This is a genomic window from Gemella taiwanensis, from assembly GCF_054054385.1.
The window spans coordinates 57,672-115,342 of sequence record NZ_JBSMTL010000001.1 but is presented as its reverse complement, the minus strand read 5'-3'; the positions used below and the strand labels follow the sequence as shown (position 1 = coordinate 115,342).

General features: G+C 30.0%; 47 protein-coding genes and 1 other annotated feature (2 of these 48 cut by a window edge). Of the genes, 11 read left to right on the top strand and 36 right to left on the bottom strand.

What is annotated here, in order from left to right; translation table 11 throughout:
• Both purR and ACWOA3_RS00470 read right to left on the bottom strand, forming a co-directional pair.
• A protein-coding gene (purR, locus tag ACWOA3_RS00475; protein WP_003146651.1) for a pur operon repressor crosses the window boundary here: on the bottom strand, nt 1–161 show its beginning. It extends 694 nt beyond the left edge of the window; 161 of the gene's 855 nt are visible here — the first part of the coding sequence; its start codon is at nt 159–161; its stop codon lies off the left edge, out of view.
• 215 nt (nt 162–376) lie between these two features.
• Nucleotides 377–1,678: a hemolysin family protein gene (locus ACWOA3_RS00470; RefSeq protein WP_003146652.1), complete on the bottom strand. Its 1,302-nt coding sequence runs from the start codon at nt 1,676–1,678 to the stop codon at nt 377–379.
• A gap of 199 nt (nt 1,679–1,877) precedes the next feature.
• Here ACWOA3_RS00470 and ACWOA3_RS00465 point away from each other — a divergent pair, with 199 nt between their 5' ends.
• Together ACWOA3_RS00465 and ACWOA3_RS00460 are read left to right on the top strand one after the other, a co-directional pair.
• Nucleotides 1,878–2,801: an alpha/beta fold hydrolase gene (locus ACWOA3_RS00465; RefSeq protein WP_456883769.1), complete on the top strand. Its 924-nt coding sequence runs from the start codon at nt 1,878–1,880 to the stop codon at nt 2,799–2,801.
• A 12-nt stretch (nt 2,802–2,813) separates the two neighbouring features.
• Nucleotides 2,814–3,641: an acetylxylan esterase gene (locus ACWOA3_RS00460; protein WP_456883768.1), complete on the top strand. Its 828-nt coding sequence runs from the start codon at nt 2,814–2,816 to the stop codon at nt 3,639–3,641.
• Between the two features lie 51 nt (nt 3,642–3,692).
• Here ACWOA3_RS00460 and ACWOA3_RS00455 read toward each other — a convergent pair whose 3' ends face one another.
• From ACWOA3_RS00455 to ACWOA3_RS00440, 4 genes are all read right to left on the bottom strand, one after another.
• Entirely contained in the window at nt 3,693–4,952 is a 1,260-nt protein-coding gene (locus ACWOA3_RS00455) for a Glu/Leu/Phe/Val family dehydrogenase (protein ID WP_456883767.1), read from the bottom strand.
• Nucleotides 4,953–5,212: 260 nt separating this feature from the next.
• Nucleotides 5,213–7,852: a DNA polymerase I gene (gene polA, locus ACWOA3_RS00450; RefSeq protein ID WP_456883766.1), complete on the bottom strand. Its 2,640-nt coding sequence runs from the start codon at nt 7,850–7,852 to the stop codon at nt 5,213–5,215.
• Nucleotides 7,853–7,993: 141 nt separating this feature from the next.
• Nucleotides 7,994–9,196, bottom strand: a complete 1,203-nt coding sequence (locus ACWOA3_RS00445; protein WP_456883765.1) for a glycosyltransferase — start codon at nt 9,194–9,196, stop codon at nt 7,994–7,996.
• 213 nt (nt 9,197–9,409) lie between these two features.
• Nucleotides 9,410–10,138, bottom strand: a complete 729-nt coding sequence (locus ACWOA3_RS00440) for a rhodanese-like domain-containing protein (protein ID WP_456883764.1) — start codon at nt 10,136–10,138, stop codon at nt 9,410–9,412.
• 148 nt (nt 10,139–10,286) lie between these two features.
• Here ACWOA3_RS00440 and ACWOA3_RS00435 point away from each other — a divergent pair, with 148 nt between their 5' ends.
• On the top strand, nt 10,287–11,810 hold the full coding sequence (locus tag ACWOA3_RS00435) for a chloride channel protein (protein ID WP_456883763.1): 1,524 nt from the start codon (nt 10,287–10,289) through the stop codon (nt 11,808–11,810).
• Between the two features lie 159 nt (nt 11,811–11,969).
• On the opposite strand, the gene ACWOA3_RS00430 is transcribed toward ACWOA3_RS00435, so the two are convergent.
• Together ACWOA3_RS00430 and ACWOA3_RS00425 are read right to left on the bottom strand one after the other, a co-directional pair.
• Nucleotides 11,970–12,767, bottom strand: coding sequence for a Cof-type HAD-IIB family hydrolase (locus tag ACWOA3_RS00430; RefSeq protein ID WP_003146660.1), 798 nt, complete (start codon nt 12,765–12,767; stop codon nt 11,970–11,972).
• A gap of 2 nt (nt 12,768–12,769) precedes the next feature.
• On the bottom strand, nt 12,770–13,774 hold the full coding sequence (locus ACWOA3_RS00425) for a LacI family DNA-binding transcriptional regulator (protein ID WP_003146661.1): 1,005 nt from the start codon (nt 13,772–13,774) through the stop codon (nt 12,770–12,772).
• A 430-nt stretch (nt 13,775–14,204) separates the two neighbouring features.
• Here ACWOA3_RS00425 and ACWOA3_RS00420 point away from each other — a divergent pair, with 430 nt between their 5' ends.
• From ACWOA3_RS00420 to ACWOA3_RS00405, 4 genes are all read left to right on the top strand, one after another.
• On the top strand, nt 14,205–14,939 hold the full coding sequence (locus ACWOA3_RS00420; RefSeq protein WP_456883762.1) for an ATP-binding cassette domain-containing protein: 735 nt from the start codon (nt 14,205–14,207) through the stop codon (nt 14,937–14,939).
• Entirely contained in the window at nt 14,932–15,603 is a 672-nt protein-coding gene (locus ACWOA3_RS00415; protein ID WP_003146663.1) for a methionine ABC transporter permease, read from the top strand. Before ACWOA3_RS00420 ends, ACWOA3_RS00415 begins: the two co-directional genes overlap by 8 nt.
• 4 nt (nt 15,604–15,607) lie before the next feature.
• Nucleotides 15,608–16,432 carry a MetQ/NlpA family ABC transporter substrate-binding protein gene (locus tag ACWOA3_RS00410; RefSeq protein WP_442565970.1) on the top strand — a complete coding sequence of 275 codons (825 nt, stop codon included), beginning with the start codon at nt 15,608–15,610 and terminating at the stop codon, nt 16,430–16,432.
• A 91-nt stretch (nt 16,433–16,523) separates the two neighbouring features.
• On the top strand, nt 16,524–17,354 hold the full coding sequence (locus ACWOA3_RS00405) for a MetQ/NlpA family ABC transporter substrate-binding protein (protein ID WP_442565971.1): 831 nt from the start codon (nt 16,524–16,526) through the stop codon (nt 17,352–17,354).
• Between the two features lie 245 nt (nt 17,355–17,599).
• Here the strand turns inward: ACWOA3_RS00405 and ACWOA3_RS00400 are convergent, their stop codons facing one another.
• From ACWOA3_RS00400 to malQ, 4 genes are read right to left on the bottom strand one after another with little or no spacing between them, the layout of a single operon-like run.
• Entirely contained in the window at nt 17,600–19,186 is a 1,587-nt protein-coding gene (locus ACWOA3_RS00400) for an alpha-glucoside-specific PTS transporter subunit IIBC (protein ID WP_003146667.1), read from the bottom strand.
• A gap of 19 nt (nt 19,187–19,205) precedes the next feature.
• Entirely contained in the window at nt 19,206–20,000 is a 795-nt protein-coding gene (locus ACWOA3_RS00395; RefSeq protein ID WP_003146669.1) for an endonuclease/exonuclease/phosphatase family protein, read from the bottom strand.
• Nucleotides 20,001–20,025: 25 nt separating this feature from the next.
• Nucleotides 20,026–22,284 carry a glycogen/starch/alpha-glucan family phosphorylase gene (gene glgP, locus ACWOA3_RS00390; protein ID WP_456883761.1) on the bottom strand — a complete coding sequence of 753 codons (2,259 nt, stop codon included), beginning with the start codon at nt 22,282–22,284 and terminating at the stop codon, nt 20,026–20,028.
• 1 nt (nt 22,285) lies between these two features.
• A complete protein-coding gene (malQ, locus tag ACWOA3_RS00385; protein WP_456883760.1) occupies nt 22,286–23,776 on the bottom strand; it encodes a 4-alpha-glucanotransferase in 1,491 nt (496 codons plus the stop codon).
• Nucleotides 23,777–24,027: 251 nt separating this feature from the next.
• Between malQ and ACWOA3_RS00380 the strand changes: the two genes are divergently transcribed.
• Nucleotides 24,028–24,735, top strand: a complete 708-nt coding sequence (locus tag ACWOA3_RS00380) for a UTRA domain-containing protein (RefSeq protein ID WP_003146673.1) — start codon at nt 24,028–24,030, stop codon at nt 24,733–24,735.
• A 536-nt stretch (nt 24,736–25,271) separates the two neighbouring features.
• On the opposite strand, the gene ACWOA3_RS00375 is transcribed toward ACWOA3_RS00380, so the two are convergent.
• The 7 genes from ACWOA3_RS00375 to ACWOA3_RS00345 form a co-directional block, all read right to left on the bottom strand.
• Complete coding sequence (locus ACWOA3_RS00375) at nt 25,272–26,621, bottom strand: glucose-6-phosphate isomerase (protein ID WP_456883759.1); 1,350 nt, start codon at nt 26,619–26,621, stop codon at nt 25,272–25,274.
• Nucleotides 26,622–26,643: 22 nt separating this feature from the next.
• A complete protein-coding gene (locus tag ACWOA3_RS00370) occupies nt 26,644–27,627 on the bottom strand; it encodes a gluconeogenesis factor YvcK family protein (RefSeq protein ID WP_456883758.1) in 984 nt (327 codons plus the stop codon).
• A gap of 4 nt (nt 27,628–27,631) precedes the next feature.
• Complete coding sequence (gene rapZ / locus ACWOA3_RS00365; protein ID WP_456883757.1) at nt 27,632–28,492, bottom strand: RNase adapter RapZ; 861 nt, start codon at nt 28,490–28,492, stop codon at nt 27,632–27,634.
• Between the two features lie 182 nt (nt 28,493–28,674).
• Nucleotides 28,675–31,233 carry a transglycosylase domain-containing protein gene (locus ACWOA3_RS00360; protein WP_456883756.1) on the bottom strand — a complete coding sequence of 853 codons (2,559 nt, stop codon included), beginning with the start codon at nt 31,231–31,233 and terminating at the stop codon, nt 28,675–28,677.
• 359 nt (nt 31,234–31,592) lie between these two features.
• Nucleotides 31,593–34,229 (bottom strand): pyruvate, phosphate dikinase, encoded by a 2,637-nt coding sequence (ppdK, locus tag ACWOA3_RS00355; protein WP_456883755.1) that lies wholly within the window; start codon nt 34,227–34,229, stop codon nt 31,593–31,595.
• Between the two features lie 52 nt (nt 34,230–34,281).
• The gene (locus tag ACWOA3_RS00350) at nt 34,282–35,091 is read right to left on the bottom strand and encodes a pyruvate, water dikinase regulatory protein (protein WP_003146682.1); all 810 of its coding nucleotides are present in this window, start codon (nt 35,089–35,091) and stop codon (nt 34,282–34,284) included.
• Between the two features lies 1 nt (nt 35,092).
• On the bottom strand, nt 35,093–35,710 hold the full coding sequence (locus ACWOA3_RS00345) for a CBS domain-containing protein (protein ID WP_003146683.1): 618 nt from the start codon (nt 35,708–35,710) through the stop codon (nt 35,093–35,095).
• A 251-nt stretch (nt 35,711–35,961) separates the two neighbouring features.
• Between ACWOA3_RS00345 and ACWOA3_RS00340 the strand changes: the two genes are divergently transcribed.
• Nucleotides 35,962–36,561, top strand: coding sequence for a hypothetical protein (locus ACWOA3_RS00340; RefSeq protein ID WP_442566628.1), 600 nt, complete (start codon nt 35,962–35,964; stop codon nt 36,559–36,561).
• A gap of 17 nt (nt 36,562–36,578) precedes the next feature.
• Entirely contained in the window at nt 36,579–36,716 is a 138-nt protein-coding gene (locus tag ACWOA3_RS00335; protein ID WP_271987558.1) for an LPXTG cell wall anchor domain-containing protein, read from the top strand.
• Nucleotides 36,717–36,849: 133 nt separating this feature from the next.
• Here the strand turns inward: ACWOA3_RS00335 and ACWOA3_RS00330 are convergent, their stop codons facing one another.
• From ACWOA3_RS00330 to ACWOA3_RS00255, 16 genes are all read right to left on the bottom strand, one after another.
• Nucleotides 36,850–39,492, bottom strand: coding sequence for a valine--tRNA ligase (locus tag ACWOA3_RS00330; protein ID WP_456883754.1), 2,643 nt, complete (start codon nt 39,490–39,492; stop codon nt 36,850–36,852).
• 99 nt (nt 39,493–39,591) lie between these two features.
• Nucleotides 39,592–39,810, bottom strand: a binding site (T-box leader).
• A 142-nt stretch (nt 39,811–39,952) separates the two neighbouring features.
• On the bottom strand, nt 39,953–41,383 hold the full coding sequence (locus ACWOA3_RS00325; RefSeq protein WP_442566626.1) for an amino acid carrier protein: 1,431 nt from the start codon (nt 41,381–41,383) through the stop codon (nt 39,953–39,955).
• A gap of 216 nt (nt 41,384–41,599) precedes the next feature.
• The gene (locus ACWOA3_RS00320) at nt 41,600–42,394 is read right to left on the bottom strand and encodes a hypothetical protein (protein ID WP_456883753.1); all 795 of its coding nucleotides are present in this window, start codon (nt 42,392–42,394) and stop codon (nt 41,600–41,602) included.
• 13 nt (nt 42,395–42,407) lie between these two features.
• Complete coding sequence (locus tag ACWOA3_RS00315) at nt 42,408–43,181, bottom strand: hypothetical protein (protein WP_456883752.1); 774 nt, start codon at nt 43,179–43,181, stop codon at nt 42,408–42,410.
• Nucleotides 43,182–43,422: 241 nt separating this feature from the next.
• Nucleotides 43,423–43,899: a 23S rRNA (pseudouridine(1915)-N(3))-methyltransferase RlmH gene (gene rlmH, locus ACWOA3_RS00310; RefSeq protein ID WP_456883751.1), complete on the bottom strand. Its 477-nt coding sequence runs from the start codon at nt 43,897–43,899 to the stop codon at nt 43,423–43,425.
• 16 nt (nt 43,900–43,915) lie between these two features.
• Complete coding sequence (locus ACWOA3_RS00305; protein WP_003146695.1) at nt 43,916–44,728, bottom strand: Cof-type HAD-IIB family hydrolase; 813 nt, start codon at nt 44,726–44,728, stop codon at nt 43,916–43,918.
• A gap of 561 nt (nt 44,729–45,289) precedes the next feature.
• Complete coding sequence (locus tag ACWOA3_RS00300; RefSeq protein WP_003146696.1) at nt 45,290–45,613, bottom strand: hypothetical protein; 324 nt, start codon at nt 45,611–45,613, stop codon at nt 45,290–45,292.
• Between the two features lie 525 nt (nt 45,614–46,138).
• Nucleotides 46,139–46,927 (bottom strand): ABC transporter permease, encoded by a 789-nt coding sequence (locus ACWOA3_RS00295; protein ID WP_003146697.1) that lies wholly within the window; start codon nt 46,925–46,927, stop codon nt 46,139–46,141.
• A gap of 1 nt (nt 46,928) precedes the next feature.
• On the bottom strand, nt 46,929–47,699 hold the full coding sequence (locus ACWOA3_RS00290) for an ABC transporter permease (protein WP_003146699.1): 771 nt from the start codon (nt 47,697–47,699) through the stop codon (nt 46,929–46,931).
• Between the two features lies 1 nt (nt 47,700).
• On the bottom strand, nt 47,701–48,516 hold the full coding sequence (locus tag ACWOA3_RS00285) for an ABC transporter ATP-binding protein (protein WP_003146701.1): 816 nt from the start codon (nt 48,514–48,516) through the stop codon (nt 47,701–47,703).
• Nucleotides 48,517–48,836: 320 nt separating this feature from the next.
• On the bottom strand, nt 48,837–49,328 hold the full coding sequence (locus tag ACWOA3_RS00280) for a hypothetical protein (RefSeq protein WP_003146702.1): 492 nt from the start codon (nt 49,326–49,328) through the stop codon (nt 48,837–48,839).
• 432 nt (nt 49,329–49,760) lie between these two features.
• Entirely contained in the window at nt 49,761–50,006 is a 246-nt protein-coding gene (locus ACWOA3_RS00275) for a hypothetical protein (protein WP_003146703.1), read from the bottom strand.
• A 183-nt stretch (nt 50,007–50,189) separates the two neighbouring features.
• Nucleotides 50,190–50,960 (bottom strand): ABC transporter permease, encoded by a 771-nt coding sequence (locus ACWOA3_RS00270; RefSeq protein ID WP_003146704.1) that lies wholly within the window; start codon nt 50,958–50,960, stop codon nt 50,190–50,192.
• Nucleotides 50,961–50,964: 4 nt separating this feature from the next.
• Nucleotides 50,965–51,849 (bottom strand): ATP-binding cassette domain-containing protein, encoded by an 885-nt coding sequence (locus tag ACWOA3_RS00265; protein ID WP_003146707.1) that lies wholly within the window; start codon nt 51,847–51,849, stop codon nt 50,965–50,967.
• A 267-nt stretch (nt 51,850–52,116) separates the two neighbouring features.
• Complete coding sequence (locus ACWOA3_RS00260; RefSeq protein ID WP_003146709.1) at nt 52,117–52,935, bottom strand: aminoglycoside N(3)-acetyltransferase; 819 nt, start codon at nt 52,933–52,935, stop codon at nt 52,117–52,119.
• A 126-nt stretch (nt 52,936–53,061) separates the two neighbouring features.
• Nucleotides 53,062–54,642, bottom strand: a complete 1,581-nt coding sequence (locus ACWOA3_RS00255) for an ATP-binding cassette domain-containing protein (protein WP_456883750.1) — start codon at nt 54,640–54,642, stop codon at nt 53,062–53,064.
• 313 nt (nt 54,643–54,955) lie between these two features.
• Here ACWOA3_RS00255 and ACWOA3_RS00250 point away from each other — a divergent pair, with 313 nt between their 5' ends.
• Nucleotides 54,956–56,500 (top strand): ABC transporter ATP-binding protein, encoded by a 1,545-nt coding sequence (locus tag ACWOA3_RS00250; RefSeq protein ID WP_254263187.1) that lies wholly within the window; start codon nt 54,956–54,958, stop codon nt 56,498–56,500.
• 50 nt (nt 56,501–56,550) lie between these two features.
• On the opposite strand, the gene ACWOA3_RS00245 is transcribed toward ACWOA3_RS00250, so the two are convergent.
• Nucleotides 56,551–57,671 carry the 3' portion of an ATP-binding cassette domain-containing protein gene (locus tag ACWOA3_RS00245; protein WP_172497802.1) on the bottom strand. 451 nt of this gene lie beyond the right edge of the window, so only the last 1,121 of its 1,572 coding nucleotides appear in the window; its start codon lies beyond the right edge, outside the window; its stop codon occupies nt 56,551–56,553.

The following is a 57,671-nucleotide window of genomic DNA, read 5'->3' as shown; positions in this document are numbered from 1 at the left end:
TCTTCTTTGAAACCATTTTTTATTATATGTATATCCTCACTTATTGAAGATTTAGCTTGATTAAATTTTGAAACGAAATACGTTAATGGAATTAATTTATTCGGATTATTTAATAAATACTCCGTCATCACTACTATTCTTTCACTTCTCTTTAACTTCATCTTATACTCCTTACATTGTATAAACGGTAACTTTACCACAGATTATACAATCAATATATTTTATTCGTATATTATATGTATATAATACCACTATTGTTCGGAATAGTAAAGGGTATACAATAATTTTTAAGTTGATTTTAATTAACTAAACTTTTTATCACATCATCTATAATAAAGAGAAGATAGCTTTATTAAACTATCTTCTCTTTTTCTTTTTATTTTTCTTTCCAAACTTCTAAAGTTCGTATTTGATTTTCTTCTACTTTTCTCACAACAAAAGTTAATTTATCAATAGAATACACAGCTCCAACTTTCGCTTCATATTTTTCTAAATAAATATATGCCCCTATTGTATCAACTTCTTCATGCGGAAGGTGAGCATGGAATAATGCATTGACATCTTGGATTGGTACCCAACCATCAATTAAATAATGTCCATTTTTTAATTTTTTAACTAAACTTTGCTCATCTTCATCGAATTCATCTCGGATTTCACCAGTAATTTCTTCAACTATATCCTCTAATGTAACTACTCCACTAGTCCCACCATATTCATCAGTAATAACAATCATATGCTCTCTGTTTTGCTTAATTGTTGCTAATACTTGAGAAATCGGTGTATGTTCGAATATTTTTATTGCTGGTGTAATATACTCTTCTAAATCTTTAGTGTTCTCTAGCGGTTTATCAGCAAATAATAGCTTTTTAACATTTAAAATACCAAGAATTTTATCTTTATCCCCATCTTCGATTACCGGGTATCTAGTATATTCTTCTTGTTTTAATTGTCTCATGATAATTCCTAGAGAGTCACTCATATCTATTGCTTCAACCTCTGTTCTAGGTGTCATAATTTCCTTAGCAATTTTATTATCAAATTCGAATACTCTCTCTACATAACGATACTCTACGTCATTAATTTGACCATGTGCTCTTGAAGATTTCATTATTGTCCTCAATTCTTGTTCACTGTGAATATCATCGTGTTCAGATGCTGGTTCATATCCAAACATTTTTGCTATAACATTCGCTAATGAATTGAGTAGCCATACTAACGGACGCATCACTTTATCGAACATATACATCGGCCAAGCAACTCTCAGACAAGTTGTTTCTGCAGATTGAATTGCTATAGTTTTAGGAACCAATTCACCTAAAACCACATGTAATAACGTCATAAATCCAAATGACACTACTAACGATATCGTATGTGTTACCGCCTCATTTAGATGTAATAACTCGAATATAGGATTAAATAATGAGTGGAATGTTGCTTCCCCTATCCAACCAAGTCCTAACGAAACAATCGTTATACCTAGCTGCGTAGCAGATAAATAATGATCCAATTGCTCAACCATTACCGCCAAAATTTTTGCTGTTTTATTTCCAGATTCAACTAATTCATTTACCCTTGTGGGTCTAAGCTTAACAAGTGCAAATTCAAACATTACAAATATTGCCGAAGCAACAAGTAATAATACAATTATTAATATTTTAATTAAGATACTGAGATCCATATAGTTTCAATTTATCCTCTTTCCTTATTTTTTATCATTAATAAATAATTTTACTACATATAAACTTTTTTTTCAATTATTATACTACCTATAAGTTCTATCTCTATTTCTAATTTTTTAATAATTCTTATTGTTGGATATTTCCTCTTTCGAGTGATACTATATTAAGTAATTGAAAACGCTAAAATAGGAGATTACTATGAGCAACGAAATAAATTTTAAAAATTTTTGGTCTAAAAAAATAAACTACATTAATAATATTCACATCGACTATAATATAGAGCAGACCAAGTTTTCGAAATTTAAAAATATAGAATTTTATAACTTAACTTTTAATAGCTACGATAATTCAAAAATCTACGCTAAATACATAAAAAACATTAAATTTAGAACCAAATATCCAAATAGACCCATCCCTATTCTATTTTATTTCCACGGATATCCCGCTTCGAGTAGAAACTGGTTAGAAAAATCTGCTTTCTCCTCTTTGGGGTATGATGTGGTTGCTATAGATTTTAGAAATCAAGGCGGTTTAAGTAAAGATAATGGAAATTCCTCCCCTTCAGTGTTTGGTCACCTTACAGTAGGAATCGATGAGAGTATTCAAAATATGATATTTTACAAAAACATTTTAGATACTTTGTTACTTTCTAGAATTATTACATCTTTCGAAGGAGTTGATTCTAATAATATTGTTACCTACGGTGCTTCTCAAGGTGGAGCATTTTCAATAATATTTGCTGCTTTAAATAAAAATGTAAAAAAATGTATAAGTCTATATCCTTTCCTTTCAAACTTCAAAGCTATTTATGAACTCGACAATAGAAATAATGCTTATACAGAATTTACTCATCATGCACGCTGGTTTAACACAAAAGGAAGCAATACTAAAGACTTTTTAAACAAGCTTTATTACATCGATACTATAAATTTTGCAAAACTTTTGAAATGTAATGTATTATTCGGAATTTCTAATCTCGATGTTGATTGCCCTAAAGAAACCCAACAAAATATTTTTAATAATATAAAAAGTAATAAAAAAGTTATAGTTTATAAAAAGTACTATCACGAAAATATTCCAAGCTTCAATGATGAAGTAGTTAACTTCTTACTAAATACATAATGGGAGTATATAATGAAATTAGAGAAATATAGAAAACTAAATTATACAGAACAATTATTGCATGTTAAGCATCCATTTGTTCAATATAAAAAAAATAATTTTAAAGGAATAGATAATTCTAATATTGAATTAGATATAGTTACTCCAAATACCGATATCAAGGGAGTGATTATCGACTTTCCTGAATTTAAAGTGAAAAATAAAGATTACTTATCATTAACTAAATACAGTATGTTAGACTACGCTCTAGTATCTTTACATATTAGAGGCCAAGCTGGAAATAGTGAAAACAATACTCCTTGTTCTCATTTTCCATTTTTAGATAATAGTTATGAGTTTCCATATTATAAGCTGGTGTTTCAAGATGCTCTTGATACTTTACAAATAATTGAATTATTATTTCCGAATAAAGATATATATGCAACTGGAGTTGGACAAGGTGCCGCTATTTCCCTAGTATGTGCTAGTTATTACAATTCAATCAAGGAACTATTTATTTCTGATTGTTCTCTCTGTGATCTAAAAAATACTTACATTCAAAACAAGAAAAATCCAATCTTTAGAAAAATATATAATTTTGAAATTGATTTTCCAGATAAAATAGACTATCTATATAAAACACTAGACTCAATTGATATAATTGATATTAGTAGCTCCATCTCACAAAAAGTACACTATGGACTTTCATATCTAAGTCCTAAAACTCCACATTCTGCACAATTAAAATTAATTGAATCACTAAAAAATATTGAAATCCAGCATTATAAATTTTTAGATTATAAAAAAATATTCCAACATCAATTTGATGATTATATACTTGAAATACTCTCAAATAAATAAAAAAGAATCGACAGAAAACAGAATTCCGTCGATTCATTATTTTTAATACGATTAGCTTAATCTACCTTTTAACTTCATGTTTTTAACAATTTTTTCAATAGAATTTACATAAGCAGCTTTTCTCATTGGGATATCAAATCTTTCTTTCATTTCCCAAATATCATTAAATGCTTTTGTCATTACTCTTGCTTGTTTTTCTACTACTTCTTCTTCTGTCCAGTAGTAACCTTGTAAGTTTTGTACCCATTCAAAGTAAGATACAGTAACACCACCACTATTTGCAAGAATATCAGGAATTACAACCACACCTTTTTCTCGTAATACTTTATCACCTTCTAGTGTAGCAGGACCATTAGCTCCTTCTGATATAATAGGCGCTTTAATTAAATCAGCTTCCTTAGCATCAATTGCATTTTCTAAAGCACATGGACAAAGAACATCTACATCTAAAGCCCAAAATTCATCTAAAGTTAAACGTTTTGTATTTGGTAATTTATGGAATCTAACTTTATTATCTTTACATTCTTGAAGTTCAGCATATGATAAACCATCTTCACGATATACAGCATATTGAATTCCATCATCATCACGTTCAGTTACAGCAACTACTTTAGCTCCAAAGTTTATAGCAGTTTTTACTGTATAGCTACCTACATTACCAAATCCTTGAACAGCAAACTTAGCTCCTTGTGCAGATTTCCCTAATTTTTCTAATGCCAATTTCGCAGCAAGAGCCACCCCATATCCAGTTGCTTGCGTTCTTCCTAATGAACCACCTAGTTCTAATGGTTTACCTGTTAAAGTACCAATTCCTTGCTCACCAGTTAAAACATTAAATTCATCAATCATCCATGACATTATTTGACCATTTGTATTTACATCTGGTGCTGGAACATCTTGTTTTTCACCTAGATATTTGTAAATTCCTCGAATATATCCTCTAGAAAGTCTTTCCAGTTCTCCTTTAGACAATTCTTTTGGATCTACGATAATACCACCTTTACCTCCACCATATGGCAGATTTGCAACGGCACATTTGAACGTCATCCAAATAGACAATGCTTTAACTTCATCACCTGTTACAAGTGGGTGAAATCTTAAACCACCTTTTGTAGGTCCGATTGCATCATTATGTTGTGAACGGAATCCTTTGAAGTATTTTACTTCACCATTGTCCATTCTAACTGGAATAGATATTTCAAAAAATCTTTGTGGATCTTTTAGTGATTCATATACTTCTTCTTTGTACCCTAAAACTTCACAAGCACCTTTTATTTGTTCTCTTGCGTTAACCAATGGATTGTTATTCATAATTACTACATCTCCTTAAATTGTTATTTTACACTTTTAATGTAATATCTTCTTAGTTAATTATATCAAATACAACATACTTTTGTAAACGTTTTTGTTCTTCGTTTTTCTTATTTATATTTTTAATTTCCAATGTAAATTTCTCATAAAAAAAGCTAATGATAACAATATGTCTATCGTTATCACTAGCTTTTTATAACAATTTTTTTTCAAAAAAACTATATGGAGAAGATTACTGTATATTAATATAGTCTATCACTCTATTTCGCATCATACCATGAAGATCCGCTACTCGCTTCTGCTTTAAGCTGAACATCTAAATTAGCCGCTTCTTCCATAATTTTAATCATTTCTTTTGTAAACTCTTCTTCTATATCTTTATTTACATCGAAGATCAACTCATCATGTACTTGCAATAATAATTTTGCATCTACATTTGTTTTTTCTAAATACTCAAATACATTAACCATAGCTATTTTTATAATATCCGCAGCAGTACCTTGAATCGGTGAATTCATCGCAATACGTGCATTCAGATTAGCTACAATCTTGTTTTTAGCATTAATATCCGGTAATGCTCTTCTTCTATTGAATAATGTTTCTACATAACCGTGTTCTTTTGCAAAATCTACAATATCAGTCATATATTTATCAACACCTTTAAATGTTTCTAAATATTTATCGATAAATTCTTTCGCACGTTTTCTAGTAATACCTAAATTATTAGATAAACCAAAATCAGAAATTCCATAAACAATACCAAAGTTAACAGCTTTAGCTTCTCGACGCATTGAAGATGTTACTTCATCAAGGCTCACTCCATTAACATCACTAGCTGTTTTAGTATGAATATCCACATCATGCTTAAATGCATCTATCATTCCTGCATCTTGAGCAATATGAGCCAAAACTCGAAGCTCTATTTGAGAATAGTCAATAGATAAAATTACTCTATCGTCAGAAGCTGGAACAAATGCTTTTCTAATTTTTTTACCTTCTTCGATTCTTGTAGGAATATTTTGAAGATTAGGATTTACTGAAGATAAGCGTCCTGTTTGAGCTAATGTTTGCTCGTAACGTGTATGGATTTTCCCTTCACGAGTGATATCTTTAACTAACCCTTTTGCATAAGTTGAGTTCAATTTTGTAATGGTTCTATATTCCATAATTAATGGAATAATCTCATGACTATGTTGAAGTTGTTCTAACACTTCTACAGCTGTAGAATATCCAGTCTTTGTTTTCTTAATTGGTGGTAAACCTAAATCTTCAAATAACACAACACCTAGCTGTTTAGGTGAAGCAATATTAAATTCAGAACCAGCTAAAGTATATATACTAGATTCCAATGTTTTAATTCTCTCGTCAAACTCAGCACTCATTTCCTCAAGAGCTTTCTTACTAACATGTATTCCTTCAAATTCCATATTAGCTAATACTTTAGCAACTTTAATCTCTATGTCTTTATATAAATCCGTCATATTCTCTTCATCAAGTTTTTCTTCCAGCAATAGTTTCATAAGTGAAATACTCTCTGCAATTTCTGCTATATACGGATTAATAACTTCTTGAACTGGTAAAGTTCGTTTCGCTCCCTTACCATACACTTCTTCGTCACTACTTATTATTTTCCCAAGATAGTTAAAGACGATTTTATCAATTTCAGTTTTTGCATTCACATCAATCAGATAAGATACAATTTTCACATCGAAAACTTCTCCGTTAATATCCACACCATTTCTCTTAGCTATAAATAAAATCTTTTTAAAATCATAAACTGTTTTAGCCAATTCACTTTGAAGATATTCTACTACAAATTCATTAGTGAAAAATTGTTCTTCACTAAAAATATAAGCTGTTCCTTCTTTGTAAACTACTATTCCTACCACATCTGAATTATGATAGTCCTCTGTATAACACTCTACATGTAGAGCACTATCAGTAAAATCTATTTTCGTATTTTTATCCGCTAAAATAATATTAATTTCTTTTTTTGGAGTAACTGTTTCTTCATTAGCTACATCTACATCTTCAGTAGAAGTTTCTTGTGATAATTTTCTTAAAAATGAAACAAACTCTAATTTTTCAAACAACTCTCTTTTAAGTTCAATATTTTCACTATAAGTTAAATCTTCTAACTTATTATCGACTGGAACTTCTGTATAAATAGTTGCTAATTTTTTACTTAACAGGGCATCTTCTCGACCTTCTGTTAGACGTTCTTTAAGTTTTTTCCCACTAATATTATCAATATTTTCTAATACATTCTCTACAGTTTTATATTCGGTTAATAATTTTATGGCAGTTTTTTCACCTACTCCAGCAATCCCTGGGATATTATCGCTCTTATCTCCCATAAGGCCTTTCATGTCAACGATCTGTTCTGGGGTTAATCCGTATTTTTCAGCAATAAATTCTGGTGTATAATAATCTATATCAGTAACACCACGTTTAGTATAATAAATAGTTATATTCTCACTAGCAAGTTGAGTTAAGTCCTTATCTCCAGTTACTATTATAACTTCCAAGCCTTCTTTTTCGGCAATTTTAGCGTAACTACCGATAATATCATCCGCTTCATAATCAAAGTGTTCTTCATACTTTATTCCATATGAATCCAGAAGTTCTCTAACATAACCGAATTGCTCCACTAACTCACTAGGAGTTTTATCCCTAGTACCTTTGTACGCTTCATAACTTTGGTGTCTAAAAGTTTGTTTTCCTTTATCAAAGGCAACTAATGCATACTTTGGATTAGTATCCGCTAATATTTTTTCTAACATTAGTGTAAATCCATAAACACTATTAGTATATAGACCTTTTTTATTTTTTAAAGCTGGCATAGCATAAAAAGCACGATAACTTAAGCTATTCCCATCTATTAATATTATCTTATCCATTTAATTCTCCTAATTCTCATTCTAAAACTATAAAATAGTACGACTCGAAAATCACTATTCAAAACAGCGATTTTTGAGTCGCTAAAAATATTATATTTTTCATAGAAAAAATTTTGATAATAGATTTTCTTATTACTATTTTTATAATAATTTATATATTGTTTCTATCTTTTTCTTCCAAGAATGTTGTTCGATTTCTTCTAATAAATAAGTTGGAATCGCTCGCTCTTTTCTTGTTCTTTCTATCATAACTTCTAAAGTTTCTACTAGTCTTTCTACAAAAGCTGGCTTTTCTTCTTCTACTGCTTTATCAGTATCATAAATAGTCGGCATTTTTACATACTCAATTATCTCAGAATTATTTATTTTTTCTCCAAGAAATTCTATAAGTCCCTCTATCTCAGTAGCAACTACTCTAAGACCGCTTCCTAATGCCTCTACTGCGATTAATCCCAGTCCCTCGAAATAAGAAGGTAGTATAAATATATCTTTATGGCGCATAATCTCACCTAGATGCACTTGATCAACAGCATTATAAATTCTTATTCGCTTAGAATCACCTACTAAAGATTCAACTCTAGGCCTATCTTCCTCTTTCAAATTCCCTATTAATTCTAATTCTACTTTAGTCTCTTTTTTCTCTAATAATCTAAAAGCTTTAATTAATTCATAAAAACCTTTTGACTCGTCAAATTTTCCTGCATATAAAATTTTCACATTATCATGTTTTTCATATTTTTCCACAGGATAAAAAATCTTGTCATTATATCCCGCACCAATATTCACAATTTTTTCTACAGGATAACTATAAATATTAGCTATTCCATCTATAACACCACTACTTAATGCCAATATTTTATCTAATTTTCCAAGACTTTTTACGTATTTATCTTTCATTGTAGGATTTTTTTCAGCTTGTCTTATATCCGTATTATGACATACACCTAGAACTTTTACATTTTCAAAAATATCACAAACCATAGAACTCAAGATCCATAAATGATGTGTAATTACTACATCTGGTTTAAATGTTTCTCTAGCTTGAATCAATTTTTCACGAAAAGCCTTTTGCCAAGATTCAATCATTTCATCTGTCATATTTTTATATAGTGTATTATCATACGGCATAATATCACTCATTCCAACAATCGGAAAACTGACATCTTTCCCTTGAAATTCAACTTCAAATTTTTCGTCTACAAAGTTAAAATTATACTCTGGTGTCGTAGCATAAATAGCAGCCTGCTCTATGTTAAATCCCTTTAATCCATCTATAACATTAGTAAAATATACCCCACTTCCTGTTTTTATCGGAAGTTGAGCTAACACATGTAAAATCCTCATTTTTTTATCCTCTGTTTTATATTTTCCATCATCTCTATTATAACCTAATTTATATATTTTTTATAGTAAACGCATTAAATTAATATAATAGAACGCAAAAATAAAGAGTAACTCATAAAATAAGATTATTTAAAAATCTATTTTACCTAGTTACTCTCAAATTTGATTGAAAATTATTATAAACGATAACCTATCGTTTTTTAAATTCTATCCTCAAGCGCTACAAGTCGCAGCTTCTTTTTCATCTTGACTTTCGATATAGTCGCTTTTGTTATAAAATGCATTTCTATAACTAGCAGTATTAAATGGTTCAATTAAATTGATAATTGTATATCCATCTAAACCAAGTTTCTTACATACCGCTTTACTTAGCTCAGGTTTGTCGCTATAAACAAAAATTTCTGAAGACATATCTAATTTTTCGATTACACTGTCGACTTCTTCAGGTGAAACTTTAATTTCTTCATCACTTAGAACTTCAGATCCAAGATTTAAGAATTGTTTATTTTTGCTTGCTGAAATACGATATTTGAATTCTGATAATAAAGCATTGCTATAGATAGCTTTTCCATAGTCATATTGTTTTATACCATCACCAATATGAAGTTTTGTGAATCCACGTTCTCTAAGCAACTTCTCAGTAGCACGTGATGTTACATCGACTACACAATATAAAATTATATCTTTATCCTTGTAGTCATCAAGCACATCGCTACCATTTTTAAAAAGCTTAATTGGAAGATTCACGGCATTTATAGCGTGACCTCTTGCATATTCTTTTCGCCAACGAACATCAACTACTAAAGCTTCTTCAAATGTTTTCTTCTCAACATCAGCTCCAGCAATTCTTCCTGGTTTTCCTTTTAGCAATTTAAGCCAAAATGCATATAATCCAAATATAATAATTAATAATACAATTACTATAATTAAGAATATTTTCATTATGTTTACTCCTTTCATCATATAATTATATTTTATCATACATTTTGTATTTTTAATATTAAATTGTATTAATAAAATATTTTTTTGATTTTTTTTGTAATTAGGAGTAAAATGTTGATATAGACAAAATTTTCGAAAGGAGATTTGGATGAAAATTTCAAAAATTAGTAAAATTGAGAATAAAAATTTAAGAATCGAATCATCCTTATTAATCGATGGAATTTTAGTAGGTTTAGCTGCAGGTATTGTCGGTGCTAGTTATAGACTTCTTATCGGTTATAGTGAGAAACTTGTTCATTATACAGCCGATTTTATTAAAACTGGATTTATATATAAAATAGGTCTTTTACTAATTTTAATCTTACTTGCCTTGTTTTCTGGCTTTTTATTAAAACGTGAACCGATGGCTAGTGGAAGTGGAATCCCTCAAGTTTCTGCAGAAATTACAGGTAGATTAAATTCAAATCCATTACGAGTTCTAATTTATAAAATAACTGGTGGATTAACGGCAAGTCTCGGTGGTTTATCACTTGGACGTGAAGGTCCCTCTATTCAACTAGGAGCAATGAGTGGTAAACTAGTATCTAGAATATTAAAAAAAGATAGTGTAAAAGAAAAGTATCTTATTACTTGTGGTGCTAGTGCTGGTCTATCCATTGCTTTTGGCGCTCCACTTGCTGGTGTTTTATTTTCTATAGAAGAAGTACACAAACAAATAACTAAAAAAATTGTTATTTGTTGTTTCAGTGCTGCTGTAGTTGCAAATATAGTTGGGCAATATATTTTTGGACTTACCGCTATTTTTAAATTCCCTGAAATACCCTATGTTGAAGTAAGCATTTATCCTTGGGTTGTTTTATTAGGAATCTTATTAGGTTTATTTGGAACATTTTATAATGTTACTATAAAAATACTTTTCAAAATTTATGAATATTTCAAACTTAATATAGTATTTAGACCTCAAGTAGCATTTATAATCTCATTTGGACTATTTATTTTTTATCCAATAGTACTTGGTAGTGGTCATAGTTTAGTAGAATTTCTGATAGAAAATAAATTTAGCTTTATGTTTTTAATAACCTTATATTTCATAAAAACTCTATTTTCACTTGTTTCATTTACATCAGGAGTCGCAGGTGGTATATTCTTACCAATATTAATACAAGGTGCAGTACTTGGAACATTATTCAGTAACTTTTTTGACGCTAAATACACTGCATTATTTGTAATACTATCTATGTCAGGTTACTTAACTGCAATTGTACGAAGCCCAATTACTTCAATAATTTTATTATTCGAAATGACTCAAAAACTAAATTACTTCCTACCCATCGCTCTTTGTTGTCTATTCGCATATATCACAGCAAATATCCTTGGAACAAAACCTGTTTACGAATATTTACTTGACCGCATTTTAACTAGTAATAAACTAGGAGACGATGAACTAGAAATGGAAGTAGAAATTCTAACTACTATATCAAACGATAGTTCATTAATAGGAAAAGAAATTCGTGAAATCGATTGGACAAAAGGTGCTCTTGTCTCACATATTGAGCGCTCTGGTCGTGAAATCGTGCCAAAAGGAAGTACAATTTTAGAAGCAAACGACAAACTTACCGTCATTATGCCAAAAGAGTGTGTAGATTTATTTTTAAAGCAATTTAGTGATTAAAAAAAATGAGCTTACTCAAAAGCTCTAAATTAAAAAAAGTGTATATGAAAATTCAAATACACAGTAATTTATCGATATCCAATAAACTTTATGGGAGTGACTCGACAAAATCAATTTCTTCGAAATTACGATTTTGTCGAATCACTCCCAGATTTTATTTTATAATACATTAAAATGCTTTAGAGCATGAGTAATTCCATCATCATCTACACTAGTTGTAATGTAATCAGCTATTTCTTTAACATTATCACCTGCATTTTCCATTGCGATACCAATTCCTGCATGTTTTAACATATCTATATCATTTCCACCATCACCAAAAGCCATAGTTTCTTCTAATTTAATACCAAAATAAGAAATAATCGCATCAATTCCAGTATTTTTCCCACCATCTTTTGGAATTATATCTGTAAAATGAGTTGTCCAACGTGCTGCTTTTGAATTAGGCATATAAGCTAAGAATCCCGCTTCTTCCTCTTCAGAGACAAATACATTAAGTTGATATATTTTTTCACTAACAGCCTTATCGTAAGCTAGTGGATCTTCTTTAAATCTTTCTGGATCTCCCAATTCATCTTCCAACCATTTAACTCTTGAGTTTTTCAGATTCATGAAAGCTCCATCTAATAAAGCAAAATCACAAGCTATATTATTCTCCTTAAAATAAGGAAGGACATTTTTTATATCCTCTTTTGATAAAATCTTATCATTTAAAACTTCTCCAGATTCTAAATAACAATACTGTCCATTTATTGTAATATATCCATCAAATTTAAAATCTAACAAATCATTTAAAAATGTCGTATGAAATGGTGCTCTTCCTGTTGCTATAAAAATTTTAATTCCTTTTTCTTTTAACTTTCTTAAAGTATTTGCAGTGTTTTCCGGAATAGTTTTAGTTTTAAAACTTCTTATCGTTCCATCAATATCAAAAAAAATCGCTTTTATATTCGTCATTCTTATTCTCCATATTTATTTAAATCAACTACACTATTTCTTGTTTTCAAATCATAACCAATTAATAGTTTCATAGCTGTCTCTTCTTTTTTTATAACATTAAGTAACATGCTAACTGTTTGCTTCGCTGCATCTTTTAAATCAAATTTTATAGTTGTTAATGGGGATTTTAATAAAGCAGATGAAGTGTAATCCCCAAACGCAGCAACTGAATAATTTTCACCAACACTTAAACCTTCTTCTTCAAGAGCCTTCATAGCACCATAAGCTAGATTGTCAGTAGCACAAATCAAACAACTGTCAGCCTTCAACTGTTCTATATTTTCTTTTACAACATCGTATGCTTCTTCCATACCAAAATTACTGATAAGTATATTTTTAGGACTTAAACCATACTTTTCTAAAGTTCTTACTACCCCTAATTTTCTATAGTAACCTACAGCAATATCATCTTCACTTACCCCTAAGTAAGCAATTTTCTTATGCCCACTAGCTAGAACATAATTTGTTAAATCTCTAGCAGCATTGAAATCATTATATTCAACACTATAAGTATATTCCCCTTCTTGCCCTAACATTACAACAGGAACATCTACAGATTTTATTGTATCTTCATACGTTTTGCTCATCGTTGTTGGTAATAAAATTATCCCATCAACGTTCATCCTCGCTAATTTCTTAATATATTCCAATTGTTTGTTTTCATCAAAATTAGCATTCATTATTAGTGTTTCATAATTATTTTCTTTTAATTCTTTATCTAGATATTTTAAAGTATTTCCACTTACAAAAGAATGTAAACATGGTACTATCACACCAATAATTTTACTATCCGTACTTTTTAACGCCTTGGCAAAAGTATTCGGCGTATAATTGTATTTATCAACTATTTCTTTAATTCTCTCATGAGTTTCTTTTTTTAAATTTCCACCATTAAAATATCTAGAGACAGTAGTAGTACCTACTCCAGCCATTTTTGCTATATCTACTATTGTCAGTTTCTTCATAGATTACCTCCTTAAGTCACAACTTTAATTATATACGATTAGAGTAAATAAATAAAGAATTATATAAGAACAATTTTAGAAAATATCTTCTATTAATTTTTATTATTTTATTGAATACTACTACATAAAAAAATGAACTCAAAAATACAATAATTAAATTATTCTAATACAATTTCACTAGAATAAAACTCTGTATTTCTTATAAACATTGCTATGATAGTGGTTATCTATTATAAAAATAATCCCCTAGTTTCTACCATCACATCTACAACATTAAACTGTATCATTACAGAGTTGAAGATTTCTGTTAACAGATTGACAAACACTATCAAACAAGCACTGAACAATATAAACATTTTTTTCAAAAAAATTAAACATAGCTCTTGAAATCCTTTTCCGAAAGTGGTATAGTTTACCTTGGAGGTATATTATGATAGTTCAATTAAAAAACGTATCAAAACAATATAAAGACGCTAACTTCAAACTAGAAAATATATCATTTGATATTAATAAAAAAGAAGTTATTGGAATTATCGGTAGAAATGGTACAGGTAAAAGTACAATTCTTAAAATGATAAACGGTATTGTTTCATATGATAGCGGAGATATTCTTTATAAAAACTCTTCTATTAAAAATATGGATCCAAGTACCCTTAGAAATACAAGAAAAAATCTAGCCTACATATTCCAACACTCTAATCTTATTGATAACAAAAGCGTATATTATCATTTGAGTTTAGTGTACAAATTAAATAAGGTTTCTGTTGATAAAAAGAAAATAGATGATATTCTCGAATTCATGAATATTACAAGACTTAAAAATAGTCTTTGTGGTAGCCTAAGTGGTGGAGAACAACAAAAAGTTGCTATCGCTATGGCACTGCTACAAGAACCAGAAGTTCTACTTTGCGATGAAATCAGTTCAGCATTAGACACTAATAGTGAAAAAGAAATATTTGCACTATTAAATAAATTGCGTACAACAACTGACATTTCAATAGTTATGATTTCTCACAGCTTATCATTACTTAAAAACTTTTGTGATCGAGTAGTAGTTATTGATGATTCTACAATAAAAGATATTGTCGTACCTAATAAAAATGCAAAAGACGATTACGATAGTAATTACTATAACTACGTAAAGGAGTTTTTATTAAATGATTGATTTATTTAAAGCCAATTATGATGGTATTATGAAAGCATTTTGGGAAACTAACTATATGATGATTTACTCAATGTTAACAGTATTTTTCATTTCACTGCCATTAGGTATTATGCTTTTTGCTTTCAGTCGTGATTATTTACTAAAAAATAGAGCAGTTTATGAAGGACTTAGTATTTCTCTTAATGCCCTACGTAGTGTTCCATTTCTAATATTTGTATTCATATTAATCCCTGTAAATAGATTTCTATTTAAAACATCATTTGGAAATATTGCAGCAATCTTGCCTCTTACACTTGTCGGTGTAAGTATTTATGCTCGATTTGTTGAACAAGCATTAATAAACGTTCCTAAAAAGATTGTAGATAGAGCTATAAGTATGGGAGCTACAAAAATTCAAATTATTAGATATTTCTTACTACCTGCTACAATGGATAACTTAATTTTATCATTCACCTATACTACTATTAGTTTATTAGCTTATACAACAGTAATGGGTGTAATTGGAGCCGGTGGTCTTGGAGAATTTGCCTTTAGATATGGGTACCAAGAATACAATTATGATCTAATGTATTTAATAGTAATAATATTTATTATATATGTATTTATTATTCAATCTATAGGTTATGGATTAGCTAAACGTTTTACAAACAAGAAGGAGAAATAGATTAATGAAGAAAGTATTATCTATTGTTGCTAGTCTTTTAGCTCTTGTGCTTGTGTTAACAGCATGTTCAAGTAAAACTAGCGATAAAAAAGAAGATAAAAAAGAAAACAAAACAATTAAAGTTGCTGCTCATGTCCCACCATTTACTGACATGTTAGAATTAGTTAAAGAAGATTTACAAAAAGAAGGATACACTCTTGAAATTGTAAAAGTATCTGATAACGTTCAAGCTAACGTTGCGTTAGCAAACAAAGAAATCGATGCTAACTTCTTCCAACACGAACCATTCATGAAACAGTACAACGAAAAAAATAAAACTAACTTAGTTGCTGTGGCGAAAGTTTATAATTCTATCCCAGCATTCTACTCAAAAACTGTCAAAAATATTAAAGATCTTAAAGATGGTGCTGATGTAGCTATTCCATCTGATGCATCTAACATGGCTCGTGCATTAAGATTATTAGCTCACGGTGGATTAATTACATTAAATGATCCTAACAGCTATAACGTTACTGTAAAAGACATTAAAGATAATCCAAAACATCTTAAATTTACAGAAGTTGGTCTTTTAAACTTAAGTGATGCATATGCGGAAAAAGATTTAGTTTTCAACTATCCAACTTACATTGCTAAATTAAACCTTACACCAATGAAAGATGGACTTCTAATGGAAGACAAAGCTGACTTTACATACGCCGGTGTACTTGCTGCCCGTGAAGATAACAAAGACGACGCTAAAATTCAAGCAGTTAAAAAAGCTTTAACTAGTCAAAAAGTTAAAGACTTCTTACAAAAAAATTATGAAGGTAAAGCTACTGCAGCTTTCTAATAAATATATATTATTACTAATCCAAAATCTATATTATACAATCAACAACCTTACCTCTAAATAAAAAAATATACTTAATAGGAGATATATAATGAAGAAAATAATTTCATTTATCGCTAGTCTAACAGCATTATTATTAGTTTTAACAGCTTGTTCAAGCAAAACTGAAACTAAAAAAGAAGAGAAGAAAGAACCTGTTACAGTAAAAGTAGCATCTCACACTTCTCCAATGACAGACATGTTAGAAATGATCAAAGAAGATCTTAAAAAAGACGGTTACAACTTAGAAATCGTTAAAGTTTCTGATAACGTTCAAGCAAACGTTGCATTAAACAATAAAGAAGTTGATGCTAACTTCTTCCAACACAAACCATTTATGGAACAATTTAACCAAAAAAATAATGCTCACCTTGTAGCTGTTCAACCAATTTACAACGCTACTGTAGCATTCTACTCAAAAACTATTAAAGATCTTAAAGATCTTAAACACGGTGCTGATGTAGCTATTCCTTCAGATCCAACTAACCTAGCTCGCGCTTTACGTTTATTAGATCACGCTAAAGTTATTACTCTTAAAGATCCAAACAGCTTTACAGTAACTGAAGCAGATATCAAAGATAATCCAAAACACCTTAAATTCACTAAAGTAAGCTTACTAAACCTTAACGAAGCATACAATGAAAAAGATTTAGTATTTAACTACCCAACTTACATCTCTAAATTAGGATTAACTCCTGACAAAAACGGTCTTGCTCTTGAAAAAGCAGATGACTTAACATTCGCTATCTCACTTGTAGCTCGCGAAGATAACAAAGACGATGCTAAAGTTCAAGCAGTAAAAAAAGCATTAGCTAGTGAAAAAATTAAAGATTATATCAACAAAGAACTTAAACCAAAAGGACACGCTACTCCAGCGTTCTAATATAAAGTAAAAACACTTGGTAGACAATGTTTACCAAGTGTTTTTTGATTTCACTATATATCTATAAGTTAACATAATTTCCCTTTTCAATACTGTTCTATCTATCATTTATTATACTCTCAAATACCTATAATCCTTCTCTTGAACCCAAGTAAGATTTAATAACACACTACCATCTATGATTCTATCCTTTTATAACAAAAAAAGAAACTGACCTTCACATCAGTTTCTTTTGATTAATTATCTTATTTGTGTAATTCTTTTTCGAAAGCTTCTCTAACTTGTCCTACTGAGAACCCGATGATTACTTGAATAGCTTTACCGTTACGAGAAACTCCAAGAGCTCCAGAACGTTTTAAGAATGCATCATCTTTAACTAGGCTTTCATCTTTAACATTAACACGTAATCTTGTTACACAGTTAGTAACGTCTACGATGTTATCTTTACCACCTAAACCTTCAAGAATGATAAGAGCTTGGTCATCATGAGTAGCTGCATCATCTTTAACTTCTGGTTTAGCTGCTTCTTTACCTTTTTCACGGTACTCTTGTTTAGAGTAAAGTTTAGTTTCAGCATCTTCAGCTTCACGTCCAGGTGTACTTAATTGGAATTTAAGGATTAAGAATCTAAATACTAAGAAGTAGATTACAGAGAATACTAATCCAATTCCGATTTGAACGAACATTTGTGAAGAGTGGTTTTTGAACATTGGTAACCAGTTAAGAGCTAAGAAGTCGATTAATCCACTTCCGAAGTTACCTACAACTCCAAATTGATACATAGTTGCTGACATTAATGCACCTAATACTGCGTGAGTAGCGAATAACATTGGTGCTGCGAATAAGAATGTGAACTCGATTGGTTCAGTGATTCCTGTTAAGAAACCAGTAAGTGCTGCTGGGATTAATAACCCTGCTACAACTTTTTTCTTGCTGTCTTTAGCTGTTACATACATAGCTAAAGCTGCTGCTGGTAATCCAAATACTTTTGAGTTACCGTGTAATGAGAATCCACCTTGAGGGAATAACTCTTTTAATGGAGTTGAGCTTTGAGAGAACTCTTGAATGTGTTGTACCCAGTAAGCTGTGATTCCATTTTCTACTACTGCTGGTCCAAACATGAATGGTCCATAGATGAAGTGGTGTAATCCTGTTGGGATTAAAATTCTTTCTAGGAATGTGTAAGTGAATACTCCCGCAACTCCAGAAACTTTTAAGAATCCTTGTAAAGCAGCAATTCCTAATTGAACTTTTGGCCATAATAGAGCTGTTAAGAAAGCAGCTGGAATCATGATTAAGAATCCTACTAAGATTACGAATGTTGACCCTTGGAAAATTCCTAATAATTCAGGAAGTTTTTTGTCGAAGTATTTGTTGTGAATCCATACTGAGATAGATGCAATAACGATAGATCCGATGATTGAAGTATCTAAAGTAATTGCTCCAGCGATTCTTGTAATACCTGTAGGTAATTTAAGAGCAGGCGTTACATCTACACCAAAGAATTTGAATTGAGTTAAGAATCCGTTGATGAAGTAGTTATAAACCATGTAGATTAAGAACGCTTCTAATGCTGCACGACCATTTGCTTTTTTAGCAAGACCAATTGGAATACCAAGTGCGAATACTACTGGCATTTGGTTAAAGATAGTCCATCCTCCTTGCTCTACTACGAACCAGAAGTTGTACCAAAGAGTACCTTCTGCCGCGATGCTCCCTACTAGGTTAGGGTTTTTTAAGATTGAAGTTAATCCAACTACTAATCCGAAGAATGCGAATAAAATAGATGGCATTAACATCGCGCCTCCAAAGCGCTGAATTTTTTGTAACATAACATTTTTCCTCCTTTTTTTATTTTTCTGCTAATGTTACTTCTAAGCCATTATGATCAGAAATAATTGGATAATTTTCATCATTAAATATAACAAAACTTTCTTTTACGTCTAATTTTCTATTAATAAATACATAATCCAATTTTTTCTGACACATAGAATCTTCCCAACCACTTATATTTTTATATACCGTAACTCCCCCGTCTTTTTTCTCGGCTAATTCATATGTATCATATAATCCTTTATCAAGTATTCTCTTGTAATCATCTACTTGATGGAAATAATCTGTATTGAAATCTCCCATGAAAACTTTAAGGTTCTTGTTATCTGTATAATTAATTAGGTTGCTAAGATTTTGATCTATGTCTTCCCCTTTACAAGTTGGCAAATTCATATGACAACTGTAAAATTCTACGATCTCATCATTTACTTTAAGATCGACTTTTAAAATTTTTCTCGATTCGATAGAAGTTACGGTTTGTTGTGCCGTACAGTAAAAGTCCTCTACGGCAACAACTTCACCTTTAGCAAGTATTGCTAAACCTTCTTCGAATTTATCAAATCCTATGTGAGAATAAGTCCAGTAATAACTGTATCCTTCTTCTCCATATTCTCTAATTTTATCTAGTAATAATTTTCCGAAGTTATCTTCTTTAATTCCTTGGTAAACATCCGCACTATTAATCAATTGATTTACTTCTTGCATAGCAACAACATCGTATTTTTTTTCCACAATAGTTTTTGCCAAAATATTTAATTTTTCAAGTTGATTTTCTTCTAACCAACTATGTACATTAATTGTTAATAGTTTCATGCTATGTTCCCCACTTTTTTGTTTATTATTTTTTGTTCCAAATATCTTCGTTATATTGAGCTATTGTACGGTCAGATGAGAAGAATCCAGCTTTTGCAATATTCGCAATAACTTTTTTCAGCCATAATTCACGGTTTTCGTAATCTGCTAACATTTCTTCTTTCTTAGCGTAATATTCTTCAAAGTCAATAAGTGTCATGAACCAGTCTTTGTTAAGTAGTTCATTGTATAGTCTTTCTAATCTTTCTTTATTTCCTAGTTTAACTAAGTCTTTAGAAACGATGAAGTCTACAACTTCTTTAACACCATCTTTTTCATAGTATTCTTTAGACACATATCCTGCAGTTTCGTAAAGTTTAATGATTTCATCACTTTCTTTACCGAAGATGTAGATATTTTCACGTCCAACTAACTCATCGATTTCCACGTTAGCTCCATCTAGAGTTCCTAGAGTTAAAGCACCGTTTAACATGAATTTCATGTTACCAGTTCCACTTGCTTCTTTAGAAGCTAATGAGATTTGTTCAGAGATATCAGTTGCTGGAATTAATTTTTCTGCAACACTTACATTATAGTTTTCAACTAAGAATACGTTTAAGTATTTGTTTACTTCTGGATCATTGTTAATTAATTCTGATAGACATAGAATTAAGTGAATGATATCTTGAGCGATAATGTATGCCGGTGCTGCTTTACCACCGAAGAATACTGTAATTTTTCTTTCAGGTAACTTACCATTTTTGATATCTAAGTATTTTTTGATTACATATAAAGCGTTCATTTGTTGACGTTTATATTCGTGGAATCTCTTGATTTGAGTATCGATAATACTGTTTTCATCTAATTCGATACCTTGAGTTTCTTTTAGGTATTCTTTAAGAACAAGTTTGTTCTCATGTTTGATTTCTTCTAATTTAGCTGCTACTTCTTTACTATCAACAAATGCTAGTAATTTTTCTAATTTAGTTGCATCAGTTAAGTACTCATCACCAATTAGTTCTTTTAAGTAAGCTGCTAATGGTCTGTTAGAAAATTCTAACCAACGTCTGAATGTAATACCATTAGTTTTGTTATTAAATTTCTCTGGGTATAATTCATAGAAGTGTTTTAACTCAGAGTTTTTAAGAATTTCAGTGTGCAGGTATGCAACCCCGTTTACACTGTTAGAAAAGTGAATATCCATGTTAGCCATATGTACTCTATCGTCTTTATCGATAATTTGAATATCTTCACCTTCATATTTTTCTCTAATAACAGCATCTAATTGTTTGATGATCGTTACTAAGTGTGGCACTACTTCTTCTAAGTATGCTAATGGCCATTTTTCTAATGCCTCGGCTAAGATAGTGTGGTTAGTGTAACCAGTCATTTTTTGAACGATTGTGTATGCTTCTTCAAATTCAATTCCGTGTTTTTCAGTTAGTAAACGAATTAATTCAGGAATTACCATACTTGGGTGAGTATCGTTAATTTGAACATATGCATATTCGTATAAGTCGTGAACATTACTTCCTTTAGCAATTGCTTCATCTAAAATTAATTGAGCAGCATTTGATACCATGAAGTATTGTTGGTAAATACGTAATAATTCACCATTTTTATCACTATCATCAGGATATAAGAATAATGTTAAGTTTTTCTCGATTTCAGTTTTATCAAATGAAATTCCTTTTTCAATGATACTGCTATCAATTGAATCAATATCGAATAGGTTTAGGTAGTTTTTAGTATCTTTTTTGTATCCTAATACATCAATCCTTTTTAATGTTGAAGTTAGGCTAAAGTTTTTGAAAGGTACTGTATATTTAACATCAGTATCTCTTAGCCATGAAGAATCTTCAATCCAGAAGTTTGGCTCAGCATGTTGTTCATTTTTAACAAATACTTGTCTGAATAAACCACAGTGGTAATTTAGTCCAACTCCATCACCATTAATTCCTAGTGATGATATTGAATCGATGAAACAAGATGCTAAACGTCCAAGACCACCGTTACCTAATGAAGGTTCTAGTTCAGCTTCTTCTACATCACTAAGACGTTTATTAGCTGCTTTTAATTCTTTTTCGATTTCTTCATAAATACCTAAGTTAATTAGATTGTTCGATAATAGTTTACCAATTAAAAACTCTGCTGAAATGTAGTAAACTTTTTTCTTATCACTATTTAAAGCTTTTTTGTCAGCTTCATCTTTAACATAGTTTAATAATTGTTTATAAATTTCTTTGTTATCTAATGTACTAAGTTCTTTATTTGTTTTATCCAATACATATTTAGTGAATGTCATTTTATGCCCTCTCTCTCGAATATCTTACTGTAATATTTTTTAAAAATTCTTTTCTCTCTTCTGTTAAATCTTCTGCAAGCATTCTCCACTCCCAGTTTCCTCCAACTGTTGATGGAACATTCATTCTGCTTGTTGCATCTTTATCTAATAAATCTTGCATTGTTACGATTGCATAATCACTTACTGAAGAGTATATTCCTCTAATCATCGCTTCAGTAATTGTTTCATCATCACGACGATTTAAGTATTCAGAAACTAGTTCTTGTTCTGACTCACTCAATTTCTCATACCATCCATTAACTACATCATTATCATGTGTTCCTGTGTAAGCAACACTATTTTGAGTATAGTGATGTGGACGATCTAGATTATCATCACCTGGAAAAGCAAATTGAAGAATCTTCATACCAGGATATCCAGAATCATCTAATAATTTTTCTGCTTTCGCATCGATAAATCCTAGATTTTCTGCGATGATTGGTAAGTCTCCTAATTGCTCCTTGATTTTTTGGAATAATTCAATTCCAGGACCAGCTTCCCAAGTACCATTTACTGCATTTTCAGCATCTTTGTCAATTTGCCAGAAATCAGAGAATCCTTTGAAGTGATCTATACGAAGTACATCATAGATTTTAAAACTTTCTTGCACTCGATAAATCCACCATGAGAAACCTTGTTCTTTGTGTTTTGCCCAATCATAAATTGGATTACCCCAAAGTTGTCCAGTTGGACTGAAGTCATCTGCAGGACATCCAGCTACATAAAGTGGTTCATTGTTCTCATCAACTTTAAATAATTCTGGCATTGTCCACATTTCAACACTATCAGCACTTACATAGATTGGCATATCACCAATGATTTTAACGCCTTTACCATTAGCATATTCTTTTAATGCTAACCATTGTTTAAAGAAGAAATATTGTGTAACTGTGTAGTATCTTATACTATCTTGAAGCTCCGTACGATATTTTTCGCGTGCGGCTTTTTCACCTTTTTTAATATCTTCATCCCAGTGAATAAAACTTTGATATCCAAAACTTTCTTTAATTGCCATATATTCAGCATAATCAGCTAACCAACTTGAGTTATTTTTTTCGAATTTTTCTATTTCAGCTAATACATTGCTATATTTTGCAGTGTTAGCAACGGCTTTTTCTAAAATTGGTCTTCTAACTTCAAATAATAAAGCATAATCTATTTTTTCAGGATTTTTTCCAAAGTTAACATTTGAGTAATCACTTTCTTCTAATAATCCTTCTTCTTTTAATAAAGAAAAATCAATTAGATTTAAGTTTCCTGCTACTGCTGAAAAGCTTTGATATGGTGAATCTCCATAACTAGTTGTTGTAAGTGGTAAAATTTGCCAATATGTTTGTTTTGTTTCTTCTAAGAAGTCAACAAAATCATAAGCACTTTTACCGAATGTTCCTATACCAAACTCACCTGGTAATGATGTGATATGCATCAATACACCACTTGAACGTTTTGTCATCCTAATTCCCTCCGTCATACTTTTAACTTGTATCTACAAAATAAGTTTTTATAACTTAACAATAATTATTATAATAAAACACTTTCATTTTGTCAATAACATTTATGTACTTCTTTTTATTTTTTTCTATGACATATACGTAAATGTTATGATATGCATATAAGGTGTACTTAATCCTTGCAATTCTTATCAACTACATTTATAATTAAGTAGGTAATTTTTAAAAGGAGATTAGTAAAGGTAAATCATATATGAGTAAATACAAACAGGTCTATAATGATCTTAAAGAAAAAATAGATACTCGTTTTTATAAGCGTAATACAGAATTACCAAGTGAAAATGAGTTAGTAAAAGAATACGGTTATTCAAAAGATACTATTAGAAAAGCTTTGTCTTTATTAGAAATTAATGGTTATATCCAAAAGATTAAAGGTAAAAACTCTTTAATTCTTGGACACGGAAGAATAAAAAATAACTATTTAGGAAATATTAAAACTTCTTCTGAATTAAACATCGACGGTAAATACGAAATTAAAACTACACTTGAATCTCTATATATTGTTCAAGGTGAAAAGAAAATAATGGATATTTTTGGTGCAGATGAGAATAATGATTTTTATAGAGTTAGTCGTAGTAGAACGATAAACGGAGAAAAATTAGAGTATGAAGTATCTTACTTCGATAGAAATCTTGTTCCATTTATTAACAAAGAAATTGCGGAATCATCTATTTATAAATACTTAGAAGAAGAATTAGGTTTAAATATCACCCACTCTCGTAGAGAAATTTCTTTTAGACACGCTACAGACGAAGAAAGACAACATATGGATCTTGGTGAATATGATATGGTCGCAGTCGTCGAAAGTATTACTTATTTATCAAATGGAAACATACTACAATATGGAATACTTAGCTACAGACCCGACAAATTCACATTTGTAACAATGGCAAAAAGATAAACACGACTCATAAATTACGATTTTATAACAATCAAATTTATAGAGTCGTTTTTTTATTTGCTGTTAATTTTACTTTTCAAATATTTTTAGTATGGTGGCGGACGGTTTCATCTAACTTTAATTGTCGTTTAGACAATTAAAGTGGATATTACACCTTGAAATTAGGCCTGTAGTCCTAATTTCACCGATGGAACTTTGTTAAGTTCCATTTTCACCATTACAAAATATTTGAGTAAAATTAATAATAATAATAATTAAGATTTAATCATTATATTTAATAATTATATTCTATATTTTTCTTACTGTTTTGTAGTAGCTGAAGTAAAACACGCTTGTGTTTTACTGCGAGAAAATAAGACTATAGGCTTATTTTCTAACCGGAATATCCTTTTGAGATAACAAAAGATATGGAGGTGTCGCAAGCTACACTTAAAACAGAAAAAATAAAATATAAGAATTTACTTGCAGTTTCCATTTGAATATAAAAAACTGATAAAGGAAAGTTATTCCTCTATCAGTTTTTAATTTATTTAAGATTATTTTAATCTTTCTTCTAATTCTGCTTTTAATTCTTCAAATCCTGGTTTTCCAAGAAGCGCAAACATATTTTTCTTATATGCTTCTACTCCTGGTTGGTCGAATGGGTTTAATCCTTGCATGTATCCAGAAATACCTACAGCTTTTTCAAAGAAGTATACTAAATATCCGAATGTGAACTCACTCATATCAGGAAGTTCTACTACAAAGTTAGGTACTCCTCCATCAGTGTGAGCAAGAAGTGTTCCTTCAAATGCTTTAGTGTTTACGAAATCCATAGTTTTTCCTGCTAAGTAGTTTAATCCATCAAGATTGTTATCAGCTTCTTTAAGCTCGATATCTTTGTTTGGAGATTTAACTTTTAAGATAGTTTCAAGTAGAACACGACGTCCTTCTTGAACATATTGTCCCATAGAGTGAAGATCTGTTGAAAAGCAAACACTTGAAGGGTATAAAGCTTTTCCATCTTTACCTTCAGATTCACCATAAAGTTGTTTCCACCACTCATTGAAGTAAACCATTGATGGTTCATAAGATACAAGAATCTCAATTAATTTACCTTTTTGTTGTAAGATATTACGCATTACAGCATATTGGTAAGCAATATTTTTGCTTAGATCTGGTGTTGATAGTTCATCTTGAGCTAATTTAGCACCAGCCAACATTTTATCAATATCAACTCCACTTACAGCAATTGGAAGTAATCCTACAGCAGTAAGAACTGTGAAACGTCCACCTACATCATCAGGTACTACAAATGTTTCATATCCTTCATCATCAGCTAATGATTTTAATGCTCCACGAGCTCTGTCAGTAGTAGCAAAGATTCTTTCTTTTGCTCCTTCTTTACCATATTTTTCTTCAAGTAATTCTTTGAAAATACGGAATGCAATAGCAGGCTCTGTAGTTGTTCCAGATTTAGAAATTACATTTACAGAGAAATCTTTTCCTGTAGTTTTTAAGTAATTAACTAATTCTTGAGTATAAGTTGATGAAATTGTGTGACCAACGAAAAAGATTTTCGGAGTTTTTCTTCCTTCTTCATAGAAGTTATAGAAGCTATCATTTAGCATTTCAATCGCTGCACGAGCTCCAAGGTATGAACCTCCAATACCGATAACAACTAGTACATCTGAATTGCTTTGAATTTTTTTACTAGCTTCTTTAATTCTAGCAAACTCTTCTTTATCATAGTTAGTTGGTAATTCTAACCATCCTAGGAAATCATTTCCTATTCCAGTTTTATTGTGTAATTGATCATGTGCCACTTTCACATAACCTTCCATATTTTTTACTTCTTGTTCGTTAAAGAAGTTTAGTGCTTTCGAATAATCAAAATTTAAGTGCATTTTTGTTCTCCTTTTTTTATTTTCACCTTTTATTATAAATCATTGTTGGCTTGTCGTCTATAATATAATCGTAAATTAATTCAGAAACTTTTTCTGCATTATGTCTAATCGTGTTATTATCAACGATTCCGACATCATTATTTTTTATCAATTTAATTCCAAGTTCTTCTATTTTTTCTTGATCGATTTTGACCGGTTCTTGTTTTTCTTTGTGATATTTCGATAAAATCCTATCATCGAATTCACGGGAATTAGCAATAACCAAATCAAAAATATTCTCTCCAACATGTTTATTGATAGCTGTAATATGTTCAGAAACTGTATAATTATCAGTCTCTCCATGCTGGGTCATGACATTACAAACATATATTTTCTTAGCTTTACTTTCTCTAATTTTATCAGAAACCTGAGAAATTACTAAATTGGGAATAATCGAAGTATACAAACTACCCGGCCCCATTATAATATAATCCGCCTCTTCAATAGCTCTTAATACATCTTCATTAGGTTTTACCCTAGAAGGTGTAATATACACATGATCTATCTCTCCACCAGCTTCAGTAATTGAAGATTCGCCTCTTATAATTTCACCTGTAGAAAGTACAGCATTTAAAGTCGCTATATCATTGGTTGTCGGTAGTACCGTTCCACGAACATTTAAAATTCTACTCATAACTTTTACTGCAGTTGAAAAATCTCCATGAATATCTGTCATTGCAGCAATCATTAAATTACCTACCGGATGACCCTTAACTTCACCACTATCAAATCGATATTGGAACATTTTTTCTAGATACGGCTCTACATCAGATAATGCAGCAATAACATTTCTAATATCTCCTGGTGATGGAATATTCATATCACTTCTTATCTTCCCTGAACTACCACCATCGTCAGCTACCGTTACTACCGCAGTTATATCAAGAGGATATTTTTTCAAACCTCTTAAAAGAACAGATAACCCTGTTCCTCCACCTATAGTAACTACTTTTACTTTAGTTCTCATTTTACTACCTACCCTTGTTAATGTCGCGATGTTCTAGATAAACTCTATAGCCAAGTTTCGAGATATCTTCATGTAATTTCCTCGCTATACTCACCGAGCGATGTTTACCACCAGTGCATCCAACAGCAATTGCGACCTTGTCCCTTCCTTCATATTGATACTTATCTACCATGTAAGTCATTAATTCTAGATATTTATCATAAAATTCTTTAGTGACCTCATCATCAAAAACATAATCAAATACTTCACTATCTTGTCCAGTTTTTTCCCTAAGTTCATTTATATAAAATGGATTCCTTAAAAACCTTACATCCACAATGTTATCGGCATCTATAGGTATACCATATTTATATCCAAAACTAGAAATTGTAATATGATAACTATCTTTTTTCTCAATACCAAAATCTTCTAAAATTTTCTTTTTAAGGTCTTTAACCGTTGTATTTGTAGTATCATAAATATAATTCGCTATACCTTTAATAGCATCCATATCTCTTCTTTCTTGAGTAATTCCTTCTAGAAGACTAAATTCACTAGACAAAGGATGATTTTTTCTAGTTTCTTTATATCTATTTACTAATACTTGATCTTCACTATCTAAAAATATTATACGAACATCAAAATATTCATTTTGTTGTATTTTTTTCAATACTTCTTTTAAATCAACAAACAAAAGCTTGCTTCTAATATCTATGCTTATAGCTGTTTTATCTATTTCTTTTTCTTCAATAATTCTTAGAAAATCTTCTACAACAAGTCCCGGTAAATTATCTGTACAAAAATACCCCTGATTTTCAAAGACCTCTAACGCTGTATTTTTTCCTGCTCCACTTATTCCTGTAATTATAACTAATTTTTTCTTCATAGCTTCACATCCGTCTTTATAATAATATAAGTTTTATGGAATGATTTTTTCAGTTTAACAAAGAATAAATAAACTGCTCCATCTCTATATTGTACACCATTTCTAAATATTTGTGTAGTATTTTAAAATTATAAAAAATAAACCTACTATACAGATTTCCCGTACAGTAGATTTATTTCTAATTATCTATTGCCTCTACTAGCATTGTTATTGTTATTAGCTCCTGAATTCCTTACTCCTGGTTGTACTCCATTAGAGTTACCTCCTCGTGATTGGGAATTACCATTGTTACCATTCTGTTGACCATTTTGATTTGATAAATTACTATTGTTATCTTCAGAATTATTTCCATTACGATTATTATCATCGTTGCTGTTATTACCGTTGTTATTATTGTTATTGTTATTTCTATCTTTATCTTTTTCTTCTTGATTACGTTTATTTTGTTCTTCAATTTCTCGACGTTCACTATCAGAAATAACTTTAACTCCACCGTTTATAGATCCAACGTTCTCTGGGACTTTAAATCCTTTAGGTGGATGGATACGTACTATATTTTGCATATTAATTCTATACAATGCTTGTGTTTTTTGTGTATCTTCTTGAGTCATATACTTCGTTGGACCATCTATTGCATCAAATCCCTGCCATACAGCCATCGTATAATTACTAGTATATCCAATTGTCCAAGAATCTTTAGAATAATTATCTATATCAAAATTATACTTTTGAGCTTCTCCTTCACCGAATGTAGTTGTACCTGTCTTAACAGCCATATCAGCTCCACTAATACGAGCAAACGAAGCTAAACCATTTACTCCATTTCTTAACATTGATGTCATAATATATGCTGTAGATTCTTTAATAACACGTTTTCTATCATCTTTGCTAAAGCTCTTCACTTCAGAACCTTCACTATCGTAGACCTTTTTAATAGCTTTCGGCGTTGCATAGTATCCTCCATTACTAAATGGAACATATGCTCCTGCCATTTGTAATGGCGAAAATCCATCTCCACTTCCTCCTATTGGCGTAGTAATAGAATCATCTGTGATTTCCATACCTACATTAGCTGCATATTGTTTTACTCTATTAAACCCAACCTCTTGGTATGTTTTAATCGCTGGAATATTGTATGACCATACTAATGCATTATTTATAGTAGTATTACCATGAAATCTTCTATCCCAGTTTTGAATTTGTGAACCTTGAAGTTTAGAGTCATTAACTATATGATCAGAACCCCAATTTAAATACTCAATCGCTGGTCCGTAAGCTAGTATTGGTTTAATTGATGAACCAGGTTGTAACTTAGCCTGCGTTGCAATATTAAATCCATGGAATATTTGTTTTTTACCTCCATAAAGAGCGGCTATACCACTATTTTCGTTATTCAGTACAACCATAGCCACATTACTTGCTTGTTTTATTCCTGCATAGTTAGCATTTACACTTTCTGTTAAAGTATCTTGAATTTTTGAATCAAAATTAGTATAAATTTTAAGACCTAAGTTTAATACGTCACCTTCATAATCTTTAAATTCTTTACTATTTTTTAATTCATTTACAATTTGATTCATATATGAAGTATATTTTGAATCAAATTCACTTGATAATAATACACGTTCACTTTCGTCACGTTCTATTAATCCATCTAATACATTAGTTTTTTGAGCTGCTGTTGATTCTGCTTCTGAGATTTTCCCATGATACTGCATTAAATACAATACAGTGTCACGACGAGCTTTAGCTGCTTCAGGATTATCATATGGATTATATGTATTAGGATGTTGAGGTAACCCTGCTAAAAGCGCCATCTGTGGAAGAGTTAATTGATTTAACTCTTTTCCAAAATAGTACTTAGAAGCTGTTTTTAATCCATATACTCCATCTGAATAATAGATTCTATTTACATACATAGTAAATATAGACTCTTTATCGTAGTTTTGTTCAAGTTTATATGCAAGATATGCTTCTTGAACTTTACGCTTCATACTCTTATTATCGTCTAAAAATGTTCTCTTAATTAACTGTTGAGAAATTGTTGACGCACCTTGAGATCCAAATCCACTTGTAAGGTTTGAAAATACCGCTCCTACTAAACGTCTAAAATCGACTGCTCCATGTTCGAAGAATCTATTATCCTCTGTCGCTAAGATTGCATCTTGCATTTTTGTTGGGATATCTGATGTATTTAAATTTTCACCAATTTGGTTCCCTAATTTCGCCACCTCATTATTATTAACATCATAAACGACTGTTCTTGAGTTATTATCTAGTATCTTAGAGTCAAATGCAGGTGCTTGATAAATCCAGAATACACATAATAAGAATAGTGATATAATAGCAACACTTGCTGCATATAACCCATACCTCAATATTTTCATCCATAAAGTTTTATTAGATTTTTTAGAATTTGGATTACTAATTCTATTTGGACCTAATGGACGTCTAGGCCCTCCTGGTCTACCAGTTCTTGCTGATTGTTGAGCATTTCTCGGTCTAACAGGTGGTACTCCTTGTCCTTGATTAGCATTACCTGCTCTTTGTTGTTGATTGGAAGATCCTGCGTTCTGTGCATTTCTTCTCATTATTTCTTCATTTGTTAATGGTCTTCTTTGTTGCCCATTATTTGTTGGATTATTATTTCCTCTAGATATATATCCACCTGGCATAACACTCTTTCTTTCCTGAGAGTGTCTATCTCTTCTCGATAGCCGACTATTATTATTTTCTGCCATAGTATATCCTCTCTTTTTCAATATTTAAACTTTCATTTAACTTTCATTTTGATTTGAACCCTTTTTTCGATATAAAATGGTACAATATACTACATTAATTTTAATGTATAATGAAAAAAAAATCAATTTACTTTGTATAATATTAATTATTATTTAACAATATTGTAATATTTACAAAGATTTTATAATTATAGTTCAGTTAATTAATACTTAATTTAAATTTTTTACAAATTAATATTACTAAACATAATTCAAAAAAGGGTAATTCACTGAGAATCACCCTTATTTTATATCAACTTTATTATTATCAATATCTTATTAATTAAATTACTTGATAACTTTATTTCTTTATAATGTTTTTACTTAGTTAACGCTACTTCTATATCGCTAATAGCTGCTTTAGCGGCTGCAATTCTTGCGATAATAACTCGATATGGTGAGCAAGAAACATAACCTAAACCAATTTTCGAACAAAGTAGAATTGATTTTTCATCTCCCCCATGTTCACCACAAATTCCTAGTTTAATATTAGGTTTTACAGCTTTTGCTTTATTAACAGCAATCTTCATTAACTCTAGAACTCCACTCTCATCTAAATGAACAAATGGATCTGACTCTAAGATATTTTTTTTCTTATAGATATCGATAAATTTCTCAGCGTCATCTCTTGAATAACCAAATGTTAATTGTGTTAAGTCATTTGTTCCAAAACTGAAGAAATCAGCATGTTCAGCAATCTTATCAGCTACTACACAAGCTCTTGGTATTTCAATCATAGTTCCTACTTTATAATTAAAGTCCGCATTGTATAACTGTATTTCTTTTTCAACTAATTCAACTATTTGCTCACGTAGAACTGCAAGTTCTTTTTCTAAACCTACTAACGGAATCATAATTTCTACATTAACTTCAATTCCTTCTTTACGTGCTCTAATCGCTGCTGAACTGATAGCTTTTGCTTGCATTAAATAAATTTCTGGATATGTTATTCCTAGACGACAACCACGGTGTCCCATCATAGGGTTGAACTCGGCAATACTAGCAATTTTAGCTTCTAATTGATTAACACTTACACCTATTTCCTCGGCAATAACTTTTACAGTTTTTTCATCTTTCGGTAAGAATTCGTGAAGTGGTGGATCTAATAATCTTATGTTAACAGATTTACCTTTTGCTTCTTTAAAAATTTTATAGAAATCATCACTTTGAATTGGTTGTAATCTATCTAAGAATCTAATTCTTTCATTCGTATCTGAAGCTAATATCATTTTTCTAACTAAACTAATTCTATCTTCTTCAAAGAACATATGTTCTGTTCTACATAATCCAATTCCTTCAGCTCCAAACTCAAAAGCAACTTTTGCATCGACTTCATTATCAGCATTTGCTAATACTTTTAGACTTCTAATTTCATCTGCCCATCCTAAAAGCTTATTGAATCTATCGCTGAATCTAGCATCTATTTTATCAACTTCACCTAGATAAACCTTACCACTACTTCCATCAACAGAGATTACATCTCCTTCTTTTAATGTAATTCCAGCAATTTTTAAAGTTTTTTCGTCATAATTAATAATCATGTTTTGACAACCACATACACAGCATTTACCCATTCCACGTGCTACTACCGCAGCATGTGATGTCATACCTCCACGTAGAGTTACAATGGCTTCTGAGCTAACCATTCCTTCAATATCTTCAGGTGATGTTTCTTCTCTTACTAATACAACCGGTTTTGTTTTAGCCGCTTCAACCGCTTCATGTGCAGTAAAATAGATTGCTCCCACTGCCGCTCCTGGTGAAGCCGCTAATCCTTGAGTTAATTGTTGTGCTTGTTTCAATGATTTTTCTTCAAATGTAGAATGAAGAAGTTTGTTAATTTCTTCTGTACCTACTCTTAAAATAGCCTCTTCCTTACTAATAACACCTTCTTCAACTAATGAAACTGCAACTTCAACAACAGCATTTGGAGTTCTCTTAGCATTTCTTGTTTGAAGAATATATAGCTTACCATCTTCAATAGTAAACTCAATATCTTGCATATCTTTGTAGTGTCCTTCTAACTTCTTAGAAATCTCCACAAACTCTTTATATAAATGTGGCATATCTTCAGCAAGCACACTAATATTTTTCGGTGTTCTAATTCCTGCAACTACATCTTCTCCCTGTGCATTAATTAGATACTCTCCGAATAATTCATCTTCACCAGTTACAGGGTTTCTACTGAACGATACTCCAGTACCACAATTATCTCCCATATTACCGAAAACCATGGCTTGAATATTTACAGCAGTTCCTAATTTATCACTAATATTATGAAGTCTTCTATATACTTTAGCACGATTATTATTCCAAGATTTAAATACCGCTTCAATAGCTAGCATAAGTTGTTCTTTCACACTCATCGGGAATTCACGACCTACTTCTTTTTTGTAGATTTCTTTGAATTCCTCAACAACTTTAAATAAATCTTTTTCATTCATATCGCTATCTTGTTCATAGCCATTTTCATTTTTCACTCGTGTTAAAACTTCTTCAAATTTATATTTCTCTACATCCATTACTACATCAGAGAACATTTGAATAAATCTTCTATAACTATCATAAGCGAAACGATAATTATTATTTTTCTTAGCTAAGGCAATAGTTGTTTCATCATTCAATCCTAGATTTAAAATTGTATCCATCATACCAGGCATTGAAAATACAGCACCACTTCGTACAGATACTAATAACGGATTTTCTATACTTCCCAACTCTTTACCTATAGTTTTTTCTAATGTTTCTAATTGTTCATTAATTTGTTTTAAAATCTCAGGTTTAATTCGTTCCCCATTTTCATAGTAACTATTACAGCTTTCTGTAGTAATAGTAAAACCAGGTGGTACATTAATCCCTAATCCCTTCATTTCTGCAAGATTCGCACCTTTACCCCCAAGTAAAGATCGCATATCTTTATTCCCTTCACTGAAATTATAAACATATTTTTTTGTCATTTTAAAATTCCCCCATCACATTTTGTTACAGTATATAATTATTTCTTAAATGTTAAACTTCTAAGCCGCGTTCTCTCATTATCCCAATTATTAATTCTGCAGTTTCCTCTATAGCTTTATTTTGAACATCTATTATCGGACAACCAATTTTCCCCATAATTTCTAACGCATACTCTAATTCTTCAAATATTTGGATTTCATCTGTGTAATCAGTATTTCCATCCACTCCTAAAGTTTTTAGTCTTTCTTCCCTCAACTTATTAAGTTGTTCTACTGAATTTGTTAAACCAATAATCTTTCTTTTTACTTCATATAATTGCTCTGGTAGTATTAAATCTTGAACAATAGGAACATTCATAACTTTAATGTTTCTATTTGCTAGATATAAACTTAATGGTGTTTTAGACGTTCTTGATACCCCCAAAATAACAATATCTGCCTCTTTAAGACCATTAATATCCTTTCCATCATCATACTTCACAGCAAATTCCAATGCATCAACCCTTTTGAAGTACTCAGTTCCCATTTTTCTGTTTAAACCTGGATTCCCTTCAGATTTTATTCCAAGTTTATCTTCAAAAGTGTTTAGCATTTCACTTAGCAAATCTATAACTTTTATATTTTTTTCTAACCCTTTTTTCTTTACGTATTCGGCTAAGGTACTATCTACCAATGTTTGAACTATTACATCCCCATCATTTACATTCGACATAATACAATCTATTTTTTCTATCGTACAAACATTGGAATTCTTCAATACCTTATAATCAGCTTTCCCATAAGAGAACTGCACTAACGCTGCATCTACAACATCTTTTGCAGTATTCCCTATCGAATCTGAAATTATATGTACAGTTAACATATTATCCCTCCAGTATTTCCAATAATAATTTAATTAATGTAGTTTTTGAAATTTTTCCGACGATCACCTTGCCGCCATCCTCATCTCTTACGACAGGTAAGCAGTCAATTTCATGTAAAATTAACTTCCTTAAGGCATCACTAACTAATTCATCTTCATATATGTATATTACATTCGGTACACGTGTCATCGCTAGTACAATTGGAAGATTTTGACCGTCAGCATTTCTTGATAATTTCAACATATCTTTTCTAGATGTTACACCTGCGAGGTGATTATTTTCATCGACAATAAAGATTGTTCCTACATCATATATAAATAATTTTGATAATACATCTGAGAAATTCGCTGTACTTTTAGCAGTTATTGCTATCCCCATAACATCTTTAACTAATTTATTTTTTATTTCTTCACGTTGTTCTCCTGGTGAAAAGTTATAATTGTAATAGTATCCTACATTAGGTTTTGCTTCTAAGATTTCTAGCATTCCTAACACTGCCAAATCATTTCTTAAAGTAGATTTCCCCAAAGATAGCTTCTCTGCTATCTCATCACTTGTAATCGGCTCATAATTCTTTACTATTTCAATTATAGCTTTATGTCTCTCAGTAAGTTTCATTGTTCCTCCTTCTTGTATTATATTTTTTATTATACAATATATTACACACTAATTCAATAGTTATATTATATTAATGTGTAATAATAAAATCTATTATGTATGATTATTTCATTTTAAATGATATTACTGCTACATTACTATCCTACTTTATTACCAATATATTAAAATAGAGTTACTCATTGTCTATTTTATTTAAATTTAAATGTTTATATGATATAATTAACTTAATAATATATCGAGGTGAAAATTGTATGTCAAAATTATCAAAATTATTTGCAATCGGTACAGGTATAGCCGTTGCTAACTATTACTCAAAAAATCCAAACAAAGTTGAAGAACACACTGAATACGTTAAGAAAAAATCTAAAGATTACTATGGTTATACACGTTGTATGATTCGCTATACTAAGAAAAATGGTGTTGAAGAAGCGGCAATCTACCTATACAACGACTTAGTGAAGAATCTTAAAAAAGCTAAAAATGCTTTAGAAAACAAATACAACAATGCTGTTGATTACGGAAAAGAACTATCTAGTAATGTAACAGATATTAAAGAACACGTATCTAGTGTAAAAGAATATACTTCAGAAGTTAAAGAAAACTTAGGAGATGCAAAAAAAATCGTTGAAGAATTCAAACCTTCAGTAGAAGCTTATAAAGAAAAAGCACTTTCTTCATTCGAAAAAATTAAAGATCAAGTATCAAATATTAAAAAAGACGTTAATGAAGCAAAAGTTCAAGAAAAAGTTGAAGATTTCACTAACAAATCAACTGAAACTCTAGACTCTGTTAAAGAACGTGTTGAAACTGAAGTTCTAAACAACACTCCTGAACAAAAAGAAAAAAAATAATATAACGAGGTTTTAAGATGAATCTACTATCACTAAGTACTCTTCCTAATACAGGGGAAGCAGTGAAAAATTATGGTGCATACATTGGTATCATCATAATAATTGCAATAATTTTCTTCCTAATCTGGAGAAAAAAGAATAATAAAGATGATTAAAAAACTCTAAGCTAGGTAAAACTAGCTAGAGTTTTTTTATTACAATTAATCTACATCTATTTACTACATAATGAATAAGAGAGTGATTCGATAAAATCTAAACGATTTTCGAATCACTCTCTTTCATTCTATACTATTTTAAATTATCTAATGCAGCTATTCTTTCTTTTACGCTATCATATTGTTCTTGATATGTTGCTTGTTTTTCTTTTTCTTTAGCTACAACCGCTTCTGGAGCAGAACCAACAAATTTTTCATTAGATAGTTTTTTGTTTACTCTATCTAATTCTTGTTGTAATTTTTCTAATTCTTTTCCTAGACGTTCTTTTTCTTTGTCTACATCGATTAAATCACTTAGTGAAACGTAGATTTCAGCACCTGGTAAGATACGACTAATGTCAGTTTCACTTGCTTCTACTTCGCGTTCGATAATAAGTTCGCTAGGACGAGCAAATTTCTCTAAGTACGCACTACCACTTAATAGCACTTCTTTTACGCTATCTTGTGAGTATTTAATTTTAATAGGAATCTCACGAGACATAGGAGCATTCACTTCACTACGGATGTTACGCACTGCTGTGATTACATCTTGGATGAATTGCATATCTTCAGTTTCTTTTTCGAATACTAGACTTTCATCAACTTTAGCAAATTCACTAGTTACAATACTATCTCCTGTGTGAGGAATGTGTTGCCAGATTTCTTCAGTTACGAATGGCATAAACGGATGTAACATTTTTAGAGAAGCATCAAGTACATATACTAAAATAGATTTAGTTGTTTTCTTAGCAGCTTCATCTTCACCATTTAATGAAATTTTAGCAATTTCAATATACCATGAACAGAATTCTTCCCATACGAAGTTGTATAGAATACGGCTTGCTTCACCAAATTCATATTTTTCAAATAATCTTTCGAAATCTTCAATAGTTTTAGCAAGTTTTGTTAAGATATATTTATCAGCTAATGTTTTTTCCCCAGTTAAATCAATATCACTGTATTCGAAACCTTCAAGGTTCATAATTACGAAACGAGAAGCGTTCCAAATTTTATTGATATAGTTCCAACTAGCTTCGATTTTCTCAGTTGAATAACGTAAGTCTTGACCTGGTGTTGAGTTAGTAGCTAAGAAGTAACGTAAGCTATCAGCTCCATATTGTTCGATTACTTCCATTGGATCTACACCATTACCAAGTGATTTACTCATCTTACGACCTTGTTCATCACGAACTAAACCGTGGATTAAGCAATCTTCAAATGGACGTGTTCCTGTAAATTCTAATCCTTGGAATACCATACGAGCAACCCAGAAGAAGATAATGTCATATCCAGTTACTAGACAGCTGTTTGGATAATAACGTTTGAAATCTTCACTTTCTAAATCTGGCCACCCTAGTGTAGAGAATGGGAATAATGCTGAAGAGTACCAAGTATCAAGAACATCTTCATCTTGAACATAGTTTTCAATATCTTTTGGTGGGTTTACATCAACATAAACTTCACCAGTTTCTTTGTGATACCATGCTGGAATACGGTGTCCCCACCATAATTGACGTGAAATACACCAGTCTTGAATATTTTCCATCCAAGTATTTAACGTATTTTCAAAACGTGGTGGATAGAAGTTAACTTTTCTATCTGCATCTTTTTGATTTTCTAATACTTTATCAGCAAGAGGTTTCATGTCAACGAACCATTGTTTAGAAAGATATGGTTCAACAACCGCACCACTACGCTCAGAGTGCCCTACTGAGTGAAGGTGTTTTTCAATCTTGAAGCATACTCCGCTTTCTTGTAAATCAGCGATAAGAGCTTTACGACATTCGAAACGATCCATACCATTATATTTATCTGCATGTTCATTCATAACAGCACCTTCATCCATAACGATGATACGTTCTAGGTTATGACGTTCTCCTACTTCAAAGTCATTTGGATCGTGGGCAGGAGTTATTTTAACTACACCACTTCCGAAATCTTTTTCTACATATTCATCTGCAATAACAGGAATTTCTTTATTTGTTACTGGTAAAAGAACTGTTTTACCAATATATTTTTGATATCTTTCATCTTCAAGGTGAACAGCAACCGCAGTATCTCCGAATAAAGTTTCAGGACGAGTAGTTGCTACTTCTAGATAGTCTCCACTTCCATCAGCTAAGAAATATTTAAGGTGATAGAATGCACCTTCTACGTCTTTGTGAATTACTTCGATATTAGATAATGCAGTTCTTTGTACTGGGTCCCAGTTGATAATTTTCTCACCACGGTAGATTGTACCATTGTTGTAGTGATCTACGAAAATTTTTGTAACTGCTTTGTTTAATCCTTCATCTAATGTAAATCTTTCTCTTGAGTAGTCTAAACCTAATCCAAGTTTAGCCCATTGTGCACGAATATATCCAGCATATTCTTCTTTCCATTCCCATGCACGCTCTAAGAATTTTTCACGACCTAAGTCATAACGACTTAATCCTTCTTCACGCATTTTAGCTTCTACTTTAGCTTGTGTAGAAATACCAGCGTGGTCCATTCCTGGAAGATAAAGTACATCAAAACCTTTAAGACGTTTGTAACGTGTTAACATATCTTGTAAAGTTGTATCCCAAGCATGTCCAATATGTAATTTACCAGTTACGTTTGGTGGTGGAATTACAATTGTATATGGATTCTTTTTACTTTTATTATCAGCTTTAAAAACTTCTTTTTCCAACCACCAGTTGTAGCGATTATTTTCTACTTCGGTCGGATTATATTTTGTAGACATTTCAGTCATGACTGTTCCTCCTAAATTTTTATTTTATTATTAATTATTTCACTTTTACTAATTGTGTCGGTGATATTTTTTGGATAAAAAAAATAACCTCCATCCTTACATAAGGACGAAAGTTTCCGTGGTACCACCTTTATTCTAATTATAACATTAGCACTTAATAAGATTAACGCTCTAACCACGTTTAAAGCTACTTACTTTCACTCTAAATGCTCACCGGCTACTTCAAAGTCCTGCCTAGGAGAAATCTCTCAACCACTGATTTCTTTTCTGTATCCTACGGTACGCAAGAACTTCTACTTATCGGCTCATCGCATATATTTTATAATTAAAATATGTTTAATATAATAACATACTTTTTTTTATAATGCAAGTAAAAGAAAATATTATTTCCTGAACAAACGCAAAAAGTACTTCAACGATTAGAAATCTAATTCTATCATTGAAGTACTTTTTTTAAATATTAATCTTCTTTTTTATTTTTCCATGCAGTTGCATTATCCAACTTGATTGGTAAGTTATCTAGGTAGAACTCTGGATCTTTTCCTTGTTTATGTTGTTTCACGTAGTCTTTTAATACTACATAAACTACACCAGAAAGACCGATAATTGCAATTAAGTTAAGTAAACTCATAATACCCATTGTTACATCGGCAATTCCCCAAACTAAGTTTAAATCTAATACACTTCCTACATATACAAAGATACATACGATAACACGATAAACATTTACAGCCCATTTTTTAGGAAGTAAGTATTGAATGTTTGTTTCTCCGTAATAGTAGTTACCAATTACAGAACTATATCCGAATAAGAAAATAGCTACGATTAAGAAGATTGTTCCAATACTTCCTACTTGTGAAGTTAAAGCAGCTTGAGTAAGTTGGATACCTTGTAACTTATCAGCACCATATTCAACACCAGGATATAGTAAAATTAAGAATGCTGTTGCTGTACATACTAAACATGTATCGAAGTAAACTCCTAGAGTTTGGATAAATCCTTGTTTAGCTGGGTGAGTACTATCAGCTGTTGCTGCTGCGTTAGGAGTAGATCCTAAACCAGCTTCGTTAGTGAACATACCACGTTTAATTCCTAGAAGAATCGATGTTCCCATACCGATTACTCCACCACCTACTTGTTCAAGACCGAATGCTGATTTCACGATTTGAGCAAGAACACCAGGTAATTTGTCAATGTTAATAACCATAATAACTAATACGATAAATAAGTACGCTACTGCCATAACAGGTACTAACCATTGAGTAATTTTAACAACTTTTGTTACTCCACCAAAAATTACGAAAATAGTAAGAATTAATAAAGCAATCCCTGCAATATTTGAATTAATGTCATATACTTGTAATGCTTGAGCAATAGTGTTAGTTTGAACTGAGTTAAAAGCTACACCATAAGTTATTGAAATAACAATCGCGAATAGCACACCCATCCATTTTTGTCCAAGACCTTTTTCCATATAGTAAGCAGGTCCCCCACGATAAACACCTTTTCTATCACGAACTTTATATACTTGGGCTAATGTTGATTCGGCAAAAGATGAAGCTCCTCCAAAAAGTGCCATTACCCACATCCAAAATACTGAACCAGGACCACCCATTGCAATCGCAATCGCAACACCTGCAATTGTCCCAGTACCTACTCGTGATGCAGCTGATATTGTGAATGCTTGGAAAGCAGAAACACCTTTTTGTTCTCCGTCCTCACCTACTTTAGGTTTTTCTGTAATAAGTCTGAACATTTCTTTAATGTAAGTAAATTGAATAAATTTAGTACTAAATGTAAAATAAATACCTGTTACCATTACCAACCCTATAAGGAAATAAGTCCACATAAAGTCATTAACGTTAGTCAATAATTCTAAAAATCTATCCATTAAGAGTCAACTCCTCGTTTTATTTGTTTTATTACGCTACCTATTATACTGTAAAAAACACTACATCTGTAAATATACGTTAGAAAATCTAACATAACACTATTTTAAATTAATATTAGTTTCAATATTTACTAAATAACTATAGAAAACACTTAAAATCTTACATAAAAAACTAGAGGAATCTAACATCATGTTCGATTCCTCTAGTTTCTTTCTTTAAACATATTCAATTCTATTTACTTCTTCATTGTTGTTCACTTGATAATCATTCATCGAATTATTATACATAACTGGAACAACCAATTTTCTATCACGCGCTTTTAAGATAGAACTTATTTCATAACCATTTAAAGTATTATAGTCTAATTTTTCCTGAAGAACATATTTACCGCTTCTAACTTTAGCTCTAATGTCTGTGGCAGCAACAAAGTAGACAACCATAAAGACAATAGAGAATATAAATTGAGATACTGAGAAAATATTTCTTAATACAGGATCTCCTTGAAAAATATATCCACTAAATAAAGATAAAATCGTTAATCCAGCTTGGATATATAATACTATTCTTCTGCCTTTTGTATCGAAAATTGGTAAATATGTAATAAATAACAGAATAAAATTGAATACTGAGATTACTATTCCACCAATTACCAATACGGCAAACCCTAAAATCAGCGTCGTTACTAATTCTTCATGAAATCTATCACCTGTAATTATCGGTAAGTTAATTAATGCAAATACGAATCCTCCTATGACTGCCATAGGTATCGCAAAAGTTATTATATAGGCAACTCCCCAATTTTTCTTCCAAACACGTCCTTTATATTCTTTATAAATTCTGTAGGTATTATAAAATGGTATAAAAGCGAGTCCCGGCCTAACCCCAAGTATATCAAACATAATTTTTGAAAATATAGCTGTAATAATATATCCAAAAAATAATACGATAAAGAATACAATTAAAACTATAGTACCTATTTGATTTATCAGATGTTCATCTATTTCAAACATAAAAATTCCTCCTTTATTTCATATCATTATTTTCTATTACATTATAATTAAGTTCATTAGAAATTCTAGGCACTACTAATCTTCTCTTACGTGCTTTTAGGGTTTCATTAACTTCAAAACTATCCATAGTACCGTAATCTAATTTCTCTTGAAGAATATATTCTCCACTTCTAATTCTAACTCTAACTTCTCTTGCCGCTAAAAGATAAAAAAAAGTAAATATAACAGAAAAAATCATTTGTATCATCACTAACCTTACAGTATTAAAATGAAGATCTACTTTAAGAATAATACTATTCCCAAGTACAACTAACAATGTTAGTACGGCTTGAATATACAACACTACTTTTTTTACTTTTGTATCAAAAATAGGTAAATACATAATAAATAACATAATTACACCAAATACTTTTATTATTAGAAAACATATAAAAACTATTATTATACTAACAAGAAAAAGAAGCATAAAATTAAACACAACTTCATTATTCACCTTATAATTCGTCAAATTTAATACTACACCTGTGATTATACCAGAGGGAATAATAAAAGTTATTATATACGCGACCCCCCAGTTTCGCTTCCAAACACGACCTTTATACTCTTTATAAATCCTATAAGTATTATAAAATGGTATAAGCGATAAAATCGGTTTAACACCAAGTATATCAAACATAATTTTTGAAAAGATAACTGAAACAATATATTCAATACTACCGTATAGAATAGCTATTCTTCCGAAGATATCAAATAATGCTTCTAACATATGATTATTAAATCCAAACATAACTTTCCTCCTTTTCTACTCTTTATTATACAAAAAATCTTTATGAATTAATAGTAAAAAAGGGAGTGACTCAAAAATCGTGATTTCGTAGAAATCGATTTTGTCGAGTCACCCCCGCACAGGCTATTAGATATCTAAAAAGCTTTTATAAAGCGAATTTAGATATCAATAGGCCACTGTGTCTATGATATTTTATATAAACTTTGTAAAAAATAAAATTTTCAGTTCAGCACCTATTATATTATTTATGATAACTTGCTCCTGTTATTATACGATAAGCTCTATACACTTGTTCAAGTAAAACAACACGCATCATTTGATGTGGAAACGTCATTCTACTAAACGATAATGCAAAATCACTACGCTTTTTCACACTGTCAGAAAGTCCATAACTTCCACCAATTACCAATACCACATCACTCTTACTTGTAAGCATTAAATTATCAATTTTTGATGCAAATTCTTCACTAGATAAATTCTTACCTAAAATTTCCAGAGTAATAACATATTGATTATCTTTAATTTTTGATAATATGCTATTCCCCTCTTTTTCCATCGCTAGAGCTATTTCTGAATCATTCTCTACCTTTACTTTTTCATCAGAAATTTCAATAGTATTTAACTTAATATATGCTCCAAGACGTTTTTCATATTCTTTTATAGCATCCCTATAAAATTTCTCCTTAACTTTACCTACACAAATCAAAGTTACTTTCATCAGAACCTCTTTCTATCTACACATCTTTACCAAGAACAAATTTTTCAATAGCATAAGCGAAACCATCTTCATCATTCGACTTAGAAATAAAATTCGCCGCTTCTTTTAAAGTAGTATTAGCATTATCAACCGCAACTCCCATACCAGCGAACTCAATCATGCTTAAATCATTAAGCCCATCACCTAATGCCATTACATTCTCATTTGTTAAACCAAGTTTTTTACATAATGAATCTAAAGATACTCCTTTAGAAATACCTTTATCATTAATCTCGATAAAGAACGGTTTAGACATAGCTACTTCATAGTCATCACCTAATTCAAGTGCAAGTTTATCTTTCACCTCAACAGCTTCATCAGGATGTTTAAGAATTATTACCTTAGCAGCACCTTCTTTAATATCATCTTTCATGTTCTCACTAATTACTAATTCTGCACTTACTAAACCAGACTCAATTCGTGCGTATTCATTGTCACGATTCGTAAGAACTTTCCCACCTTGGTAAGTAAGAATATCACAATCATTCTCCAAAGCAACATCTATTAAGAACTTAATTCTCTCAGGCGATAAGAACTTCTCATAAATCACTTCATTTGTTTTAAGATTAGCGATTCTAGCTCCATTAAATGAAAGTAAGTAGTTATCATAACTATCAAGTTGTAAATCCTCTACTATACTCATCATTCCAAAATCAGGTCTACCTGACGCTAAAATAACTTTAATATCTTGTTTCTTACACTCTTCAATTACTTCTCTATTTTTTTTAGAAATCTCACGATCACTATTTAATAGCGTATCATCAATATCTGTAACAACTAATTTTATCATACAAAAGCTCCTTTTTTTATCACTATGCGTTGTACGTTTGTGTTTTATGAAGCGAAGCAGTCGTAAAACACTTAGGTACAATGTATGCAACAACAACTGGAATTAGCAAATCACTTAGTGATGAAGCTAATTGCTAGTTGTCACTGCTAGGGTGTAAAACCCTCTTAGGGGGTGCAACGGAACAATTCGATTGGATGATAAATCATCTCAATCTCATACACTCACCACTATTTGGTGAGCAAGCTAGTTCCCTTACTAACTCCGTAGTGATATCTTTCGTTTATCGCTACTTCGTGCCTCACTTTTTAACGATTTAGGCAAGCCTCATTATTTCTCATCTCTGTCAATCTTTTATATTATATCATAAAATGAATGTTTCATTCCATTCATAAAAACAGCTAAATCATATTTCTATGACCTGACCATTTTTGAAGTGGACTTCTATTTTATCTTTCGTATATATAACCATTTTTTTAACTAATATATTGAACAGTTTCTCATCAAACGCTGTGACCATGTGTTCTTGTTTCGTTAGTAATTCTATAAACAACTTAAAAATTATTATAATTTCAAAGACGAGTATAATATATACAGTACAAAAAGTCCTCCAATAAAAGAAATTACCCCCATAATTTTCGCACCTTTTTCATACTTAAGTCTTATTTCTATATCACTTTCAGATTTTTTCAATTCTTCTTCCGTCATACCAGCTAATAAATTATAACTCTTTTTATAAAATAAAAGATACGATGTATATATAAGAAAACTAGCTAAAAATACATTAGTTATTACAGCCCATTCACGTATATCACTTATAAAAAAATAAGATATAAATATAGAAATCCCTATCACTATTGCTAAATATATATATTTCTTTCTTGTCATTTCTCTCACCTTAATTTATTAAATCTAAACAATTTTTATTAAAAAATATTATTATAAAGAATAGACTTCTTTTATTCTTCACAATGAATTCTGTTATATAACTACTCACAATAACACCTTCTAATTCTTCACCTTTATTATAACAGTTTTAAATGTTATTAACAAATAAAAACATTTAAATTCTATTTATTAATTAATAAAATATGAGTATGTTTTTCATTGATAAAATGAACAATTATCTACATATTTCATTCAACAATAATTTTCCCAATTTAATATATAAAAAAGTCCTAAATTGATATGACTTCTCCGTTTTTCATTTGTATATTTAGTTCTCTCTTTTTGTTTAATATACAGCTGTTTACCTTTTTTAAAAATTTATTCTTTAAATAATTTTCAAGACTCATATTTATTCCTTATTTTGAAAATTATACTTTATACAAAATTATAATACTAAAAGAATTTTACAATATTTATATAGTTAAAGAGATTTAGAATACCAACTCTAAATCTCCTTTATTGAAATTACAGCATATCTAACGTTCCGCCTTTTATTGCTGCACGTTCCATATTTTTTAACATTATTATTCCTAGTATTAAAAATATAGAAGCTAAAATTACCTCTCCTCTAACTAGATATAAGTTATTTATCACACTTTCACCACTTAGTAATCTTTGTGCTAATAATATAGAACGTGTTAGTGGCAACATATAACAAAACTGCTCTACTAGATGTGGAAAGCTACTAACTGGAAAGTTTGCTCCTGTAAATATTAGAAGTACTTTATCTATTGTGTTAGTAACTAAATGAATTTCAGTCGTTAACAGAATAAAACACGAGAAGAAAAAACCAAAACAAGTTGCTGTGAAAATCGCAAGTATTAAAACCAAAATAAATTCTAAAATTTTTTGAACAGTCCATACTAATCCTAATGTTACACTAAGAATACTAACCCCAAAAACTACTGAAATGAAACTTAAAAGCATCGTAGAAATCGCACTCGATAATAAAACTTCTGAAATACTAGTCTTTGTTGCAAGCATTAACGATAACGTTCCACTAGCGCGCTCTCTTGCAAGTTGTAATCCTACTCTATAAATTGCCGAAAAGGCACTTGTTACTATCGCGTTACTTATAACCCATTTTTCAATATTTTCTGCTCCATAAACATAATATCCAACCAAAGAATAACACATCATTTGCATTAATGGGATTAATAAATCAATAGTAAAGAATGTACGCCAATCACTAAGTACAGAAGCCATTTTATATGAAAATCTAATTCTTCTAAAAAATCTAGATATATTTTCCATATTAAAACACCTCCAATGTTCCATTTACTACACAAAGTTTTTTTATTTTTTTAAATGAAAATATACTAATTATAAAATAAATAGTAGTAATAGAAACTAAAATCAATGCTACTCTTAACAATTCTTCATTACTTCCACCTTGAACAGCTAATTTATATCCTTCCATAGCCCATGTTGGACTTAATAAATATGAAAAATACTGAATAAATTTTGGAAAAATCGATATTGGAAAGACCATTCCAGTTAACATTATTATTGGATAATCAATTACATTCATAAGTACACTTATTTTTCTTGATAGAGTAAATAAACCTGCCATCATAAAACCGACAGCTATCATAGAAATTATCATTAACAGTGTAATTAAAATAAAATATAGAAAATTAGAAAATACTATATTTATATTAAATAAAATTTTTACAGTTAACATATTAAGACAAAAACTAAACATTCCCCAAAATGTATTACCTAATATTTTCCCAAAAATAATATTTTCGAAACCTATCGGTGAAGTGAAGATCATCGGCATTGTTCCCATCCATTTTTCTCTATCCATGTCACTCGCTGATGAGAAACAAATACTTCCCCAAAATGTAGATATCCCAGCTCCGATAAAGGCGTAAAGCATAAAATCTTCGATACTACGATTTTGATATATCATACCTAACAAAATACCACTCAGTATAGGACCAATAAAAATACAAAATCTAAACATCGGTCGTGCTATCGATTGCTTCATCTGAACCCTTGCACTCATTAAAATAGCCCTCATATTATTTCTCCCCCAATAATTCTATATAAATATCTTCCAAAGTTATTTCTAGGTTTTGTTTATTTTTCTCCTCTTGCTCACGAATTTTTTTCGCTTTTATTTCTTCTTTTCGTTCGTAAGAAACAAGATTTTGTAATCCTACCACATCATCTAAGGCAAGCAGTTCACCTTTTTTTATTATTGCAATTCTATTGCAAAGTTCTTCTGCTTCAGGCATATAATGAGTTGTTAATAATATAGTTACACCATCTTTGGCTAATTCTTTAATAAGTTCACGAAGTTCTTTTGCTCCTATTGGGTCTAGACCTATACTAGGCTCATCTAAAAATATTATTTTCGGATTATTGAGTAATGAACGCGCAATCTGTAATCTTTGTTTCATACCTTTCGAGAAGGTTTCTACTTTTTTATCAATAAATTCACTAAGACCAACACGTTTTATTAAATTTTCAATAAGTTCATTTTGCGCTTTACGTGGAATTTTATAAAGATCAGCAAAATATGCTAGGTTATCTCTTGCGCTTAGTCGCCAGTATAGGCTACGCTCTCCACCAAAAACAAAATTTATATGCTCTCTAACCTTTTTGGCTTCATGAAAAGTATCAAAACCTAAAACTTTTACACTCCCCTCACTTGGTGCAAGCATCGTAGTTAAAATTTTTATTGTTGTTGTTTTACCTGCACCATTAGGTCCTAACAAACCAAAAATTTCTCCTTCTTTCACTGAAAATTCTATTCCTTTTATAGCTTCAAATTCACCGTTTTTCAGAGTCTTAAAACTTCTTTTTAGACCTTTTACATCTATTATATTATCCATCACTTTCTCCATTTCCTAAAATATTCCGACCTGTACTTTTCAACAACTAATTACATTCCAATCTCTTAATAGAAAGACTTCAATAACGTTTATTTGTATTCTACTTTACGTTGTTATTTCTGTAACAACTAATTTTATCATACAAAAGTTCCTTTAGTAGATTTTAATTAATCTATAATCTTATCAATTTATATGTTTCAGTTCTATACATTATATCAGATTACACTGCTCTCTCATAGTGAAAAAGGGAAAATCATATCAATCTGATATGATTTCCATATTTTGAGGTATTCCAATAAATATAGAGAAGTAATCTAAGTTTACTCCTCGTAATAAAGATGATGTAGCTCATGTCCTTTTTTTAATAGAAAACTTCCTATTATCGAACTAAAAGTTAATTCAGAAAAAGCCAAGCCAAACACTAAATAAAAATCAGTAGAACTTATACTATAATCTGAAGGATCAACTTTAATTAATAAATCTATCATTATCATATCTTCAGAAGATGTCAATAACGCACCCTTTATATCCAGAGGATTAAAAAATAATTTCTCTTTTATTAATTGAATTAATCCCAAAAGCAATGATTCCGATGTTTCCGAATTAAAAAAATCATTTATATCTTCTTGATTTAAACCATCTAAATTATCATAAACATCTAACATAAAACTATCAAAAACTTCACTAGGATTTAGTATAAGTTTTACTCTAACTAGATCACTAATGTCTAAGTCCCAATTAACGTCAAAAGCTAGTGCAACTGAACTTCCTTCACTTAAAATTTCAGTACAAAGATAATATTGTTTATTCATTTTTATTCACTCTCTTTCTCTTATATATTAACAAAATTCAAAATAAACTTTTTCTTTATTTTAACAAGTACAATTACAAAATCATCTAAATTTATAAGTTAATAACCAAATAACAAATCCATCAATTTATTTAATTTATAAACTTTAAAAACACTATTATGAATGTAACAATTACATCCCTTTCAATAATTTCAATTAACTATGTTATGATAAAAAATAGTTTTAAGAATTTTCTTAATCAAGTTATTTATTCATTTTTTATTTTCTTCAATCTAACAAGTTATCAATTCACAACACTCATATATTAAATATACTTTTATTATACACCATTTTAAATTCATTTTCGTTTAAATAAAAACTCTCTAATTTTAATTCTTCCATTGTAGAATTCTCCAAAAATCACTATACTATTTTTTGAAGGAATATATACTCTTATTTCGTAGAATTTTTCTTCTCATTGAGATAATCTATTATATATAAAATAATCTCAACTACTAAAAAAATTATAGCTATTTTAATCACTTTTGGAAAGAAAATACAAAATATAACAATTGGTATCAATCCTATTAGCAATTGTTGCTTATTCTTTTTGAAAATGGGGAGAGATTTTCTTCTAAACATAAAATATAGAAAAGCAATAGTTATAGTTGCAACGATAGATCCTATTATACTGTCCATTACCAATAACCTCCTCTTACATTAGAAGTTTCATATTTTATATATGTTTATAGTGCTGTTAAACTTTACACCTTTATTGTAATATGAAAATATAATGGTATCAATACGAAAATCTCAGTAATACATTTCATATAAATACAAATGTACACTTAGTCATCTCTAAAACAACTAAGTGTACATTTTTTATCTCTCATCACCTAATAATTCTGATCTTATTATCACGCTTATTGCTAAAACAAACATTATTAGACTTAAAAATATTGTAATATATGTATTTATATCAAGATCCATATCAAAAATTACAGTTCTCATGCTCGTTAATTGGTAAGTTAATGGATTAAGTTTTGATATATAGTATAGCACCTTAGAATTATCTAAACTATAAAAAGTCGGTGCGGCAAAAATTATCGGTAGTAATAATGTTCCTAAGATAAGGTCTCTAGTTCTATACGATACAGTTCCTAATGAGATAATAACCCCAAGAGAAAACCAAAATACTAGACTAATAATTACAATAATTAATACTTTTAGAAAAGGACCTATCTGTATTTTTATCCCTAAGAAAAACGATAAAAAGTAGATTAATAATACTTGCACTATTGTGATTCCTAACGGAAATACTAATTTTCCTAGAAAATATGAAATTGCTGATGTTCCTTTTATTCTTTTATACGCTAAGAGTCCCCATTTTTTATCTAAATTCACCCTATAAACTGACTGATTCATCTGAGAATTTAGTATTACTCCTATAATTCCAATGAAAATATATTCAATATAGCTAACATTTTCTCCTTTAAAAGCTAAACTTGAAAAAGAGTTCCCTATTCCAAATCCAAAAAATACAAAGTACAATATTGGAACCATTAGCTGAGTATATATAATCTGCTTATTATTTTCAATCGCCTTGTATTCTATATACGATGTCGCCCAAAAATTCTTCATAACATTTTTCATATAATTACTCCTCCAATTCCAATATTCTCTTCAAGGTAATTTCTTCTTTCTGCAGGCTTCCTATTGTAATATTTTCTGCCAATAGTAGTTTTAAGACATTTGAAATTTCCTCTTCTTTTTCCAAGAAAATTTTTAAATTTTTATCATCAACGATTGTAATAGTATCTTTATGTTTTTCTACCACATCTTTACTTATTTCACCACTGTAAGAAATATTGTATACTATTTCTTTATTATATTCTTTTAAGAAGGTGCTCATTTCTCCAAAGTATAAACATTCTCCGTCGTTTATATAAATTATTTTATTACAATACTTTTCTATAAGATCTAAATCATGAGAAGATATAAAAACAGCATGTTCTTTATTATTATTTTTTATGTATTCTAATATATTTTTTGATAATACTACATCCAATCCTGTAGTAGGTTCATCTAAGAATAAAATTTTTGAATCTGATATCAAACTTCTTGCTATTTGTACCCTCTGCAGTTGTCCTCCAGATAATTCTGTTAAGTCTGATTTCTCCTTACCTTTTAAACCTAGAACCTCAATAATCTCATCTACACTTTTCTTGCTAATAGTATTTTTAGAGTATAATACCCCCATATAAATATTGTCATATACATTTAAGTACCAATCTACTGATTGATTTTGCATACAGTAATCTATATCTCGAACAGACACACCCTCACCAAAAGATACCTCTCCTTCGATATTAGAAAACAATCCTAATGTAGAATTAATTATCGTAGTTTTCCCTGAACCACTTTTACCTATAAGTGCAATCATATCTCCTTTTTCCGCAGAAAAAGAAATATTTTTAATCGCATAATTACTAGAATTTTTATATTTGTATGCTAAATTTTTCACTGTTAATAAATTTACCATTTAACTCCCTCCCTTATGTTTTTGTATACTTTTACAGTTTTATTGTAATATAAACATTGTATAAAAGCAATAAAATAAAAAACGGTTTCCAAAAATTATTCCTTGTTTTTATAGTAAATATCCCCTCTGTCTATGAGTTACAATATACACTTTTTTTAATTTTAGACTTTTTGTGAATTGCCATTGTATTACTTCTTAAATAAAATAAAACAATATACACCTAGCTATTTCTAAAATCAACTAAGTGTACATTATTCAGTATTAACTTTATGAATTTATTTCTTCTTTTCTTCTATAATATTCTTTCGCAAAATCTACGCAACTTTTTAAATCTATACAAAGAACTGATGTTTTCTGTATATCTTTTATTTGATAACTTCCCTTATAATTTTTCATGAATTCTTTCTGAACTGTTAAGAAATCATCATATATATCTAATTCGATATTAGAAAATTCTAACCACTCTCCATCTACATTTGCACTTTCTTTTATTGTTTTTCTATTTAGTGAATATTCTGCAAGATGCAATGCTGTATTGGATTCAAAATCAGTTCCTAATAATAAAATTTTTGCATTTTGATCATACAATCTCCCTAATGGTGAATTATATCCTAAGCCATCATCTAATGGATGCTCTTTTATTATTTCCTGTGCTTTTTCTCCTACTGCTGAAAAAGAATATAGTGGATGAGAACTTCTAACTGAGTGTGTTAAATTCATAACAAACTCACTAAATTTCCCCATACCTCGTGTACTAGATAGATTAACATCATAAGATAAACTTTCTTGTTTAATTTTTTCTATCCACTCCTTAGGAACTTTAGGATATTCCCAATACTCTGGAGACATATTTTCTAAAGATTGTGTTGGAACAACGAGCGTTCCACTTTCTCCTAATCTTTCCATAAGTGCTTCATAAATACATCTTGCACCGCCGATTATATAACCAAAATTACTAAGAGATACGTGCGCAATCAGGATATCGCCTTCTCCTATTTCTAAATCTTTAAATAAATTTAAAAAATCACTTTTACCTATTGGCATTAAATTATTATCTAAAGCATCACTCATAAACTTATAACTCATGCTTTTCCTCCTTATCAAATGGGAGTGACTCAAAATCTTATTCTTGGAGAAATTGATTTTTTAGCCACTCTCCTATTTTCATTTTTCTATTCAATCTATATCATTTTTTACTAACTTTCACTTGTATCACAATTTTATAATATTATCAAATTTTCCTCTTAGTTCATCACTTATATCATGGCTAATCATTATTATCGTTAATTCTTTATTTCCTAACAGCATTTCTACTAAACTTTTCGCCGATTCTTTGTCTAAAGCTGATGTTCCTTCATCAATTAAAAGTATTTTTTTACCATTAAATAACGCTCTAGCTATAGCCAATCTTTGGCGTTGTCCTCCTGAAAGATTTTTTCCATGAACCTCTACTTCTGAATATAAGAAGTCTTTCTGTGTTAAGCCCACTTTTTCTAAATATTTAGCTACTTCACTATCCTCAGCTACTTCTCCCATAGTTATGTTATCTTTGACAGTGCCTGAAAATACAAAATTTTCTTGTTGAATTATAGTTAGTTTTTCTAGTATTTGCTTAGTAGATAATTTTTTCAAATCAACACTACAATACTCTACACTACCTTCATAATTTCTTAATTGCCCTGTAATTATTTTAAATAATGTTGATTTACCAACGCCACTATCTCCACTTATTAAATATTTATTCCCCTCTTTTATATCAAGATTCACATTATTTAGAATTTCTTTATCACCATAACTGAAATATAAGTTTTTAATTTTAAATAATGTTTCTCTTAAAGAATATTCAATAGGTGAGTAGGTATCCTTATTATTTAACATGAATTCATCATGCTTAGAGAAAATAGGTTTTGCGCCTTTAATAAATGCTATTCTATAACCTACTTGGCTCATACCATCAAATACAAGATTAGCAAACATTCCTACGGCTGCAACTGCACCGATTTCCAAATTATCTTTAACAACTAAATACCCTGTAACAAAAACTAATAACACTTGGAAAAAGACATTTAAGCCGAAGTTAAGCATATAATAATTACTTTCCAATTTACTTTGTTTAACAAATACATTTTTCAAAATTCTACTTATATTAGCTATTCTTTTAGAAATTATTTGTAATTTATTAAGAGAGAAATACGTATCATAGCCTAGAATCGTCTCCTCTAACGAAGCAACATAATTCTCATTTTCTTTAGTAACTTCTGTTCCCATATTATGAAGTTTTTTATTAAAAATTTTTGGAAGATAAATTAATATTCCTGTTCCTATAATAGTAATTAAAGAAATAATCCAGTGATATTTCAATAGAGCATAAAGAGAAAATACCACACCAGAAAGGCTGTATATTATAGCAAATATATTTCTCAAACCTTTTTCTTGAATCATTTGAATATCATTGTTAAACCAAGATTGATAAACACCAGATGAATTATCTTTATACTTTTCAATATCTAATTCTATAAGGCTACTAGACAGATTATCTTTAACATCTATTCCAATATCTTGAATAAAAATCTCCTCTCTTACCTTTACCACTCTATCAATTACTATAATAACAAACCACGTAACTGATAAGAATAAGATAATTTCAAAGAAACTATGTAGATTTTTGTTAGTAAGCACAGTTATAGCATCTGCATTTAAAAAGTTACTCTTCATAAGAAATAACTGTCTTAACAATATAAGAAAACAAATTAATAAGAACCTATATTTAAATTTTAAAATATATCTTTTCATAAATACCTCCTACTTTTAATTCCACTTAAATAATAACAAACTACTAAAGGAGATTTTGAGAACTATATAAAACACCAACTTATATTTATACTTTTATTATAGTATGAAAAATAGATGATAACAATATAAACTTATAATTTTCAGAAAACTTACTCTAATTATCTTGACACGAAAAAAAAAGTCAGTATAATTAAAGTTACATAAAGCTTGTAACTTAAATACAAACAACATTTATGTAATCTATTCAAAGGAGAGCAATTTGATTAAAAATATTTTAGAAGTTATAACATTGAACAAATTAAAGTTATGCATTATGTTTATTTTGACACTAATAGTATCAATAGGGACTGTTTATGTTGTATACGCTCGTGTTGATATTGTTGATTCTGTAATATACAAAACAGGATCTCTATGGACAAAAGTTGGCTTTATTATTTGTGTTTTAATAATAGTAGAATTGCTTAGAGCGTGGTTAAAAATTATAATTGCACAATTAGTTAAACAATGGAAAATATATCTAGGTGATAGAATTAGTAAAAACATAGAAACTATGTCTCAGTCAGAATTTAATAAGGTTGACTCTGGTGAACATATGACTAAATATACTTATCAACTTGAATTATTATCTGCATATTTATTCTCACCATTAACTGGTTTACTTAGTGCTATTGTATTATTTATCTCATCAGTAGTATTTTTATGGCTTATTAATTGGAAATTTGTTGTATTCGCCCTATTATCATCAGTCGCTATGTTTTTAATAAGCGGTAAGTTTGGTAAAAAAATTAGTGTAGGATATACAAATTTATCAATTTTATCAGGGAAATTCTCTGGAGTTTTAAAGGAATATTTAACAGGCTATGAAGATTTAAAAAATATCGGTAAGATAAATTTATTCTCAAAAAATGTTAAGACTAGTCAGATCCAAAAAGAAGATCAACAGTATAGTATTTCTAAATTAATGGCATTTGGTGAATTAACTTTACAAAGTATCGAGAAATTACTTGAATTATTAATTTTTATCTTTGCGATTTATTTGGTTTTAAAAAATGAATTGACTATCGGAACAATAGCTTCGGTATCTACTATACTAGGTATATACCTTACTTCTATCAATCAATTGGTTGATCTGTATATTAAGGTAATCGGTACAAAAGAAATATTAAATAGCGTTATAACTAAAGCGACTGCTAAAGAAACACTTTATCCACACGTTGAAGAAAATATTGAATTTAAAAACTTTAATTATAGTTTCGGAGATAACCATGTTATTAGAAACTTCAACTTTAATATAAATAAAGGTGGAAAATATGCCGTAATCGGTAAAAGTGGTTCAGGAAAATCTACTATAATCAAGTTGCTACTAGGAAAATTACAATCCAACCACGATAAAGTTTTAATCGATGGAAATCCTCTTGAAATACAGGATGATATTAACTTCTCCAAAGAGATTGGATATGTGAGTCAACAAACATCTATTTTCAGCGGTTCAATTCGATATAACATCACTTTAGATGATAGTTATTCAGATGAAGAAATATGGAGCATATTGGAAAAAGTTTGTTTAGCTGATAGAGTTAGAGCTTTACCTGACAGCTTAGATCACAACCTATCTAATATGGGAGAAATCCTATCAGGAGGAGAAAAACAAAGGTTAGTTCTTGCGAGAGTTTTAATTAGAAATTATCCAATTTTAATTCTCGATGAAGCAACCTCAGCATTAGATGAAAAAACAGCAGTACAGATAGAAAACAATATCTTAGCTGACGATAAGTTAACCTTAATAATGATTTCTCACCATATACAAGAAGAAATCAAAAAACAACTAACAGAATGTGTAGAATTAAAAGTACAGTAATATCAAATATTAAATGAATTAAATAACACAAAAATGCCAAGCAATAAACATTACTTGGCATTTTCTATTTTCCCCATTACATATACCTCATCATACATTCTCAAAGTTTCTGGATAAGATCTGTGTGAAATATGAATTAAAGTCTTATCTTTCATACTTAATAGTAATTTTTCAATTAAGATGTATGTATTTTTATCCAATCCTGATAATGTTTCATCTAAAACTATAACTTGTTTTTCCTGTAATATTGCCCTAATTAATGCTAACCTTTGTTTTTGTCCACCAGATAAATTTGATTTTCTCTTATCGTACGTAGTATTAACCAAATTGGAAACTTCTTTAATTTTGTCATCTAATCTAGTTTCTTTTATTAAAGTCATTATTTTATCCGCTTCTATGTTTTTATAAAAAGTAAGATTATCGATAATCGTACCTACAAATATAAAGCTATCTTGAGGTACATAAGTTATTATTTTTTGAATTGTGTTGTATTCATAACTGTTAATATTTTTTCCATTTAAAAATATGTTACATCCTTCAAGGTTTTTTGTTAATAGTAATGCTAACGTCGATTTTCCACTACCACTATCTCCTTGAATTAAATACTTTTTACCTTTTTCAAAAATAGCCGAAAAATCACTAAAAATTTCTCTATTATTAAATTTATAGCTTTCATTTCGAATTTCTATGTTTTCAAAATCGATAATTTTATGACTATCTATATATTCAAACTTCTCTTTAGAATCTAATTCCCTTTTTATATCTTTTACGGATGTTATATTAGCTATAGAAGCTGTTATCAAATTGACAGGCATTACTAACTCTGCAGAAATAGTAAAAATAGATACTATATCCCCTACACTAGTATTTCCTAACAGAGCTTGACGACCTCCTATATATAAAATAGCAATAATAGTAGCATAGAATACTAATCCTGTTAAGACATTTACAAGTGATGCTAAAACATTCTTCCTATTAACAAGTTTATTTATTTTTTTATATTCATTAAGTAATTTTTCATAAAATATATTAGCAGAATCGCTATTTTTAATAACTAATAACCCTTCTAAAAAATCTTCAAGTTTATCGTTATAACTAGCCTTTTGTATAGAAATACTGTTTTGAACATTTTTCAAATATGATTTGAATAGGTTAGGAATTACAATCGGAA

Bases quoted from the DNA above. Each gene is read 5' to 3' on its own strand.
- ACWOA3_RS00375 (WP_456883759.1), bottom strand. From the start codon at position 26,621: ATGCACTTAAATTTTGATTATTCGAAAGCACTAAACTTCTTTAACGAA.
- ACWOA3_RS00425 (WP_003146661.1), bottom strand. From the start codon at position 13,774: ATGAAGAAACTGACAATAGTAGATATAGCAAAAATGGCTGGAGTAGGT.
- ACWOA3_RS00420 (WP_456883762.1), top strand. From the start codon at position 14,205: ATGATAGTTCAATTAAAAAACGTATCAAAACAATATAAAGACGCTAAC.
- ACWOA3_RS00280 (WP_003146702.1), bottom strand. From the start codon at position 49,328: ATGAATAAACAATATTATCTTTGTACTGAAATTTTAAGTGAAGGAAGT.
- ACWOA3_RS00275 (WP_003146703.1), bottom strand. From the start codon at position 50,006: ATGGACAGTATAATAGGATCTATCGTTGCAACTATAACTATTGCTTTT.
- ACWOA3_RS00405 (WP_442565971.1), top strand. From the start codon at position 16,524: ATGAAGAAAATAATTTCATTTATCGCTAGTCTAACAGCATTATTATTA.
- ACWOA3_RS00345 (WP_003146683.1), bottom strand. From the start codon at position 35,710: ATGAAACTTACTGAGAGACATAAAGCTATAATTGAAATAGTAAAGAAT.
- ACWOA3_RS00270 (WP_003146704.1), bottom strand. From the start codon at position 50,960: ATGAAAAATGTTATGAAGAATTTTTGGGCGACATCGTATATAGAATAC.
- ACWOA3_RS00435 (WP_456883763.1), top strand. From the start codon at position 10,287: ATGAAAATTTCAAAAATTAGTAAAATTGAGAATAAAAATTTAAGAATC.
- polA (WP_456883766.1), bottom strand. From the start codon at position 7,852: ATGGATAAGATAATATTAATAGATGGGAATAGCTTAAGTTATCGTGCT.
- ACWOA3_RS00370 (WP_456883758.1), bottom strand. From the start codon at position 27,627: ATGAGAACTAAAGTAAAAGTAGTTACTATAGGTGGAGGAACAGGGTTA.
- ACWOA3_RS00305 (WP_003146695.1), bottom strand. From the start codon at position 44,728: ATGATAAAATTAGTTGTTACAGATATTGATGATACGCTATTAAATAGT.
- ACWOA3_RS00380 (WP_003146673.1), top strand. From the start codon at position 24,028: ATGAGTAAATACAAACAGGTCTATAATGATCTTAAAGAAAAAATAGAT.
- ppdK (WP_456883755.1), bottom strand. From the start codon at position 34,229: ATGACAAAAAAATATGTTTATAATTTCAGTGAAGGGAATAAAGATATG.
- ACWOA3_RS00335 (WP_271987558.1), top strand. From the start codon at position 36,579: ATGAATCTACTATCACTAAGTACTCTTCCTAATACAGGGGAAGCAGTG.
- ACWOA3_RS00325 (WP_442566626.1), bottom strand. From the start codon at position 41,383: ATGGATAGATTTTTAGAATTATTGACTAACGTTAATGACTTTATGTGG.
- rapZ (WP_456883757.1), bottom strand. From the start codon at position 28,492: ATGAAGAAAAAATTAGTTATAATTACAGGAATAAGTGGAGCAGGAAAA.
- ACWOA3_RS00350 (WP_003146682.1), bottom strand. From the start codon at position 35,091: ATGTTAACTGTACATATAATTTCAGATTCGATAGGGAATACTGCAAAA.
- malQ (WP_456883760.1), bottom strand. From the start codon at position 23,776: ATGACAAAACGTTCAAGTGGTGTATTGATGCATATCACATCATTACCA.
- ACWOA3_RS00300 (WP_003146696.1), bottom strand. From the start codon at position 45,613: ATGACAAGAAAGAAATATATATATTTAGCAATAGTGATAGGGATTTCT.
- ACWOA3_RS00470 (WP_003146652.1), bottom strand. From the start codon at position 1,678: ATGGATCTCAGTATCTTAATTAAAATATTAATAATTGTATTATTACTT.
- ACWOA3_RS00440 (WP_456883764.1), bottom strand. From the start codon at position 10,138: ATGAAAATATTCTTAATTATAGTAATTGTATTATTAATTATTATATTT.
- ACWOA3_RS00465 (WP_456883769.1), top strand. From the start codon at position 1,878: ATGAGCAACGAAATAAATTTTAAAAATTTTTGGTCTAAAAAAATAAAC.
- ACWOA3_RS00460 (WP_456883768.1), top strand. From the start codon at position 2,814: ATGAAATTAGAGAAATATAGAAAACTAAATTATACAGAACAATTATTG.
- ACWOA3_RS00295 (WP_003146697.1), bottom strand. From the start codon at position 46,927: ATGGAAAATATATCTAGATTTTTTAGAAGAATTAGATTTTCATATAAA.
- ACWOA3_RS00315 (WP_456883752.1), bottom strand. From the start codon at position 43,181: ATGTTTGGATTTAATAATCATATGTTAGAAGCATTATTTGATATCTTC.
- ACWOA3_RS00260 (WP_003146709.1), bottom strand. From the start codon at position 52,935: ATGAGTTATAAGTTTATGAGTGATGCTTTAGATAATAATTTAATGCCA.
- ACWOA3_RS00255 (WP_456883750.1), bottom strand. From the start codon at position 54,642: ATGAAAAGATATATTTTAAAATTTAAATATAGGTTCTTATTAATTTGT.
- ACWOA3_RS00290 (WP_003146699.1), bottom strand. From the start codon at position 47,699: ATGAGGGCTATTTTAATGAGTGCAAGGGTTCAGATGAAGCAATCGATA.
- glgP (WP_456883761.1), bottom strand. From the start codon at position 22,284: ATGACATTCACTAAATATGTATTGGATAAAACAAATAAAGAACTTAGT.
- ACWOA3_RS00330 (WP_456883754.1), bottom strand. From the start codon at position 39,492: ATGACTGAAATGTCTACAAAATATAATCCGACCGAAGTAGAAAATAAT.
- ACWOA3_RS00395 (WP_003146669.1), bottom strand. From the start codon at position 20,000: ATGAAACTATTAACAATTAATGTACATAGTTGGTTAGAAGAAAATCAA.
- ACWOA3_RS00265 (WP_003146707.1), bottom strand. From the start codon at position 51,849: ATGGTAAATTTATTAACAGTGAAAAATTTAGCATACAAATATAAAAAT.
- ACWOA3_RS00455 (WP_456883767.1), bottom strand. From the start codon at position 4,952: ATGAATAACAATCCATTGGTTAACGCAAGAGAACAAATAAAAGGTGCT.
- ACWOA3_RS00410 (WP_442565970.1), top strand. From the start codon at position 15,608: ATGAAGAAAGTATTATCTATTGTTGCTAGTCTTTTAGCTCTTGTGCTT.
- rlmH (WP_456883751.1), bottom strand. From the start codon at position 43,899: ATGAAAGTAACTTTGATTTGTGTAGGTAAAGTTAAGGAGAAATTTTAT.
- ACWOA3_RS00445 (WP_456883765.1), bottom strand. From the start codon at position 9,196: ATGAGGATTTTACATGTGTTAGCTCAACTTCCGATAAAAACAGGAAGT.
- ACWOA3_RS00430 (WP_003146660.1), bottom strand. From the start codon at position 12,767: ATGACGAATATAAAAGCGATTTTTTTTGATATTGATGGAACGATAAGA.
- ACWOA3_RS00400 (WP_003146667.1), bottom strand. From the start codon at position 19,186: ATGTTACAAAAAATTCAGCGCTTTGGAGGCGCGATGTTAATGCCATCT.
- ACWOA3_RS00415 (WP_003146663.1), top strand. From the start codon at position 14,932: ATGATTGATTTATTTAAAGCCAATTATGATGGTATTATGAAAGCATTT.
- ACWOA3_RS00250 (WP_254263187.1), top strand. From the start codon at position 54,956: ATGTTTATTTTGACACTAATAGTATCAATAGGGACTGTTTATGTTGTA.
- ACWOA3_RS00360 (WP_456883756.1), bottom strand. From the start codon at position 31,233: ATGGCAGAAAATAATAATAGTCGGCTATCGAGAAGAGATAGACACTCT.
- ACWOA3_RS00285 (WP_003146701.1), bottom strand. From the start codon at position 48,516: ATGGATAATATAATAGATGTAAAAGGTCTAAAAAGAAGTTTTAAGACT.
- ACWOA3_RS00340 (WP_442566628.1), top strand. From the start codon at position 35,962: ATGTCAAAATTATCAAAATTATTTGCAATCGGTACAGGTATAGCCGTT.
- ACWOA3_RS00320 (WP_456883753.1), bottom strand. From the start codon at position 42,394: ATGTTTGAAATAGATGAACATCTGATAAATCAAATAGGTACTATAGTT.